The following is a 57,671-nucleotide window of genomic DNA, read 5'->3' as shown; positions in this document are numbered from 1 at the left end:
CCAGCACCCGTGCTCGCACATCATCAGGCAGATCGCGCGCGCGGTCGCCAGTCATGCGGGCCATCTGCACGGCAGCGAACATGGCGGTTTCGTTCCTGCGCCAGTCCTGGACCAGCGTGGCGTTCAGAAACTCCAGCGCCGCCTCGGGGGGCATCACCAGATGGGCGTTGGCGGCCAGCGACTGGCGTGCCGCCAGGCGGCCTATGGCCCACCAGGTCTGCACGGTTTCATCCTCGCGCCTGAGGCGCTGCAGCATCCACTGCCCCATTTCCTGGCGGTACTGCCAGGGCACGGCCTCCATGGCCGCGAACAGGCGCAACATGTCGTCATAGCTGCCATGGCTGGATTTGCCGCGCGTGTTCTGCTGCACGGCCTTCTGCATGTGGCCGGCCACGTCTTCGAGCAGCTCCATCTGTCGGGCCTCGTTCAGACCCGCCGCCACGCGGCGCCAGAACACCCACCACTCCGTCCAGTTGGCGGCCTCTTTGGCATGACCCAGGCCCTGGCCATACAAGGCCCAGATCTGGTCTATGCGCCAGCCATCGAGTTCCGCACCCACGCCGGGGCGCAGACACCAGCCGGCAAGGTTGAACCAGACGCGCTCATGGTCGGCCGTGCGGCGGCGGCGCCTGGCACGGGCCAGCAGCGCATCGAACAGGGCACGCAGCAGACCCAGCTCCCAGCCCTCGCGCGGGCCGAGGACTCTTTCGAGCGACTGGCGCAGCTGGCGTACTTCCTTGGCCGTCACCTCCTGTGCCTGCGTGCCAAAGATGCGGTCTATCAAGGCCACGGCGTCGGGCAACTTGGTCGCTACAGAATTGGATTGTTTTTGGGCTTCAGCGCTTTGTGGGTCTGGGCTGCCAGCTATGGTTTCCGCAGTCACTGCACCGCGCACGGCAAAGGGCAGCAACCAGGACTGGCCTGCGTCCTGCACGGCCACGCAGCGCACTTCCAGCGTGCCAACCTCGCTCATGCAGGCTTGCAGCTGCACCTCGACCTGGGCAGCAGAGCAGCCTTCGGGCGCGGGCAGCACCGTGGCCAATGGCGGCAGCTCCACCCAGCCATCGCCGGTCAAAGGTGCAATCTGGCCGGCCTGCGCAGGTACATGGCTCTGGCTGTTGGCCAGCAAATTGAAGCGCACGGCCTGGCCCAGCTTGAGCGCAAAGCGCCGGCCCGAGAGCACCATGCGCACGCCCTCTTCCGTGCCGCGCGGCAGCAGGCACAGGCCTTGCGGAGCCTCGCCCCTCTTACCCGGCAGCAGCAGCCAGTAGCTGCGTGCCGAACCGCCACCAATGCGCGGCACCACGGGTGTGAGCGCTGCCGACGTCTGCCCGGCCCGTGCTTCAGGCGGGCTGGACACAGCAATCTGAGCCGCCAGCTCGGCCTGATGGCGGGCCAGCCCGTAGGCCGCCGCACCGCGCGCCACGGCCCAGTCCGGGTGCGGGTTGTGCAGCACGCGCACCGGGCTGCCGCGCCAGCGGTCAAGCAATTCCGTCAGACGCTGCACCATGGCATGCGCGTGGAACACGCCACCGTTGAGCAACACGGTATCGGGCAGACCCCCGCTTGCATGCTGGGCGAGAAATTGCGCCAGATGACGACTGATGGCCGCATCGGCTGGATAGGGCAGACCAAAGCCGCGCAGCGCGCCCTGCCGCCTGGCGGGCATATCGCTGATCTGCGCAGCCGGCAAAAAGCCGTCGACCACCGACTGCCGCACCTGCTCGCGGCTCAGCGTGACGCTGTGAGTCGCCGCCAGCAGCTTGCTGCCGCCCCCGAGCAAGGTGATGCCGATCTGCTCTGGCGCGTTCTGCGCCAGCAACTGCTCCTTGGCCATGCGGCAGCGCTGTACCAGCTGGGCAAAGCGCTGGGCGGACAACCTCTGGCCCTGCTCTGCGGTCTTGGCCGCAAACGCGCTCTCAAGCTGATGGGCCAGCGCCAGATCCATGTTGTCGCCGCCCAGCATCAGGTGCTCGCCGACGGCCGTGCGCGTCAGCGTGGGCAGGCCTCCGTCGACCGATGCATCCACGCGGATCAGCGTCAGATCGGTAGTTCCCCCGCCCACGTCCACCACCAGCACCAGCCGGCTGTCCGCCAGTTGCGCGGCCAGCTCATCGCCCTGCAGCACCAGCCAGTCGTGAAACGCGGCCTTGGGCTCCTCCAGCAACTGCACCTGCGGCAGACCCGCCATCTGAGCGGCTTCCAGCGTCAGCGCTCGTGCGCCCTCGTCAAATGAAGCAGGCACCGTCAGCACCACGCTTTGCCGGTGCAGTGGCGCTTCGGGGTGGGCTTTGTCCCATGCTGCTTTCACATGGACCAGATAGGAGCTGGATGCCGCCAGCGGCGATACCTTGGCCACGTCCTCGCCAGCCCCCCAGGGCAGGATGGCGGCCGTTCGATCCACACCGGTATGCGAGAGCCAGCTTTTGGCACTGGCCACCAGCCTCCCCGGCACGGCAGCTCCCAGATCTCGCGCCCAGCGGCCGATGACGGCAGGCGCTGCTTCATCCGCACCCTGCGGTGGCCAGGGCTGCCGCCAGGCCTCGCCCAGCTCGCCCTTTGCCGCCTGGTAGCGCACCGAAGGCAGCAGCGGCTGGGCCGCGACCTCGCCTGCCGTGCTGCGCTGTGGAATGTCGAGCAACGCGATATCACCAGTCGCACCGTCCAGCGCAACGCTTGCCACGACCGTATGACTGGTACCCAGGTCGATGCCGACGGCGTAGGTGGGGCGGGATGAATGCATGGGCTGAGACGAAGACACGTAAAACTCTGTCGCCGATCGTAACAAGAGCCGGATGCCCGAACCGCCTGCCGGGATCAGCGGCTGCAGCGGCGACCTGGGCCCAAACCGGTGCAAGTCCGCTGGCACGGGATTTGCCTTGTAACAAGTGCGCAGATTCGCGCAAGTTTCATAGCAAAGATCGAAGGCTAGTCACTACATGCCAGTCAAAACAACAACTGTGTCTCGTGTCCTCCTCGCCGCTCTGGCCACCGCCGGAGCTTCCGCCGCTTTCGCACAAAGCAGCGTTCAGATCTATGGCCGCCTCAATACCTCGGTCGAGCATCAGAAGGTCGGAAACAGCAGCCTGACCGGGCTCTTCAACAACAACTCGCGCTTTGGCTTTGTGGGCAGCGAAGACCTGGGCGGTGGCCTCAAGGCCGGCTTCCAGCTCGAATCCGGCTTCGAATCCGACACCGGCGCCGGTACCGGCAGCACCGGAGCCCTGGCCTTTCAGCGCCAGAGCGAAGTCAACCTCTCGGGCAGTCTGGGCAAGCTGCGTCTGGGCCGTTTTGGTGCCGCCACCTATTTCGGCATTGCCGACTATGGTGCACTGGATGAGCCCAACCACGATACCGGCTCCATCGCCGATGCGCTCTACGACTACGTGATGCGCAACACCAACAAGATCGCCTACCGCAGCCCTGTGATAGCTGGGCTGACGTTGGAAGCTCAGGCATCGCTACACGAAAAGACGACAGGCGCCGTGCAGAAGAACGGCTACGACCTCTATGCCAACTGGGAACGCGGCCCGTTAGCCCTGGGCGCGGGCTATACCCAGCTGGGTGACGACAAGCAGTTTGCCCTGCGCGGCCACTACATCTGGAATGCGCTGCAGATCGGTGCCTATTACCAGCGCTCGGACAACGGCTCGGGCTCGCTGTGCAGCAATGGCGGTGCCGGCTGCGGCACACGTGACGCTGCGCGCGTGACTGCGGTCTACCGGGCAGGCGCTTCGGAGCTTGCCCTGGGCTACGGCTGGGCCAGCCGCTGGAGCCATGTGCCCGGCAGCAGCGCGCGCCAGTGGATTCTTGGCTACAACCACCACCTGAGCAAACGCACCAAGCTCTACGCTGCCTACACGCGCATCGACAACGGATCCGGCGTGGCCTATGGCTACAACTTCAAGGGTGGCGTGGGCTATGGGCAGGATGCCAGCAGCCTGAGTGTGGGTCTGCGCCACGCGTTCTAGACCTGCTTGAGTGGGGCGCGTGCCATGTTGCTGGTGGGCATGGTGCGCGCCTTGCTTCTCGAAAGAAGAGCTTCATGATCTTGCTCCTGGCGTGATTGGGCCTGAACCTTTTTGTGACATGCCTTTGTCACGGACAGAGGGCGGGTCTCGGCCAGAAGCGCAGCCGCAAACGAGAGAACAAAAGAGAGAACAAAAAAGCCCGCCAACCAATCGGCCAGCGGGCTTTCGCAGTCAAGCAATTCAACAGCCTTACTCGGCGGCCTCCGCAGAGGTCTCCGCTCGCACATCGAACTCCACCTTCCAGCGCTCGCTTCCGCCCACAGGCACGGCATTGAGCTCCAGCGTGCCGATATCGGTCACACGCGCCGCCAGGGTCACGGGCACCACCTCGCCGGCCGCACGGCCGGCGGCAGGCAGATTCAGCTCGATCTCCTGCAGCTCCACCAGCTCTTCGGGCGACCAGAAGTCCAGCATGGTGCCGACCTGATCAGTGCGACGCACGGACGAGCCAAAGAAGCGCAGACGCACAGGCTCGCCCACGACCAGGCCGAACTCCTCGTCAGGCAGAGCGACTTCCGTGCCCTCTTCCATGCCGAACGGTGCCAGGCACAGGGCGGACAGGGGCGGCTCCATGCCGGGGATGGCGGGCATATTGCTCTCCACACCCACGTAATAGGACTGAGCCGTGCCGCCGCGAATGCGCACGCCGCGACCGCTGGTGGCGATATGGCCGTAATAGGCCGCACCGCGAGCCACGGCCAGATCGAGGTTGGCACCGTCCAGCAGGCGCGCAGGCTCGCAGGCCTCGTCGTCCAGCCAGCCGTTGATGACTTCCAGGATTCGTTGCTCGATCTGGGGTGCCTTGAGCACGCCACCGTTGAACAGAATGGCCGTGGGATGCAAAAAGGTGGAGCCGTCGATCTGATCGCCTCTCAGGCCCTCGATCTCGGCCAGCGCATGAACCTGGCGGCTCAGAAAGGCCGCCAGATGGCGCGTGACGGCGGCATCCTGCGCATAGGGCAGGCCCAGCTGCGTGAGTGCGCCGCGCGCACGGGTCTTGGGCTTGTCGCTGACGGCCACCTTGGGGAAGAAGCCTTCGACCAGCATGGCCAGCACTTCGTCGCGTGTCACTTCGGTGCGAATGCTGCCGCCTATGAGCTTGCTGCCCCGGCTGGGCACGACCACGGGCACGGCCTGCAGGTTGGCATCGGCCAGCAATTGCTCCTTGGCAGTGCGGCAGCCATGGGCCAGCGCACGGGTCTGCCAGGCATCGAGCTGCCTGCCCTCGGCCGCCAGCTTTCGCGCCACGCCGTAGGCCAGGGCCAGGTCCATGTTGTCGCCGCCCAGCAGAATGTGTTCGCCCACGGCAATGCGCTGCAGCTCCAGATTGCCATCGCGCTCCAGCACGGCGATCAGCGAGAGGTCGGTGGTGCCGCCGCCCACGTCCACGACGAGGATGATGTCGCCATGCTTGACCTGCTTGCGCCACTGACCACCGCTGGCCTGGATCCAGCTGTAGAGCGCGGCCTGGGGCTCTTCGAGCAGTGTCAGCCTGGCAAAGCCCGCGGCCTTGCAGGCCTCGGCCGTCAACTCGCGCGCCGCGGGATCGAACGATGCCGGGATGGTGACGGTGATGTCCTGCTGGGCAAACGGGGCCTCGGGATGGGCTTGCTCCCAGGCGCGGCGCAGATGCTCGAGATAGCGGGTGGAAGCGGTCAGCGGCGAAATGCGGCTGACTTCCTCGGGTGCATCGGCGGGCAGAATGCCGGCGCGGCGATCGACACCGGGGTGGCAGAGCCAGCTCTTGGCGCTGCTGACCAGGCGGATGGGCGTGGCCGCGCCGCGGCTGCGGGCGAATTCACCGGTGATGAAGTCGCCGGGTGCACCGGGCAGGCTGCGCTCGGCCTCGGTCAGCTCGCTTTCGTGCGGCAGATAGAGAAAAGACGGCAGCAGGGACCTGGCCTCGACACTGCCGGGAGCCGTGAGCTGGGGAATGTCCAGCACGCCCTGCACCACCTTCTCGCCGTCGCTGGCAGTCTTGTTCACATAGGACAGCGCGCAGTGGGTGGTCCCCAGATCGATGCCGATGCTGAACTGAGCGCCGGCAGATGGAGCATCGAGCTGGCCAGCAGCTCCTTGCGGCTGAGCGGCAGCGGCCACGGGGTCAGCCACGGGCGCGGCCTGGGAGGCCGCACCGGATGCGGCGATGGAGGCAAACATATTCATGGCTTACAGCTCCACTTCTGCCTGGGCGATGACCTTGGCGGCCTGAATGTCTGTGAGCTGGGGGAGCTTGACCTCCGTCACCAGCCAGCCGCGATGGGACAGCGTTCCGGTAAACGGCGGCTGGCCGACCACATTGCCCGTCAGGCGCACGGCAGCGGCGTCAAAACCGGCCTGCAACGTAATGCGCGAGCCTTCGGCTTCGCTGCAAACGGGGGAGAGCGTGAAATGCTCGCGCAGCACCTTGCGGCAGCCCTCATGCACCACGCGCGCGGCCGCGCCGATTTCGGCATCGGTATAGGGCGCGACATCTTCCTGGATGAAGTCCACAAAACGGGCTTCGCGCTGCATCAGGCCCAGCAGTTGCAGGGCGGCGCTGTCGGTGGCGACGAGCTTTTCCACCTCGACGGTTTTTTCGATCAGCTTCTCGACCGGAACCTCGACGCGTTTTTCGACCGAAACCTCGACGGTCTTTTCCACGATTTTTTCGACCGGCACTTCGACGCGGACCTCGACGATCTTCTCGACCGGCACTTCCACGCGCACTTCCTTGGGTGCGACGTCGGCGGCAAAGGCCTCACCGGCGCGCACACGAGTCACGTCAGCGGCCAAACGGCCGTTACCGAGGATGGCAAAGAAACTGCCGATCGCGATGGCGATGCGGCTCAGGAATGAGGGGGGGGTATTGGCAGTCATGGAGTCTGTCTCAAAACGGGTTCACGCATGCAGAATCTCTCTGTGGCGCCCTTGCGGGCTGGGCTGCGCGAACCGAAAACGGAGCCGGACCAGGCGGCAGCAGCACGGCCGGCCCTGGCGGCACAAGGCTGGACGCGCCGCAAACGATGCGCGCGGGCCTGTGCAACAGGCGCAGATATTACCCAAAAAGCCCGGTCAGCCATCCCGCTATGGCTTTGCCGCGCCGGTTGCAGCACCTGGACGCGCACTGCCGGGTCATACGCCGCAAGCATGACCTTCTTCCGTTTCATCGTTATGAAGCCGCCGCCATTTGCCGGATAGTTGATGCAGGATCTTGACAAACAGACCGCCCCGGCAACGGGTCTTGCCGATTCATGGGCTGCAGGCAATGCGCGGCACCATGGACGACCGCACAACAACTGCATTGCGTTTTCGATACGCCCACTTCCCGAGGAGACTTCCCCCATGCGCCTGATGACCGCGAACATAACGCTGGCATGTACCGCCCTTGTAGCCGCCATGGCCGCCTCCGGCGTCCAGGCCCAGACCTCCCCCAGCAGCACGCTGGAGAAGCTGCAGAAGACCGGCAAGGTGGTCATAGGCGTGCGCGAAAGCTCGGCCCCCATGGCCTATGCCATAGGCGCCAACCACCGCTTCACCGGCTACCACGTGGAGTTGTGCGAGAAGGTTCTGGCCCAGATCGCGCCCAGCGCCAAGATCGAATACATGGCCATTACCGCGCAGAACACCATGCCTCTGGTGCAGAACGGCACGGTGGATCTGGGCTGCGGCCCCACGACCAACAACCTCAGCCGCCAGAAGCAGGTCGCCTTTGCCGTCACCACCTATGTCAGCCAGGTGCGCATGGCCGTGCGTGCGGACTCGCCCGTGACCTCGTTCAAGCAGCTCGACGGCAAGACCGTGGCAGCCTCGGCCGGCACCACCGCCGTGCAGCTGCTGCGCAAATACAGCCATGAGAACAATGTGAAGCTGCCGACCCAGCTGGGCAAGGACCACTTCGAGAGCTTTCTGATGCTGGAGTCCGGTCGCGCGGACGCCTTTGTGCTTGACGACAACCTGCTGGCCGGCGTGATCGCCAACGCCAAGGACCCCAAGGGCTACAAGATCGTGGGCGAGGCGCTGGGATCGGAGCCCATCGCGCTGCTGATGCGCAAGGACGATCCCGGCTTCAAGAAGGCCGTGGACGATGCCCTGGTGCGCATGATGAAGTCCGGCGAAGTGGCGAAGATCTACGACAAATGGTTTATGCAGCCCATTCCGCCCAAGGAAATGCCGCTGAACCTGCCCATGAGCGAGACGCTCAAGCAGCTGCTGCAAGCGCCCAACGACAAGCCGCTGGAAGCCTACAACAGCTGAAGCGGCCACTGGCCTACCCCTGGAGCCATTCCTTATTGGTAGCTGGCTGCGCCTGTTGACAAAGCATTTCAGGCATATCCATGGCTGAATCCCTTGAAGGAGCTGCGCTGGCAGCTCCTTTTTTCATTAAAGCGGCGCAGAAGAAGCAAACTCCTGCGCGACCTGCTTGAGCCAGCCCTGGAAGGCCTGCAGCGGCGGATAGGCAGAGCGGCTGGTCGGCCAGGCCAGGTAGTAGCGCTCGGCGCTTTGCACCTCGGGCAGCTGCGGCAGGGCCTGGACCAGGTCGCCGGCCTGCAGCTCGCGCAGGATCAGAAACTTGGGCAGCAGCGCCACGCCCACACCGGCAATCGCGGCCTGCGCCGCCGTGGCGAACTGATCGAACAGCATGCCCTGCATATCGCCGCCCTGGCAGCCCTGGCTGCCGAACCAGCGCTGCCAGGCGTCGGGACGCGAAGCCAGATGCAGCAGGGGCGCGCGCAGCAGGTCCTGGGGCCGTGCAAAACCATGGCGGGCAGCCACATCGGGGCTGCAGGCCGGCACCACGGTCTCGCTCATCAGAAACTCCAGCTCCGCGCTCGGCCAGTTCGGCAGGCCGAAATGAATGGCGGCATCCACGGCTTCGAGCTGGAAATCGAACTGCGACAGCCGCGTGGTCAGATTGATGGTGATGCCCGGATGGGCGCTGAAGAACTGCGGCAGCCGCGGCGCCAGCCAGCGCGTGCCGAAGGTCGGCAGGATGGCCAGGTTCAGACTGCCGCCTTGCGGATTGGTGCGAAAGCCCAGCGTGGCATTGGAGATGCGCGCCAGGGCCGCGCGGATCTCCTGCGCATAGGCCTGACCCGCAGCGCTCAGGCGCACGGTCTGGCGCTCGCGCACGAACAGCTCGGTGCCCAGCCGTTCTTCCAGCGCGCGGATCTGGCGGCTGACGGCGCTTTGCGTGAGATGCAGCTCGGCGGCCGCTGCGGTAAAGCTCTGATGCCGCGCCGAGGCCTCGAAGGCGCAGAGCAGGGACATGGGGGGCAGAAAGCGACGGGATAGCTGCATGGAAGGAACCGGTAAGTGTGGGGCTGCCAGCAGGTTCATTCCATTTAGGTATGACCTGAAGGCAGGATTATCGTTTGACCAAAGTCATGACGGCGCACAACATCCTGCATATTCCTGCGGCCACGCCAGCGGCGTGGCCATCCCACAAACCCAAGACCCTTCTGTTTCGTCATGAGCGCCACGCCCCACGCCTCTTCCACCGCTGCCCGATTTGTCTCCTCCAACGAGATCCGCACGCGCTTCTCGCGCGCCATGTCCGAGATGTACCGCAAGGAAGTGCCGCAGTACGGCACGCTGATCGACCTGGTGGCCGATGTCAACGCTCTGACGCTGCAGGCCGATCTGGAGCTGCGCCAGCGCATGAGCAGCAGCGGCGAGCTCGAGCGCCTGGATGTGGAGCGCCATGGCGCCATCCGCGTGGGCACGGCCGAGGAACTGGCCACGCTGCGCCGCCTGTTCGCCGTGATGGGCATGGAGCCCGTGGGCTATTACGACCTGTCGGTGGCCGGTGTTCCCGTGCACTCCACGGCCTTTCGCCCCGTGCATGACGAGGCGCTGCTGGCCAATCCATTTCGCGTCTTCACCTCGCTGCTGCGCCTGGAGCTGATCGCCGATGAGGCGCTGCGCGCGCAGGCCGCCGAGATCCTCCTGCGCCGTCGCATCTTCACGCCGCGCGCACTGGAGCTCATTGCCCAGGCCGAGCGTGACGGCGGCCTGGACAGCAGCGACGCCGACGCCTTTGTGCAGCAGGCCCTGGAGACCTTCCGCTGGCACAGCGACGCCACCGTGGACGCCGCCACCTACAACGCGCTGCAGAAAGCCCACCGACTGGTGGCCGATGTGGTGTGCTTCAAGGGACCCCACATCAACCATCTGACGCCACGCACGCTGGACATCGACCTGGCCCAGGCCGATATGCCCGCGCGCGGCATGGATGCCAAGGATGTGGTCGAAGGCCCGCCGCAGCGCGCCTGCCCCATCCTGCTGCGCCAGACCAGCTTCAAGGCGCTCAAGGAAGCCGTACGCTTTACCGATGCCGACGCCAACGCGGACAGTGCCGGCGCCCATACCGCCCGCTTTGGCGAGATCGAGCAGCGCGGCGTCGCGCTGACGCGCAAGGGCCGCGCCCTGTACGACGAGCTGCTGGGTCTGGTACGCGGCATAGACAGCGCGGGCAGTGCCGCGCCCGACTACGCGCACCGTCTGCAGCAGGTCTTCACGCAGTTTCCCGACACGCACGAGCAACTGCGCCGACAGGGTCTGGCTTTCTACCGCTACCGGCTGACCGGGCAGGCTCAGGCCGCGCTTGCCCAAAACCCTGCCGAGGCAGACCTGGAAGCGCTGATCGACAAGGGGCTGGTGCAGGCCGAGCCGATCACCTATGAGGATTTTCTACCCGTGAGCGCGGCCGGCATCTTCCAGTCCAACCTTGGTGGCGAGGAGCAAAAACAATACCAGGCCCATGCCGCGCAGCAGGTCTTCGAGGGCGCACTGGGCGCCCGCGTGCATGACGAAATCGCCTTGTACGAGGCCAGCGAACAGCAATCCAGGGCCCAGGTTCTCGGGCTGCTGTCGGGAGCTGCGGCATGAGTCAGGGCAGCGTACTGGCTCCCTTTGCCGCCGTGTTTGCCGAGCCTGCGGGATCGCCGATACGCGAGCTGTTTCCCTATCTCTCACGCCCCGGCATGATCTCGCTGGCCGGTGGCTATCCATCGCCCAGCCTCTTCGATGCCGAGGGCCTGGCCCTGGCCGCCGCGCAGGCCATGGCCCAGGGTCCGGGCGCGCTCCAATATGGCGCCACCGAAGGCCTGAGCGAACTGCGCGAGGCCCTGGCGCAGCAGGCGCGCGAGCGCGGCATGCAGGCCACGGCCGCCGACATACTGGTGACCACCGGATCGCAGCAGGCCTTTGACCTGCTGGTGCGCGTGCTCGTCGAGCCCGGCGACACGGTGCTGGTCGAGGTGCCCGCCTATCCCGCCACGCTGCAGGCCCTGCGTCTGGCGCAGGCGCGCATCCTGCCCATTCCCATGGACGAGCAAGGCCTGCAGACCGATGCGCTGGCCGATCTGCTGGCCACCTTGCCGGCCGGCCAGCGCCCCAAGCTGCTCTACACCGTGCCGAACTTCTCCAACCCGCGCGGCACGCTGCTGGCGCAGGAGCGCCGCGAAGCCCTGGTGCAACTGGCCCGGCAGCACGGCTTCTGGGTGGTCGAGGACGATCCCTATGGCGAGCTGCGCTTCGACGAGCCCGGCGGTGTCCCCCAAGCCATGCCGGGCACCGTGCGCGCCGCGGGCGAGCGGCTGGCCGAGCCCGGCGCCAACCCTGTCATCTATCTGTCCAGCCTGTCCAAGACCGTGGCCCCCGCGCTGCGCGTGGGCTGGATGCTGGCCGACGCGCCGCTGCTGCGCCGCTGCACGGTGGCCAAGCAGACCGCCGATCTGTGCACCTCGCCGCTGACGCAGTCGGTCGCTGCCTGCTATCTGGGCAGCGAGCGCTACCCGGCTACCGTGCAGCGCGCGCGCCAGGAATACCAGCGCCGCATGCAGGCCCTGATCCAGGGCCTGGACGCGGCACCGGACAGCGGCATACGCTGCTCGCGCCCTGCGGGCGGCATGTTCGTCTGGGCCGAGCTGGACCGCCGCATCGATCCGCAAAAGCTCTTCGATGCCGCCGTCGCCCTGGGCGTGATCTATGTGCCAGGCAAGGCCTTCTATCCTGCCGCCCCCGACCTGCACACGCTGCGCATGTCGTTTGCCGCGCCCGCGGTGCCGCAGATCGCGCAGGCGGTGGAGCGCCTGTGTCAGGCCGCAGCACAAAGCCGCTGAGATAAAGCACCCCCTGTGCCGCTTCGCGTCTTCCCCCTCTCTGGCTTCGCCGGAGGGGGACGGCACCGACGCTGCGGGGCGGCCCTTGCGCAGCGCCCGGCCATGCACAGCGCCATGAAATCACGGAGATACGGGAGCCCAGCTGCACCGGCCAGGGCCGCGCGGCATAATCGGGGCTCAGATATCTTCTTACCCATGGCCTGCCTGCACCTGTCCACCGCTGCCCGCCTGCGCCGCTCTGCCCTTGCCGCAGAGCTGCCCGCGCGTGCCTGCGTGCTGCGTGCGCTGCACACACGCCGCCATGGCATTCCCACCGCATTCGTGAGCCTGAGCGGTGTCACGGCCATGCTTTCCGCCGCCGTGCGGATGGCTTGAAGCACACAGCTCACCTCCTCCGCACGGCCTTCCCAAACAGCATTTCCCTGGTGCATGGGAGAGGTACGTCCACGTCTTTGGCGTCCGTACTGTCACGCGCACCGCATCTTGCTCAAAGGACGCTCCGGAGGTCAGCCATGGACATGGAACTCACTCAAAATTTCTTGCGCGGCAAAAACCCATGTGCCATGGGCTACCGCTGGTTTGTGCGCAACAACCTGGCCGGCGGCGACTACCAGGCAGCCATGGACACCCAGGTGGCCGCAGGCCGCGTGGAGGATGCACGCTGGCTGCTGGAGAACTTCGGCTCCACCAACAGCGTGCTGGAGCTCGAGCACCTGGAGGCCGACAACTTTGTCTATGCCGGCACCCTGATCGTGCATGGCGATGTGCGCGTCCCCGGCCAGCTGCTGGTAGGCCGCAGCCTGCAGACGGGCGGCGGCATACGCGCGGGCAAGCTGGAAGCGGGCGAGGAAATTCAATGCGGCGGCGCCATCTTTGCCGGTGAATTGCTCCAGGCCGGCGGCAGCATCAAGGCGGCCTGGAGCGTGGAAGTCGAGGGCGAGGTGCGCGCCGAAGACCTGCGCTGCGGCTGGGAGCTGCGCGGCGGCAGCCATGTGAAGCTCAAGGGCAATGCCCATATCGGCCAGGAAGTGCAGGTGCAAGGCGATATGCACTGCGGCAAGGGCCTGAAGGCGGGCGGCGCCATCGAGGTGCAGGGCCTGCTCGATGTAGGCCATGGCATTGCCGGCAACGACGGCATTCTGTGCGGCAACCATATTCAGGCCGGCTGGGGCATCAAGGCCCAGGGCGATATCCGCGCGGCTTGCAGCATCCGCAGCGGCGAGACCCTGCAGGCCGATGGCGAGATCGCGGCCGGCCCGGGCTACGGCGTGTTTGCCGGCATGAATGTGCAGATGCAGGCCTGGCCCGACTGCGCCTGGGTGCGCGCGCTCAAAAAGCCCGAGGCGCTGATCAGCGGCTTCTGGGAAAATGCGGCGCTCACCCCCTGAGGCGCTTCGCGCCCTCCCCCTCTCTGGCTACGCCGGAGGGGGACGACACCCTCGGTGCGGGGCGGCCCTTCCTCGGTGTCCCTGAGCAAGCGGCCCTTCTCACAGTGCAGCAGACGCTTTGCCGCACTCTGCGGAACACAGGCAAAATAGCTTTTTTGACCCAAGGTCGGCGCCCGGCGTCCGCCTGTTGATAAGAGAGTCTGCCCCGTGTTTACCGGCATCATTCAGGCCGTGGCAAAGATTGCCGCGCTGCGCGACCAGGACGGCCTGCGCACCTTCATCATGGAGTTCCCCGAAGGCTTCTGCCAGGACCTGGCCATTGGCGCCAGCGTCTCGCATGACGGCGTCTGCCTGACGGTGACCGAAAACCTCTCGCCTACCAGCGCCAGCTTTGATGTGATGCTGCAAAGCCTGAACATCACCACGCTGGGCAGCTGCAAGGCCGGCGACACGCTCAATGTGGAGCGCGCCGCCAAGGACGGTGCCGAGATTGGCGGCCACCCCTTGTCGGGCCATGTGGACTTCATGGCGCCGCTGCTGGAGGTGATGCAGACCGAGACCAATCACAAGATCCGCTTCGGCATTCCCGAGGCCTTCCGCCCCTATGTGTTTGCCAAGGGCTATATCGCCGTCAACGGCGCCAGCCTGACGGTGGCCGAGGTGAATCGCAAGGAGGGCTGGTTCGAGGTCTGGCTGATTCCCGAAACCCTGCGCATGACGGTGTTCGGCGACAAGAAGGTTGGCGATCTGGTCAATATCGAGATCGAGCGCAGCACCCAAGTGGTGGTCGATACCGTGCGCGAGACCGTGGAAGCCAGCCTGGGCCGGCTCAAACCCGTGCTCGAAGCCCTGCTGCAGGAAAAAGGTCTGAGCCTGGACGATTTTGTGGATGTGCCGCAACTGCCCAAGCAATAGCCCCAGGTACGGGGCAAGCGTCAGAACGTCTTCCGGCGCTTACCCCATGCCCTCTTTTCAGAGAGCCGGTTTGAAGCGCTTGAGCCGCAGCGCGTTGGAGAGCACGAATACGCTGGACAGTGCCATGGCTCCAGCCGCAAACACCGGCGACAGCAGCATGCCGTTGAACGGATAGAGCAGACCTGCCGCCACCGGTATCAGCGCCACGTTGTAGGCAAAGGCCCAGAACAGGTTCTCGCCAATGTTCTTCATGGTGGCCTTGGACAGCGCAATCGCATTCGGCACGCCCGAGAGATCGCCCGACATCAGCACCACATCGGCCGCCTCGATGGCGATATCGGTGCCCGTTCCTATGGCGATGCCCACATCGGCCTCGGCCAGGGCCGGCGCGTCGTTGATGCCGTCACCCACATAGGCCAGCGTGCCATGTTCGGCCTTGAGGCGCTTCACGCTCTCGACCTTGCCGCCGGGCAGGACCTCTGCCACCACCTCGTCAATGCCCAGTTGCCTGGCGATCGCCTCGGCCGTGTGGCGGTTGTCGCCGGTAATCATGGCCACCTTCAGGCCCAGAGCGTGCAAGGCATCGATCGCGGGCTTGGTGGTGGGTTTGATGGGATCGGCCACGGCAATCATGGCTGCCACCTTGCCGCCGATGGCGGCATACAGCGGCGTCTTGCCTTCACTGCCCAGGCGCTCGGCCTCGGCCGCAAAACCGTCAACGCTCAGACCGAGTTCGCGCATGAACCGGTCGGCACCGATCTCCACCTGATCGCCAAGCACCACGGCACGCACGCCGAAACCGGTCACCGATGCGAAGTCGCTGATAGCCGGAACCTCCAGCCCCTCGGCCTTGGCCGCATCGGCAATGGCGCGCGCAATCGGATGCTCGCTGCGGTCTTCCACGGCAGCCACCTGCGCCAGCACGGCAGCGCGCTCGAAGCCGTCGGCCAGCACCAGGTCGGTGAGTTCGGGACGGCCACGGGTCAGCGTGCCGGTCTTGTCCACCGCCACCACCCTGGCATCCTTGAGCTGCTGCAGTGCCTCGCCCTTGCGCAGCAACACTCCCATTTGCGCGGCACGCCCGGTTCCCACCATGATGGAAGTCGGCGTGGCCAGGCCCATGGCGCAGGGGCAGGCAATGATGAGCACGGCCACGGCATTGACCAGGGCAAAGCTCAGCGCAGGATCGGGGCCCCAGATCAGCCAGATCACAAAAGTCAGCAGGGCCGCCGCCATGACGGCCGGCACAAACCACATGGTGATCTTGTCCACCAGCGCCTGGATCGGCAGCTTGCTGCCCTGGGCCTGCTCCACCATGCGGATGATCTGCGCCAGCAGCGTATCGGCGCCCACCTTGGTGGCTCTGAAAGCCAGCGCGCCATTCTGATTGACTGTGCCGCCCACCACTTCGGCGCCCTCGGCCTTCTCGACGGGCACGGGCTCGCCGCTGATCATGGATTCGTCGACAAAGCTGCGGCCTTCGATGACCTCTCCATCGACGGGAATACGCTCGCCGGGGCGCACTTCGATCAGGTCGCCGGCACGCACCTGGGCAATGTCGATTTCCTGCACCAGGCCGCCCTTGCGCACGCGCGCGGTCTTGGCCTGCAACTGCACCAGGCGGCGAATGGCCTCCGAGGTATTGCCCTTGGCACGGGCCTCCAGAAAGCGGCCCAGCAGGATCAGCGCGACGATGACGGCCGCGGCTTCGAAGTACACATTCACGGTGCCTGCGGGCAGCCATTGCGGCACAAAGGTCGCGACCACCGAATAGGCGAATGCCGCCGAGGTGCCTACCGCGACCAGAGAATTCATATCGGGCGCAGCGCGCAGCAGGGCGGGCACGCCTTTCTCGAAGAAGCGCCGGCCCGGCCCGAACAGCACCACGGCCGTCAGCGCGAACTGGATGTACCAGCTGTTCTGCGTGCCGATGCTGCCTGCAATCCAGTGGTGAAACGCGGGCACCATGTGACCGCCCATCTCCAGCAGAAACACGGGCAGTGCGAACAGGGTCGCAAAGATCAGGGAACGCTTGAGCGATTCGCGCTCCTGCGCCTGGCGCTGGGCCGTGGCGTCCTCGCCGGTGGTGGCAGCGTTGCGCTGCACGGCTTGCGCTTCATAGCCGGCCTTTTCAATCGCCGCGATCAGGGCGCCCACCGCCACGTCGCCCTGCAGTTGCACGCTGGCGCGCTCGGTCGCGAGATTCACCACCGCGTCCTGCACTCCGGGCACTTTCTTGAGCGCACGCTCCACACGGCCGACGCAGGACGCACAGGTCATGCCGCCCACCTGCAGATCCACGCTTTGCGCAGGCACTGCATAGCCTGCCTTTTCAATCGCCGCCACGGCCTGCGGCAGGATGGCCGCAGCCTGCGCCGGATCGGCCACGGTGAGGCTGGCTTTTTCCGTGGCCAGATTCACCACGGCCTCCTGCACACCGGGCACTTTCTTGAGCGCCCGCTCCACCCGGCCCACGCAGGATGCGCAGGTCATTCCTTCGACAGACAGCTCAAAGGCTCCGCTTTTGGTCAGTGCATTCATCGCGTTCTCCATTCACGTTGAAGGCCACTGTAGAGATTGACATCATGTAAAGGTCAAGCACCCCACAAAAACCTCTGCAGCAAGGGTGCAAACCTGCGGCGGTTCAATCTGTGATTTCGGGCAGTCCGAAATGCTCCAGCAGGTACGCCTCGGCCTGCGCAAGCATGGCCTGCAGGCCATGCCGTGTGGAACTTGCCATGTGCGGTGTCAGCACCGTATTGGGCAGATCCATCAAGGCTTCGGAGACTTGCGGCTCATGCACGAACACATCAAGTGCCGCAGCCGCAATCGTGCGTTCCTGCAACGCCTGCTGAAGCGCTTTTTCATCCACGATGGAGCCACGCCCCACATTCACCAGCACGCCCTGCGGGCCCAGTGCCTGCAGCACTTCGGCATTGATCAGGCCTCGGGTTTCAGGACCGCCGCCGGCGCAGACCACGAGAAAATCCACATCTGCGGCCAGCTCCAGCACACTGTCACACCAGCGGTAGGGCACATCGTTCTTGGGAGCGCGCCCCGTATAGGCAATCGACATATCAAAGGCCTGCGACCGCCTGGCCACAGCACGGCCGATGCGCCCCAGGCCGACGATGCCCATGCGCTGCCCCGAAAAGCGCAAGGTGGGTGGATACCGTCCCCGCAGCCAGCGACCGTGTCGCACAAACTCATGGGCCTGCACAATCTCACGCGCGGCAGCCAGCAGCAAAGCCAGCGTGTGATCGGCGATATCTTCGGCGGAGATAGCTGGCGTGTTGCGCACCTTGATGCCCATCTGCTCTGCGGCGTCGAGATCGATGCCGTCCATACCCACGCCCATGACCACAATCAGCTCCAGTGCAGGCCACTGCAGCAACTGCTCGCTACCGATGACGGACTGCGCATTGCACAGCATGGCGCGCACCTGGCCGGACAGCGAGCTGCTGCGGGAGCTATCAAGCGCAGCGGCCTCAAGCAGCTCGAACTGCAGCTGCAGTCTCTTGCGCATGGCTGGCGTCAGCGCCGTGTGCAGCAGCAGCCGAGGACGCTTCGGGAGCGGTGATTCATGAATGGACATAAGAGAGCTTTCGGCAGATCGATGCAGTCTTCGCTTCCCGCTCGCAGCGGGCGGGAAGCCAGAGCGGGCCTAGTCCAGCACGCGGGAATCGCGGCGGATTTCCTCGCGGCACATGGCCTCCCAGAGAAAGGGAAAGCCGTTGAGGTCGGTGCGCGCTCCGGTCGCCTGGATCACGGCATCGCTCAAGGGGGTGCCGCCACCGAGCGCCTGTACCCGCCAGGCCAGGCGGCAGCGCCACTCCAGCGTGATGGCACGCAGATGCGCCTGGCGCAGGTTCTCGCCCACCACCAGTGCACCATGATTGGCCAGCAGTGCCCATTTGCTCTGGCCCAGTGCGCTGGCTACGGCATTGCCCAGCTCACGCTGCTCCACCGTGCCCCGGTATTCGTCATAGACCACGGGATCGGTATCAACCAGGGCAGAGGTCTGGTCATAGACCGGCGGCACCTTGCCCGTGGCCGACCAGACCGAGCTCCATTCGGGATGGTTGTGGATGACCACGCGCACATCGTGGCGCTTTTCATGCACGTCCATGTGCAGCCGGATGGCCGGAGTGATATTCCACTCGCCCTCGATCATCTGGCCTTGTGCATCCAGCCGCAGGATGTCCGAAGCCGTCAGCTCGCTCCAGGTCAGCTCCCAGGGATTGGCCAGATAGCTGCCGTCATCCAGGCGCAGCGTGATGTGGCCCGCGATATGGTCGTTATAGCCTTCGCGCGAGAGCACGCGGCACAGCAGCGCAAGCTGCTGGCGATCACTTAGCGCGGGCAGCAGTGGCTTGCGGCCCGGGCGCGGCGCGTATCTGGACAGCAGTTCCCGGTTCAGTCCGTCATGGCGCATGCTGCCTCCTGTTCGTTGTGCTTCCGGGCGACAGCGCCCTGGCGTGCAAACACCGATGCACGGTGCATGCGGCGCTGGTGCGGCGCATAGTCCATGATGGCGTTGTGCACCACGCTGCGGTTGTCCCAGATCACCATATCGCCCAGTACCCAGCGGTGCTTGAACAGGAACTCCACCTGCATGCAGTGCGCATGCAGATAGGCCAGGATGGCACGGCTTTCGGCCTGTGGCAGACCATCTATATGCGTGACATAGGTGGGACTGACATAGAGCGCCTTGCGTCCCGTGAGCGGATGCACTCGCACCAAGGGGTGCAACTGGCGACGGTTTTGCGCGACCACTTCCACATAGCGCTCATGCGTGCAGATTCCATGCTGCAGCGCTGCCGTCATGGGCGCGTTCATGTCATGCCAGGCACTGAGGCCCTCGAGGTACTGCTTCATCTCCGGCGACAGCGCGTCGTAGGCACTGGTCATGCTGATCCAGCAGGTATCTCCACCCGTGGGCGGCAGGATGCGCGCATGGGTCATGGTGACGATGGGCGGACTGGGCAGAAAGCTCTCGTCGTGGTGCCACATATCGGCGCGGTCACCGAGCTTGGAGTCTATGACTGTGATCTGCTCATAGCCCTGGCCCAGATTGGGATAGAAGGTATGGACTTCGGCCTCGCCAAAATGCCGGGCAATCGCCAGATGCTGGTCGGGCGTCATATCGGGCACATGCAGCACCAGTGCTTCATGTCTGAGCAGGGCGGCTTCCAACTCCTGCAAGGTTTGCGCAGACAACGGGTCTGCCAGGTCCAGCTTCAGCACTTCGGCACCGATGCGCGGGCCGAGAATCTGAACCGAGATGGGGGATGACATGGGCTTTCTCCTCTATGCAATGTCTTGCCCGAGTGCAGCGCTTCTGTCTCCTCCACAGCGTCTGCCCCAGGCTCTGTCGGGCTGCTCCTTAACGCTAGGATGGTGAGCAGCCCGGTACAAAGTCTAGGCAGAGGGAGTGCGTTTTTCCACTCGCATTCCAGCTCCCTCAAAGACGTCGCAAGTCATTGATGGAAAAAGCAAAAATCAACAGCAACAGGTAAACCGAAGACAGGACTTGCATTTCATGGAAGCGCCCACCACCCCACGCCCCAAGGACCAGTTGCCGCAACCGCGCAAACAGCCTGTGCAGGCACGCTCCAGAGCGCTGGTTGATGCCATTGCCGAAGCCTGTTTGCGTCTCCTCGAAAAAGAGGGCGAGGACGCGCTCACGGTCAATCGCATTGCAGAGGTGTCGGGTGCTGCCGTGGGCTCCATCTACCAATACTTTCCCAACAAGGAGTCCATGATTGCGGCAGTGTATGAACGCCTGCTCGATCAGGAATCCGAGCAGCTTTTCCAGATGCGCGAGCAGTTACAGGGCCTGTCGCTCGAAGCCATATTGCGCCAGATCTTTGCGAACATGATCCGGGTCGAGCAGCGCCTGCATCAGCTCAGCCATGCGTTCCACGCGCGCTATCGCACGGCCTTGCATCTGGGCCTGTGGCATGCACCGCAGCCCAGCCGGGAGGAATTCATCAACACCACCTGGCTGCCACTGCTGCAGATGCATGGCTCGCAGGTGCAGACCGACAACCTGCCACTGACTGCCTATCTGCTGGGCCAGGGCCTGCGCGAGATCATTCACAGCGCCGTGCACGATGTGCCGCAGCAGGCCCGCTCACCCGAGTTTCTCGACGCACTGGTGGCCATGGCCATGAGCTGCGTGAAGCGAGGCTAGAAAAACAAAGCGCGACACAGGGGTCGCGCTTCGAGCGGGGCTGGCCAAGCCTATCGGATATGCGCGATCACGGCGCCCAAGGTCTGCGCAGTGCCTGCCTGCGCGGCCAATGTGACACGACCGCTCTTGTGGGCCGAGACCTGCATTTCCATTTTCATGGCTTCCATCACGGCGATCACATCGCCTTCCTTGACCTCGTCGCCATCGGCGACCTTCCAGGCATGCAGATTGCCGGCAATCGGCGAGATGACCGCGTCAGGGTCCACGCTTTGCTGCACGGCGGCCTGAGCCACGCCCGTCGTCGGCGCAGACAGACCTTGCAGCAGCATGGCGGGCAGGCCCATTTGCACGCGGCGGCCGTCGATCTCGATGGCGGTGCGCAGCAGGCTGGTATCGGCCACAGGCTCGGCACGGGCAGCCGCTGCCAGCGGCTCGGCAAACTCGGTCTCGATCCAGCGGGTGTGGACATTGAAGCCATTAGCCCCCACAAAGTCGGCCTGATTCAGCACAGCCCTGTGAAAGGGCAGCACCGAAGCCACGCCCTCGATGCGGAACTCTGCCAGCGCGCGACGCGCACGGGCCAGGGCCTGCTCACGCGTGGCTCCGGTGACGATGAGCTTGGCCATCATGGAGTCGAACGTGCCGGGGATCACCGAGCCGGTTTCGACGCCGGAATCGAGTCGCACGCCCGGCCCCGAAGGAGGGGCAAAGCGCGTGATCAGACCCGGTGTGGGCAGAAAGCCGCGCCCCACATCTTCGGCATTGATGCGGAACTCGATGGAATGGGCGCGCGGCGGCGGAGTCTGCGTGAAAGACAGCGGCAAGCCGTCGGCCACACGCAGCTGCTCCTGCACCAGATCGATGCCCGTGGTTTCCTCGGTCACGGTGTGCTCGACCTGCAAGCGGGTATTGACCTCGAGGAAGGAGATGGCGCCATTGCCGCTGAGCAGAAATTCCACGGTTCCGGCGCTGATATAACCTGCCTGCGCACAGATAGCCTTGGCCGCACTGTGAATGCGCTCACGCTGCGCCTCGGTGATGAAGGGTGCGGGCGCTTCTTCCACCAGCTTCTGGTTGCGGCGCTGCAGCGAGCAGTCGCGCGTACCCAGCACCACCACATTGCCATGCGTGTCGGCAATCACCTGCGCTTCGATATGGCGCGGCTTGTCGAGGAACTGTTCCACAAAGCATTCGCCACGGCCGAAAGCCGTCACGGCCTCGCGCACGGCAGAGGCATACAGCTCTGCCACTTCGTCCATGCGCCAGGCGATCTTCATGCCACGGCCACCGCCACCAAAAGCAGCCTTGATGATGATGGGCAGGCCATGCTGCTGGGCAAAGGCCAGCACTTCGTCGGCATCCTTGACGGGATCGGGCGTGCCGGCCACCAACGGCGCTCCGACCTGCAGCGCAATCTTGCGCGCCTCGACCTTGTCACCCAGCTTGGCAATGGTGTCGGGACGCGGACCGATCCAGATCAGACCCGCATCCAGCACGGCCTGCGCAAAGGCTTCGCTCTCGGACAGAAAGCCATAGCCGGGATGCACGGCGTCGGCGCCCGAACGCTTTGCAATCGCAATCAGCTTGGCGATGTTCAGATAGGTGTCGGCGGGCTTGTCGCCATCGAGGCCGTAGGCTTCATCGGCGCGGCGCACATGCAGGGCATCGATATCGGCATCGGCATAGACGGCGACGGACTTCACTCCGTAATCCGCGCAGGCTCGCGCGATGCGCACGGCGATCTCGCCACGATTGGCAATCAGAACTTTTTTCATCAACTCACTCCTCATTGCGCGCTTGCAGGCACCAGCTCTGCAAAGGCGCGGATGGGGTTAAAACGAATCCAGGCACCTACGGGAATCTGCCCCGCAAGGTCCAGATGATGGGGTGCCACACAGCCGATGACGGGATAGCCGCCGGTCAAGGGGTGGTCGGCCAGAAACAGTACAGGCTGGCCGCTGGCAGGAACCTGGATGGCCCCCAGCGGCGTGCCTTCGCTGGGCAGCTCGCTGGTCACGGCGCGCGTCAGCGCCTGTTCGCCGGCAAGGCGCAAGCCCACGCGGTTGGACTGGGGCGTGACCTGCCAGCGCTGGGCAGCCAGCAAGGCCACGGCTTCGGGCGTGAACCAGTCGGTGCGCGGGCCCAGTTCCACATCCAGCACCACCTCGCCGTCCGGGGCCGGCAGTTCCTGCTCCGGCAGGGCAAACTCGGCCACCACGGCATGGGCGGCCGGCAGCACCGCCAGCAACTGCCCGCTGTGCAGGGCGGGCGGGCCGACATGGGCCAGGGTGTCCGTCGAAGCGCTGCCCAGCACGGGAGCCACTTCGTAGCCGCCGCGCACCGCCACATAGCAGCGGGCACCGGCCACGGGCTGGGCAAGGCTCAGCGTGTCGCCATCGGCCAGCGCAATCGCGGCATAACGCGGCGCAGACCAGCGGCGTCCGTCGGCCGTGGTGATGCTGATGGGCGCATCCGCGCCCGTCACTGCAACGACGTTCTCGCCTACGCTTTGCAGCGACAGGCCACCACCTACCGTCTCCAGCACCGGTAGCTGGCTGGCATTGCCGACCAGCCGGTTGGCCGTCTTGAACGCTGCCTGATCCATGGCACCGGAGGCAGAAACGCCCTGCCCGGCCTGGCCGTGGCGACCCATGTCCTGGAACAGCGTGAGCAGACCCGTGGCGCGTACACGCAAGGCGCAGCCATTGAAACTCGTAGCTGCTTGCGCCTGATCGTTCTTGATCCCAGATGCTTTTCCATCTGAAATCGAATCAGGGAAATCGTCAGAAGCTACTTTTTGCGTAGCAGCATCGACAAACTGCACACGGTAGCCGGGCTGCAGCAAAGCCGGCAGATCGCGCGCCAGATCCCACATCGCGGCGTCGGTCACGCCGATGATCTGCCAGCCGCCGGGGCTGGCCTGTGGATAGACCGCGCTGAAGGTTCCGGCCAGCGCCACCGCACCGGCCGGAACCTTGGTTCGCGGCGTGGCACGGCGTGGCACGTTGAAGATGGGGTCCCCGCCGCTCAGATAGGCAAAGCCCGGCGCAAAACCGGTAAAGGCTACCGACCATTCGCTGCCGGTGTGGCGGCGCACCACTTCCTCGGCCGTTATGCCCAGTATCTGCGCGACTTCAGCGAGATCTTCTCCGTCATAGCGCACGGGAATCTGCACCAGTACATCCGAGCGCTGCACGCTGCCGCTGAGATCGCAGTCGGCAATGCGCCTCACCAGTTGCGCTGCGCCGATGATATGGGGCGCGAACTGCACAAGAATGGTGCGCGCGGCAGGCACCAGCTCCTGCACGCCTTCTATGGGCTGGGCCTGCAAGGCACCCAGCAGCACCAGCGTCTGCTGCAGATCGGCCAACTCCACCAGAATGGCCTGGCGGTTGACGGGCAAAAAGCGCATGGTGCTCATGGCGCTGTTTCCACAAAGGAGGTGATCTGCACGCCCTCCTGCTCGAAACGCTGGCGGATGTTGCGCGCAATGGCCACGGCACCGGGACTGTCGCCGTGCACGCAGATGGAGTCTGCCTCCACGCGCACCAGGCTGCCGTCCACGGCCTCGATCACTCCCTCGCGCACCAGGGTCAGCATGCGCTGGGCGATCAGGTTTTCGTCGTGCAGCACGGCGCCGGGTTCGCGGCGCGAGACCAGAGCGCCGTCGGGCGTGTATCCGCGATCGGCAAAGGCTTCGGCCACTACGCAGAGGCCTGCATCGCGGGCCCATTCAATCAGGGGCGCACCTGCCAGCGCCATCAGCACCAGGCTGGGATTGATGGCCTTGATGGCATTGATCACATCCATGGCCTGACGCTTGTCCTGGGCAATGGTGTTGTAGAGCGCGCCGTGCGGCTTGACGTACTGGACGCTGGTGCCGGCTGCCTGCGCCAGTCCTTGCAAAGCGCCGATCTGGTAGATCACGTCGGCCACCAGATCGCCGCTGGCCACATCCATGTTGCGACGCCCGAAACCCGACAGGTCGCGGTAGGCCACATGTGCGCCGACAACCACGCCGCGCGCCTTGGCAGCCCTGAGCGTGGTCAGCATCCCGGCCGGGTCGCCGGCATGAAAGCCGCAAGCCACATTGGCGCTGCTGACGATGTCCAGCATGGCCGCATCGTCGCCCATGCGCCAGGCGCCGAAGCTCTCGCCCAGATCGCTGTTCAAATCCATTTTCATCATTCGTCTCCCGGTCAGCCTCAATGCAGCTGACCTGCGTTTTCCAGCAAATCCTGCTGCACCGTCATGGCCGTATGAATGGCTGTGCGTATGCCCTGAATCTGTGTGTCCAGCGCCATGCTGGCCATGCCGGGCTGGCGTGCCGCCTGCTGCGGCAGCGCGGGTATGTGAATAAAGCCGCCGCGCACGCCGGGGCCCGCACGGCGAGACAGCCTGTGCATCAAGGCATAGAACACATGGTTGCAGACAAAAGTGCCGGCCGTGTTCGATACCGAAGCCGGAATGCCCGCGTCCCGCAGATGGCGAACCATGGCCTTGATGGGCAGGGTCGAGAAGTAGGCCGCGGGCGCATCGCGCACCACGGACTGATCGACGGGCTGATGGCCCGCGTTGTCGGGAATGCGGGCATCGTCGATATTGATGGCCACGCGCTCCGGCGTGATTTCCGAGCGCCCGCCGGCCAGTCCCAGGCTGATGATGAGCGTGGGCTGCAGCCTGGTCAGCGCCTCGTCGAGCGCCACCATGGCCGCGCCGAACACGCAGGGTAGTTGCACGGCATGCACCACACCGTCCGCAATCAGCTCGCCGTCCAGCGCGCGCGCCACCTCCCATGAGGGGTTGACGCTATCTTTGTCGAAGGGCTCGAAGCCGGTCAGCAGGATTCGGTGGGCAGCCTCAGTCATGGCAACTCTCTCTTAACGGAACATCAGGAAGTTGAGCAGGAACACATTGACGATCAGCAGCGTGATGGCCGTGGGAACCTGCGCACGGATGACGGCATTCTTGTCAATTTCCAGCAGTGCTGCGGGCACCAGGTTGAAGTTGGCCGCCATGGGCGTGAGCAAGGTGCCGCAATAGCCCGACAACATGCCGACCGCCGCCATCACGGCCGGGTCACCATGGTAGACGCCAACCAGCACGGGCACGCCCACACCGCCGGTCATCACCGGAAAGGCTGCAAAGCCATTGCCCATGATGACGGTGAACAGCGCCATGCCGATCACGTACACGGCCACGGCCACAAAGCGCACATCCATGTTGATGTAGGTGGTGGTCACATAGGCCACGGCCTTGCCCACGCCGGCATCCGAGAACACCAGACCCAGCATGCCCAGCATCTGCGGCAGCACCAGGGCCCAGCCCAGTGCATCGATCAGGCGGTGCGACTCGCGCAGGCCCTGCACGGGGGTCTCGCGTGTCATCTTGCAGGCCAGCACCAGCGCAATCACGCAGCCGATGCCCAGACTGACCAGCGTGCTGTTCTTGGGATCGATCAGGGGAGTGCCGCCAAAGACCAGATGCTTGGCCGACAGCGTGCCCACCATGGTGATCAGCGGGATGGCCAGCGCCGGCACGAACAGCTTGTTGCCCAGGCGCTTGGCACTTTCCAGGTACTGCGCATCGGTGCGCGGCTGATGCTTGCCACCCATCACGCCGCCGAAGCCGGCAATCAGGGCCATGACGACCGCGACCGCCCCCACCCATACGGGCGGCAGCAGATCACCGACGAGGAACACCAGCGCGTACAGCGCCCAGAACAGGCCTGCCGAGAAACGGCGCGGGTTGCTGCCGTCGCGCAGCGTCATCACGGCCGTCACCGCCAGCACCAGGCCGACGAGGTAGTACAGGTATTGAATGGTGATGGTCATGCCTGTTCTCCCTGGGCAGATTTCTTTTCCGCAGCAATTTCACGCGCCAGCTGCTTGTCCAGGCGATGCAGGCGGAAGGCATGGATGGCAAATGCCGAGATGGCCGTGGGGATGCCCCACAGCGCGACATGGATCGGCTCGACCTCGATGCCCGCCTCCTTCAGGAAGGTGGTCATCAGCACGATTGCGCCGAAGGCCACAAAGATGTCTTCACCAAAGAACAGGCCCACGTTGTCCGTGGCAGCCGACATGGCACGCAGCTTCTCGCGCACCTTGCCCGACAGCTTGCCGTAGCGGTTTTCCGTCGCGCCTTCGGCCATGGGAGCCAGCAGCGGACGCACCATCTGGGGATGCCCGCCGAGGCTGGTCAGGCCGATGGCTGCCGTGAGCTGACGCGCTGCCAGGTAGACGATCAGCAGGCGGCCGGCTGTGGCCGACTTGATGGAGCTAATCCAGTTCTGCGCATGCTGACGCAGGCCATGGCGCTCCAGCAGGCCGATCACGGCCAGCGGCAGCAAGATGATGAGCGGCAGATTGCGGGTCTTGATGAACCCGGTCCCGATGGCGGCCAGAACCTTGTCCACCGGAAAGCCCGCCGCAAAGGCGGTGCCGATGGCGGTCACGATGACCACCAGCATGGGGTTAAAGCGCAGCGCGAAGCCGGCAATGATGATGAGCACGCCGATCAGCGGCCACAGGTTTACGTCTACAGGCATGGAAGCCTCCGGAAATCACGCCCTGATCCGCTGCGCGGCGGGCTCTACCAAAGACGGGAACGCTCTCAGCAACCCGCCCAGCTCTTTTGAGGAAGGCTGGGCAGCTCTGCTTTAGACCTGCTTCATTCCTCGAATTGTTGAACAATCTATTTAGATTGATTCCACAAATGAAATTGTTTGCAGAACAAATAGACTTTGTAATAGAGCAAACCCTAGGTTGCACCACTCTTTTGGACTTCTCTGAGCCAACAGAACGATGGCTACACTCTGGCGACAGCCAAAAGGGAACGCCATGAAAGTCGCAGCAGAGGTCCAGAACCTGACCGAACGCATCGCCGAAGAAATACGCAGCCAGCTGGTCAAGGGCGTGCTGAGCCCGGGCCAGCGGTTGTCCGAAGCGGCGCTCAGCGAAGCGCTGGATATTTCGCGCAACACCTTGCGCGAGGTGTTCCGCATGCTGACCAAGGAAGGTCTGCTGGTACACGAGCCCAACAAGGGCGTATCGGTGGCCGTGCCCAGCATGGCCTCCATCATCGACATCTATCGCGTGCGGCGCATGATCGAGTGCCAGGCCCTTGCACAGGCTTACCCCATGCACCCGGCACTGACGCGGATGCGCGAGGCCGTGGAAAGCGGCCAGCGCCACAGCGAGGCCGAGGACTGGTCCGAGGTGGGCACCGCCAATATGGCGTTTCACAAAGCCATCGTGGCCCTGGCCGACAGCGAACGCCTCAACGAGATGTTCTCCCATCTGCTGGCGGAGCTGCGTCTGGCCTTCGGCCTGCTGCGCGACCCGCATTTTCTGCATGCACCTTATGTGAGCATGAACCTGAAGATTCTGCAGATCTTCGAAGCCGGCAGGCCCGCGGAGGCGGCACAGGAGCTCAGTGCCTACCTGGTGCATTCCGAACGCATCATTCTGGCCGCCTATGCCCGGCGTCTGGCAGAGGCGGGGATCAAGGCCCCTTGAGCGATCTTGTTCAACAAAATGCCATTTTCAATAGAGGTAAAGCAATAAAACACCCTACGTTTCATTGAAACTCGTTGAAATCCCTCATAGATGCTTGTTGAGACAAATGCTACTTTTGGCACAACTCTTGCCTGAGTTCATTCGTCCGCATCTCTTATCCGAGGAGTTTTCATGAAGCGTCGCATTTTCTGCGCCACAGCAACCTTGCTCGCCGGCATCGGCATTGCCGGTCATGCCATGGCACAAACCAAGTGGGATTTCGCCACCGCATACGGGCCTGGAAACTTTCACTCCAAGAACAACGAACTGTTCGTGAAGGATGTGGATGCGGCCACGGGCGGCAAGCTCAAGATCACGCCGCACTTTGGTGCATCGCTGTTCAAGATGCCCGAAATCAAGCGTGCAGTGCAGACCGGCAATGCACAGATGGGCGAGTTCTTTCTGGTGAGCTTCCAGAACGAGTCGCAGATCTTCGGCGCCGACGGGCTGCCGTTCCTGGTGAGCAACTATGACGAGGCCTACAAGCTCTATCAGGCTCAGAAACCCGCGCTGCAAAAGCTGCTGGACAAGCAGGGACAGGTGCTGCTGTACTCCGTGGCCTGGCCTCCCCAGGGGATCTATACCAAAAAGCCGGTCAACTCCGCGGCCGATCTCAAGGGCATGAAGTGGCGCGTGTACTCACCCACTACCGCCCGCATTGGCGAACTGATTGGCGCCCAGCCCGTGACCGTGCAGGAGGCCGAGCTGTCCCAGGCTCTGGCGACCGGCGTGGTGGATGGCCTGATCACCTCCAGCGCAACCGGTGCCGACAACAAGCTGTTTGAAAGCCTGAAGTACTACTACAACGTGCAGGCCTGGATTCCCAAGAATGCCGTGACCGTGAGCAAGAAGGCCTTTGGCGCACTGGACAAGAACACCCAGGGAGCCGTGCTGAAGGCCGCTGCCGCCGCCGAGCAGCGCGGCTGGAAAGAGTCCAGAGAAGTGGATGCGCGCTCGATTGCCGCACTCAAGCAAGGCGGCATGCAGGTCGAGCAGCCCTCGGCCCAGCTCAAGGCAGACCTGGGCAAGATCGGCGCGACCGTGATCAAGGAATGGACGGACAAGGCCGGCGCTGACGGCCAGACCATTCTCGACGGCTACAAGGCTGGCAAGTAAGGCGCAGATTGCATCGATTCGCCCGACCCCGGCATCCGGGGCGGGCGGTCGATGACCTCATCCTCTCAGGAAGACAAGCATGCGCAAGTTACTCAACGGCCTCTATGACGGCAGTGCCTGGCTTGCCGGCATCGCCATGATCGGCGTGCTGGCGATGGTGCTGCTGACCATCACCAGCCGACTCTTTGGCTTCAGCGCCCCGGGCACCGATGCCTACGCAGGCTACGCCATGGCGGGCGCCGGCTTCATGGCCCTGGCCAGCACCTTGAAGAAAGGTGAACATATCCGCGTCACCCTGCTGCTGGGTGCGCTCAAGGGCAAGGCCTACAAGGCGCTGGAACTGACCGCCCTGGGCATCGCCACCATTCTTTCGGCCTTTCTGGCTTTCTATTCCACGCGCCTGGTCTGGCAGTCCTGGGAGATCGAAGACATCTCCGTGGGCATAGACGCCACACCGCTGTGGATTCCCCAGATCTTCATGGCTCTGGGCACGATTGTTTTCTTCATCGCGTTCTGCGACGAACTGGTGCTGGAGCTGCTGGGCAAACGCAAGGCGGTAGAAAAGGAGGGAACCCCTCATGAATGAAATCACCGCAAGCATTGCACTGATCGTGGTGCTGCTGGTCCTGCTTGGCGGCGGTGTCTGGGTCGGACTGACGCTGGCAGGCGTTGCCTGGTTCGGCATGGAGTTCTTTACCGCGCGCGCAGCGGGCGACGCCATGGCCATGACCATCTGGGGCTCTGCCAGCAGCTGGACCTTGACGGCCTTGCCCCTGTTTGTCTGGATGGGCGAGATTCTCTACCGCACCAATCTGTCCGAGAGCATGTTTCGAGGTCTGGCGCCCTGGGTCAATGCGCTGCCGGGCCGCCTGCTGCACACCAATGTCATCGGCTGCACGATTTTTGCGGCGGTGTCCGGCTCCTCGGCCGCCACCTGCGCCACCGTGGGCAAGATGAATGTGCCCGAGCTGCGCAAACGCGGCTATCCCGAGAACATGGTGATCGGCTCACTGGGCGGCCCCGCCACGCTGGGCCTGCTGATCCCGCCCTCCATCATCCTGATCGTCTACGGCGTATCGGCCGAGCTGTCGATCTCCAAGCTCTTCATGGCAGGCGTGCTGCCAGGCATCATGCTGGCACTGATGTTCAGCGGCTGGATCGTGGTCTGGGCCTTGATGAACCCGGACAAGGTGCCCAAGGCCGAAAGCACCATGGGCTTCAAGCAGAAAGTCTACGAGTCGCGCCACCTGATCCCCGTCGTGCTGCTGATCTCGGGCGTGATTGCCAGCATCTACAGCGGCATTGCCACGGCGACCGAAGCTGCCGGCATTGGCGTGATGGGAGCGCTGATTCTGTCGGCCCTGCAAGGTGCATTGAGCTGGAAGAACTTCAAGGAATCGCTGTTCGGAGCCACCCGGCTTTACTGCATGATTGCGCTGATCCTCGCCGGTGCAGCCTTCATGACCTTGTCCATGGGCTATATCGGTCTGCCACGCCAGCTGGCCGAATACGTGGGCAGCCTGAACCTGTCGCCCGCCATGCTGATTGCGGTGCTGGGCCTGTTCTACATTCTCATCGGCTGCTTTCTGGACGGCATCTCCACCATTGTGCTGACCTCCGGCGTGGTTCTGCCCATCATCCAGGCCGCAGGCATCGACCCCCTTTGGTTCGGCATCTTCCTCGTGATCACGGTGGAGACCGCTCAGATCACCCCACCGGTGGGCTTCAACCTGTTCGTGCTGCAGGGCATGACGGGCAAGCAGATCACCTATCTGGCCCGCGTCTGCGCACCGTACTTCCTGCTGATGGTGCTGGCACTGGTCATACTGTGGTTCTTCCCGCAGATCGTGACCGTGCTGCCCAATAATATGTAAGCAAAATCGCTCTGCATGAACGCCCCGCAAGGGGCGTTTTTCATGGGCAAGCCAGGATGGCTGCATGCATGCCAGGGCATGCCGGCTTCAGCGCCGGGATGTGAATGTCGAACCCCTCTGACAGGGTGTTACGAAAAATGCGCACTACGCTGTTAGATTGGCTGGGTTAGCCATCCAGACACATCGCAATGAAAGAAAAAATCAACTTCATTGAGAGGGAGCGCCTCTACCGACATGAACTCAAACGCCGCCGCGTCAAATTTCTACCCATGCAGGTACTGCGTCGGGTCTTCAAGGCCGCAGGAGTCTAGCCAGCGCTGAAGCCAGCCATCCCCCTGCCATGCCAAAAACGAAAAAGCGCTCCCATGGAGCGCTTTTTCGTTTCGGCGAATGGGTGCCGCAAGCACAGACCCAGGATTCATGTGGCTTCCATTCCTTTTCCCATCCGCCCCATTGCATGCCTTCAAGGCTTCGAACTCTCGCTCAACCTTGTCGATGCGCCATCTCAGGCCATCTGCGATCCCGCGAACCCTGCCGCCGTGAAAGCGATCAACTGCTCAATCACCTTTTCCACCGGGTCACTCCGATGCTTGTCATTGAGCATATGGCTGACACGCCCATTGTCTGAGCGGATATACATCATCGCACCATACATGCACTCCAGGCGCCACTGAAACTCCGTCTCACTCAGATGAGGTGTCACGCGACGCAGCAACAAGGCAAACCTCAGAGCGATTTTGTCATACGCCTTGAATACGACCTCTCGGACTTCCTTCAGGGGATCCACCGAACACAGGGCAGCGACCCGGTTGAACGAGGACTCTTCCGAGCCGTATGCAGCGTGCAATGCTGGAGCAATGAACGCCCGAAGCACTTCTTCAATGCTCGGAGGCTCGTTCGCATGACGCTGTTCAAGTTGCGCCAGCAAGGCTTCTCTCTGTGCGTTGACCAGTTGCACGCGCTCTTCGAAAAGAGCCTTGAGCAAACCCAGCTTGTTCTTGAAGTGATAGTGAATCGCCCCCGTATCCACGTCTGCTTCAGCCATCACAGCTCTTAGCGATGTCCCCGCGTAGCCATGCTGCGCAAACAATTTTTCAGCCGCGTACAACATGCGCTGCCTTGCTTGGGCACGTGGCACGTCAACTCCCGAAGAAGTGACTTCCGCCTGTTCGGCTTGGCGCAGGGCAGCCCTTTTCCCCATTACGACTGGAACATCGGAGGCAGTTTTTCTCATGACTGCGAATGATAGTGAGGTCACGTGATCGTCCTCTTGCGTAGTATCCATTTTTGCATCAATATTCATTCAGTCGACTGACTGAATTTAGAAATACAAGGAGACAAACAATGAACATCTGGCGCCATATACCCTCCCTCGTTATGGGGCTCACTTGCCTGGGAGTCGGTTCGCTCCAGGCGCAGGAGAATTTTCCCCATAGGCCACTGACCATCATCAATCCCTGGGCGGCAGGAAGCTCGACCGATGTGATGGCCAGGACTCTGGCGGAGGAGATGCACAAGCAGCTGGGTCAAAGCATCGTCGTGATCTCGCGCGAGGGTGGCTCCGGCGTGATTGGAATGAATGTGCTGGCCCAATCTCCCGCCGACGGCTTGACCATGGCTTTCACCCCCATGACGCCCATCACCATCCAGCCCCACTACGTCAAGGGGCTCAAGCTAAGCCCCGATATCGTGCAACCGCTGTGTGGGGTGACCGAGAACATTCTGGGGGTGAGCGTACGTGCCGACAGCCCCTACAAAACGATCGCGGAGTTGATTGCCGCCGCCAGACAGAAATCACTGAACTACGGCTCTCCCGGCCCCAACTCGGCCCCCTTTCTGGCCATAGATCAGCTCGAGCGAGACCAGAAGCTACAACTCAATCACATCCCATACAAGGGTGATGCGGGTTCCATCCAGGAATTGCTAGCGGGGCGCCTGGACTTTGTCAGCAGCATTGCAGCCTCTGCAGCACCTCAGGTTCGTGCCGGCAAATTGCGGCTGTTGGCCGTTACTTCGGAACATCGTCATCCCGCATTTCCCGATATCCCCACCTTCAAGGAACTGGGCATGAAGGTGCAGGAAGACTCCTTCGCAGGCCTCTTTGTTCCCCGTGGGGTCCCCGAGGCCGCACTGGCAAAGCTGGACGATGCCTGCGCAAAGGCAACCAAGTCCGAATCGGTCAAGCGCATTGCCCAAAGCGGTGATCAGGTCGTGCACTACCAAAGCCGTCAGCAATGGGAAAAGCGGATTGCCACCGAGTTTCGCAAGCAGGGCGAGACAGCCAAGCGCACTGCCAGCACCAACTAACCCATCAATCACAGCCCACTCATGAGCAAATCCACCACTCTGGCGCCCATTCGCCGCGTAGTCACTGCCAATGATGCGCAAGGACGCTCCTATCTGGCCGAAGACGGCCCATCGCCTGCAATCCGCTTCGTGCCGGAACGTCCCGGATATCGCATCACCAATCTATGGCGAACTGATGCGGCCCCTGCAAACATTGGCTCACCCGACACCATTCATCTGCACCAGGGCGTTGCGCCCCCGCCGCTTGGTACCGTGCTGCGCATTCTGGATATTCCTGCCGAACCCGCCGATCCCCAGGAGCTTCAAGATGCTTTGAATGCGACGTTTTCACGCATGTATGGCGATGCGCATCGAAACGTTCAGCCCGGCGAGCACCCTGGCATGCATCGCACGGACTCCGTGGACTATGCGCTCATGCTGGAAGGAGAGCTGATTGCCATCATGGATAAGGAAGAGACCGTGCTACGGGCGGGCGATGTTCTGATTCAGCGTGGAACAAATCATGCCTGGGCCAACCGCTCTGGCAAGCCTGCTCGCATTGCCTTTGTGCTGGTTGCAGGCACCGGCGCAAATTGAGAGGCTGCCAGTCGCACACGAACATGCGGATGTCGATGCTTGAGGCTGGTTGGCGAACACCAGACGTTCCTGAACCGGCCCGATGGCAGGCCGAAGCTTCATCTGCCGAGCGCATCCAACACCCAATAGAAAAAGCGCTCCAACGAGCGCTTTTTCATCGCATTGAGAATGCTGCCGAGATCAGTTTCACCTGAATTTCATCGAGAAAAACTTTCCCGAGTCACCTGAAGCTGCGACTTTAGCCAGGAAAGTTTCGTGGCAGAGGTCTTCTGCTTACTCCACCGTGACCGACTTGGCCAGGTTGCGCGGCTTGTCCACATCAGTGCCGCGAGCCACCGCCGTGTGATAAGCCAGCAACTGCAGCGGCACCACATGCAGGATGGGGCTCAGGGCACCATAGTTCTCGGGCATGCGAATCACATGCATGCCTTCGCTGCTTTCGATATTGGTCTTGGCATCGGCCAGCACATAAAGGACGCCGCCGCGGGCACGCACTTCCTGCATATTGCTCTTGAGCTTTTCCAGCAGTTCGTCGTTGGGCGCCACGGTGACCACAGGCATCTGGCTGTCCACCAGCGCCAGCGGGCCATGCTTGAGCTCGCCGGCGGGATAGGCCTCGGCGTGGATGTAGCTGATTTCCTTGAGCTTGAGTGCGCCTTCCAGAGCGATGGGGTAGTGAATGCCGCGACCCAGGAACAGTGCGTTTTCCTTCTTCGCAAAGTCCTCGGCCCAGCTGATGATCTGCGGCTCCAGTGCCAGCACGGATTGCAGGGCCACGGGAAGATGGCGCATGGCCGTCAGATACTGCTGCTCCTTCTCTTCCGCCAAGCGTCCCTTAGACTGTGCCAGCGCCAGCGTCAGCAGGAACAGGCCGGCCAGCTGCGTGGTGAAGGCCTTGGTCGATGCCACGCCGATTTCCACGCCGGCGCGCGTGATATAGGCCAGCTCGCACTCGCGCACCATGGCGCTGGTGGCCACATTGCAGATGGTCAGGCTGTGCTTCATGCCCAGGCTCTGGGCATGGCGCAGGGCCGCCAATGTATCGGCCGTCTCGCCCGACTGGCTGATGGTCACGATCAGCGTCTTGGGATCGGGCACGCTGGTGCGGTAGCGGTACTCGCTGGCCACTTCCACATTGCAGGGGATGCCGGCAATCGCCTCTATCCAGTACTTGGCCGTGCAGCCGCTGTAATAGCTGGTGCCGCAGGCCAGGATCAGGACCCGGTCGATCTCCTTGAACACGCGCCAGGCCGCCGCGCCGGTCTTGCCTTCCGAAGTGACCCCGTCAAACAGCTCGGGGGCAATGTTCTTCAGGCCTTCCAGCGTATCGCCCAAAGCGCGCGGCTGCTCGAAGATTTCCTTTTGCATGTAGTGGCGATAAGGGCCCAGTTCGGCTGCGCCGCTGTGCGCCATCACGGTTCTGACCGGGCGCTGCTGCTCGGTCAGGCGCTCGCCGCTCTTGCTGATGACCCAGTAGCGTCCTGGCTGCAGGTCGATCAGATCGCCCTCTTCCAAGTAGACGATCTGGTCGGTCACACCCGCCAGCGCCATTGCATCGCTGGCCAGGAAATGTTCCGCGCCGTCTTTGCCCACACCCAGAATCAGCGGTGAGCCGGCACGAGCGCCCACCACACGACGAGGTTCATCCCGGTGCATCACGCCAATCGCGTAGGCGCCATGCAGGCGAGCCGTTGCGGCTTGCACGGCCTCGAAAAGATCACCGTTGTAGAGGCTGTCCACCAGGTGAGCAATGACCTCGGTGTCGGTCTGGCTGGCAAATACATAGCCCTTGGCCTGCAACTCGGCACGCAGGGCTTCGTAGTTCTCGATGATGCCGTTGTGCACCAGGGCCACGCGTGCCGGCGCATCGGCATCGGCGACGGGCGAGATGCCGGGACCATGGCTGAAGTGGGGATGGGCATTGCGTACGGCAGGCTCGCCGTGCGTGGCCCAGCGGGTATGGGCAATGCCGGTGAAACCTTCCACATGCTCTGTCTTGACCTGCTCCATCAACTCGGCCACGCGGGCTGTGGAGCGCGCACGCTGCAAGCCCAGGCTCAAGCCGCTGGCATCCGCTGCCTGTACAGCCACACCACAGGAGTCATAACCACGATACTCCAGCCGCTGCAGACCCTGGACCAGAACCGGAACGATATTGCGATGAGACACCGCAGCAACAATGCCACACATAGAGGTACACCTTAGGTTGTTTGAGCGAGCATGCTAGCGGTTGCAATGAAAAATTTTCAATCAATAAAAAATTAAAAATGATTGGAAATTTCACGAATACGGCAGTTTGTTTTTTTATTCAATAAAATACATATAAATGAATGAAAATTCCATCAATCTGGACCATATCGACCTCCAGCTGTTACAGCAATTGCAGCTGGATGCCAGCCTGAGCAACCAGGCCCTGGCCCGGCATCTCGATCTGTCTGCCCCTACCTGCCTGCGTCGCGTCAAACGCCTGCAGGAGCTGGGCCTGATCGAGAAACAAGTCGCCATCCTGAGCAGCGAACACATCGCCCGCCTCACCGGTCATGGCCTGCAGGCCATTGTGGAAGTCTCGCTGGACCGGCAAGACAGCAGCTCACTGCTGCAATTCGAGCACAAAGCCGTGGCCGAACCCGGCGTGCAGCAATGCTGGCGCGTTTCGCCGGGTCCCGACTTCATCCTCATCATTGCCACCATCGATATGCCTGCCTACCTGGCATTGAGCCAGAAGCTGTTCACGCAGGATGCCAATGTGCGCAATGTCAAAGCCTTCTTCAGCATCAAGCGCGCCAAATTCAGTACCGAACTGCCCTTGCCCATCGCCAATCATTAGGGACTTGCACGCCCTTATTCTTGAACCGCCATGTGTGGCGCGGATGCCGCGCAAGCCCCTCAATATTTGATACAAATTGTATTAATTAGATTATTCTCGCAACCTTGACTTAAGCCAATTCCACCAGATGCCCTTGCATCGAGATATTCACCGCCGGACCTACCCTCTGCGCGCCTCTTATATGGCACTGGGCGGAGCGGTGGTGGCTGCGAGCCTGTCATATCTCCCGACCAATCTCGCCTGGTGGGCATTCACGACGGTCAGTGCGCTGGTATGGCCGCATATTGCTTTTTTGCATTCAAGCCGGCAACAGGATCAGTTCCATGCGGAGTATTTCAATTCTCTGATAGATGCGCTGATCGTCGGCTGCTGGATTTCTCTGATGCACTGGAGCCTGCTGCCCAGCATCTGCATACTGGCCATCGGCGTGGCCGACCGCTTCTATACCGGTTTGAAGCGCCGCTGGCTGCCCTCCTTGATCGCGCTGCTGTGCGGCATGCTGTTCATGAGCATCGCCATAACACCCACCCCGCAGTGGGACGCACCACTGGCGGTGCAGCTCAGCCTGCTGCCGCTGATCATTTTGCACAGCGCCTATGCAAGCTGGTCCAACAGCCGAATGCTCAAGACTCTGGCCAGGCAGAACCTGCAGCTCAAGTTACTGGGGCGCATTGACCCGCTGACCACGGTATACAGCCGCGATTACTGGTGGAAAAAAGCCCGTGCCGCGCTGCACCAGCACCGCACCGTCAAGGAGCAGACCTGCCTGCTGGTGATTGACATTGACCGTTTCAAAAGCGTGAATGATCTGTACGGCCATATTGTGGGCGACGAAGTTTTGAAAATGATCGGGCTGGCGATTAGAAACAGCCTGCGCAGCAACGATATTGCAGGGCGCTACGGCGGCGATGAATTCACCGTGCTTTGCAAGCACACCACGGCCAAGGAGGCATATTCGGTCGCCATGCGTATTTGCGAAAAGATTGCTCAGATACGCATTCGTGAATATCCACAGCTGCACATCAGTGCGAGTATCGGCGTTGCGGCAGCCGATGAAGGTTTTGGCTCGGTGACCGAGTGGATAAAAGCGGCCGACAGTGCGCTTTACAGCGCCAAGAGCGGCGGGCGCGACCAGGTGATGGATGCCACGCAGCAACCCGAGCGGCAGCACAGTCCCTCGACCATGCCCATGCGACCGGAATCCACGCGAATCAGCCCGGCGAGCGCCGAGCAGGAGAGCCTGGACCGCAACGTGGTCTGACCACTCAGGGCAGGCAGGTGGGCCAATGCATCTGCAACTGGCATCCCGCATTGAGCTGGGCTTGAATTTCCGCCTCGCCGCCATGGCGGCGGCAGACATCTCGTACCAGCGCCAGGCCAATACCAAGGCCCTCGAACTCGGCCTCGCGATGCATGCGCTGAAAGACGCCAAACAGCTTGCCTGACCGCGCCTGCTCGAAGCCGGCGCCGTTGTCGGCCACTGTGATGAAGCAGCCGCCTTGCCCGTCGCGCTGCACATCGACCTGAATGCGCGCCAGCGGCACGGTTCGCGTGAACTTGACGGCATTGGCGAGAGCTGCGTCCAAAGCCTGTTCCAGCAGATGCGGATCGGCCTGCAGCTTTGGAGCCGCAACAGGCAGACACCACTCTATGCGCCGGCCTTGTGCGCCCGCCTGCAGACGCTGGCGCAGACTGCCCAGTAAGGCCAGCAAGTCCACGGGCTGCGGCTGCAGCACATGGCGCTGGGCCCGCGCCAGCTGCAGCAAGCCTTCGAACATGGCCGCCATGCGCTGGGCAGACTGGTCCATGGTCTGCAAAAAGCTGCGCGCCTCTTCCAGGTCCTCGACACCAGGGCTGGGAGACTGCAGCAATTCGGCAATCAGCGGGTTGAAAGCCAGCAGATGGCGCAGCGGGGCCCGCAGATCATGCGAGACCGCATGCACCCATTCCTGCTGGGCCGCGCGCAAGGCGGCCAGTTCGGCCTCGCGCCTGACCAGCAGCGCCAGCGCCTCGTCCAGAGTCCGAGGCACCTTGCTTTCAACAACTTGCTGCATGGGTTCCATCAGGCTTTGGGCAGCTTTTCGGGGCGCTTCCAGTTGCGGATGCTGACCTGCCTGCCGCGTCCTACCGTCAAGGCACCGACCTCGGTGTTCTTGGTCACGGTGGAGCCACCGCCCACCGTGCCGCCGGCGGCAATGGTCACGGGAGCCACCAGCACGCAGTTGCTGCCGATATGCACATCGGCCTCGATCACGGTGCGATGCTTGTTCACACCGTCATAGTTGGCCGTGATGCTGCCTGCACCATAGTTCACGCGCTCGCCCACCGTGGCATCACCCAGATAGGCCAGGTGATTGGCCTTGGCGCCGTCGGCCAGGGTCGAGTTCTTCACTTCCACGAAGTTGCCGATATGCACTTCGCGGCCCAGCCTGGCGCCGGGGCGCAGGCGGGCAAACGGGCCGACCAGCGCGCCCTGCCCCACTTCCACGCCGGCCTTCTCGCCATCGATGTGCGTGAAGGGGTGGATCACGGCATCGTCGGCAATGCTCACATTGCTGAGATGGCAGTTGGCCCCGATCCTGGCGCCGGCTCCAATCGTCACCTTGCCGGCAAAGATGCAGTTCACGTCGATTTCCACATCCTGGCCGCAGCTCAGGCTGGCCTTGGTGCCACGGGCATCGTCACGCAGGTCGAAGCGCGCAGGATCGGCCATGCGCACGCCCTGCTCCATCAGCTGGCGCGCCTGGCGCAACTGGTGGGCGCGCTCCAGTTCTGCCAGTTGCAGCGGGCTGTTGACGCCCGCCACCTGCAGGGCATCGGCAATGCGGTGACCCACCACAGGCACGCCGTCGGCCACAGCCATGGCGACGATATCGGTCAGGTAGTACTCGCCCTGGGCATTGTTGTTGTCGAGCTTTGCAAGCCAGGCCGTCAGATGCCTGGCTGGCACGGCCATGATGCCGCTGTAGATCTCGGTGATGGCGCGCTCGGCTTCGCTGGCGTCCTTTTGCTCGACGATGCGCTGCACCGTGCCGGCATCGTTGCGCACGATGCGGCCGTAGCCCGAGGGGTCAGCCATGCTCACAGTGAGCAGCGCCATCTTGTCGCTGCCGGCGGCATCGAGCAGACCTTGCAGCGTATCGGCCTGGGTCAGCGGCACATCGCCCGACAGCACCACGACCAGGCCATCGTCCTTGAGCGCAGGCACGGCCTGCTGCACGGCATGGCCGGTTCCCAGCTGTGGCTCCTGACGCACAAACTTCAGGTCCATTGCACCATTGGCGCCATCCGCGCCATTGGCAGCGGCGATGGCAGCTTCCACTTCCGCAGCACCATGGCCAGTCACCACTACAGCCGAGCGCGCCTTGAGCTGCGCAGCAGTATCCAGCACATGCTGCAACAGGGCACGACCGGCCAGCTTTTGCAGCACCTTGGGATGGCGGCTTTTCATACGGGTGCCTTTGCCGGCGGCCATGACGACGATGTCCAGAGGTGCAGTCATATTGATTTGTGGGATGAAAACCGCCTGATTATCGACCCATAGCCGTGGTCGGCAACTGCAAGCGCAGGCAACAGTCGCCGCAAACACCTTATGCTTGCCCTGCCATGCCTCATGCAACCACCAGCCCCACTCCGCTGCTTCGCACCCGCGCCGTCGGCGCCGGCCATCTGCGCGCCTTTCTGGCCGTAGCCCGACACCTGAACTTTCGTGCTGCGGCGGACGAGCTGGCACTGACCCAGTCTGCCGTCAGCCGCCAGATCCAGTCGCTGGAAGACGAGGTGGGCATCCCGCTGTTCCTGCGCCATTCGCGCGCCGTGGAGCTGACGGGTGCCGGCGCCCAGCTGCTGCATGCCGTGCAGCCTGCATTGGAATCGATCGACGCCACCGTGCGCCAGATCCGCCAGACCGTGGGCCGCAAGAGCGTGGCCATCACCACCTGGGCCAGCTTTGCCGCCATGTGGCTGATTCCGCGCCTGGAGGCTTTCCAGCGCGCCTATCCCGATATCGACATTCGCATAGACACCGGCGACGCCGTGGTGGATCTGGAAACCACCGATGTGGACCTGGCCATACGCTACAGCGCCGGCGTCTCCGATGCCGCGGCAAAGGCCCTGTTTGGCGAAGAACTGGTGCTGGTCGCAAGCCCAGCCCTGCTCAATAGCGGCCCCGCCGTGCACAGCCCCGCCGATGCGGCCCAATACACCTTGATTGAAACCGGCGACGTGCACCGCATGCCCCAGCTGGAGTGGCTGAGCTGGCAGCGCTGGTTTGCCGCCAACGGCTGCGACCAGCTGCAGCCGCCGCGCTGGCTGTACTTCAACTACGCCCACCAGATCGTGCAAGCCGCGCTGGCGGGCCAGGGTCTGGCCATCGCGCGCCTGCCGCTGGTGGCCGATGCGCTGGCGGCCGGCAGCCTGATCGAGGTATTGCCCGAGCATCGCCTGGCGTCGCCTCTGTCGTACTGGCTGCTGCAAGGCCCGCGAAGCAGTGAGCGGCCCGAAGTGCAGGCCTTCTGCCAATGGCTGATGGAACAAGCCCGCCAGACGCGCGACGCCATGCAGGGCGCGAACCAGCAGACTCAATAAGAAAGAGAGCTGCTTACGCATGACCTACATCGGTTTCAAATACAAAGTGATTTGAAACGTAGATGTATCAAGCGTAAGAAGCTCTCATTTTGATGGCTGATGCATTCACCAAACCATGTCGGCAAGGACTGGGCCTTGCCGTATTGCGCGGCGCTCAGCTCAGCGTGACACGCGCAAACTTGCGCTTGCCCACCTGCAGCACAAAGGTGCCGGCATCCAGCTTCAGTGCGCGGTCGCTGATGACGCTGCCGTCGATGCGCACGCCACCGCCATCGATCAGGCGGTTGGCTTCGCCGGTTGATGCAGCCAGATTGGCCTGCTTGACCAGCGCACCAATGCCCAGCGGAGCGCCGGACAGGCTGATTTCAGGGATGTCATCGGGAATGCCGCCCTTGGAACGGTTGATGAAATCCTGCTCGGCCGCATCGGCGGCTTCGGCGCTGTGGAAGCGCGCGGTGATCTCCTTGGCCAGAGCCACCTTGGCATGCTTGGGATTGCCGCCGGCCTCGATCTCGGCCTTGAGCGCGGCGATCTCGGCCAGGCTCTTGAAGGACAGCAGGGTGTACCAGTCCCACATCAGCTCGTCCGAGATCGACAGCACCTTGGCGAACATGGTGTTGGCGTCCTCGGTGATGCCGATGTAGTTGTTCTTGGACTTGGACATCTTGTGCACGCCATCCAGACCCACCAGCAGCGGCATGGTGAGCACACACTGCTGCTCCTGACCGTACTCGGCCTGCAGATGCCTGCCCATCATCAGATTGAACTTCTGATCGGTGCCGCCCAGCTCCAGGTCGGACTTGAGCGCCACCGAGTCATAGCCCTGCAGCAGCGGGTAGAGAAACTCGTGCAGGCTGATGGAGCTGCCGTCGGTGAAACGCGTATGGAAATCGTTGCGCTCCATCATGCGCGCCACCGTGTACTTGGCCGACAGCTGGATCATGCCGCGCGCGCCCAGCTGGTCGCACCACTCGCTGTTGTAGCGCACCTCGGTCCTGGCCGGGTCCAGCACCTTGGCGGCCTGGGTGTAATAAGTCTCGGCATTGACCTTGATCTGCTCGGCCGTCAGCGGCGGGCGCGTGGAGTTGCGGCCCGAAGGGTCGCCGATCAGCGTGGTGAAGTCGCCTATCAGGAAGATCACCTGATGGCCCAGATCCTGCAGCTGGCGCATCTTGTTGAGCACCACGGTATGGCCCAGGTGAATGTCGGGAGCTGTCGGGTCCAGACCCAGCTTGATTCGCAGGGGCACGCCGGTGGCTTCGGACCTGGCCAGCTTCTGGACCCACTCGTCCTTGGGCAGCAGCTCATCGACTCCACGCAGAGTGACTTCCAGCGCCTGGTTCACTCTGTCGGTCACGGGGAAACTTGTAACAGCAGATTGATTCATAAGGGTTTTTCGGCAGGCGAGGTAGGACGCGGCCGATATACTTGGAGGTTTGGTGTTACGGTCAATTCTAGACTGCTCCCTCATAAAGACCTCTTTGGATGGACTTATGGCACGGTAGAGCTGCTGGAGACGTGTCAGTCGTAACAAATACCAACTCCACCGACACGCTTTCCCAAGGATTTGATGTTTTGATGACTGGCTTGAAAAATGCCGGCGGTGCTCTGCTTGCGCGGCTGACATCGGCTCTGCAAAAACACCCCAAGCGCGCCACGGCGGCGCTGGCGACGGTTTTGCTGACCGGTGGCAGTGGCGCCTTCGCAGTGGCCAGCCTGGGTCCCGACCCCGCCGACCTCCCCGTACGTACACTGACCGAACCCGTCACCTCCCTGGCCGCCGGCCAGGATCTGGCCGATCTGACGGATCTGCAGTCCTTCTCCCTCTACCGTTCCGAATACACCCGCAGCAACGACACCACCGAGTCGCTGCTGCAGCGCCTTGGCATTGCCGACCCGCAGGCCGCAGCCTTCATGCGCAGCAACGAAGCCGTGCGCCAGAACGTGCTGGGCCGCGCCGGCCGCCTGGTGTCAGCAGAGACCACGCCCGACCAGCAGCTGAGCCAGCTGACCGTGCGCTGGGCTCCCAGCGAAGACGGCAGCTTTCAGCGCCTGACCGTGGAACGCGTGGATGGCAAGCTGCAATCCAAGATTGAGACCGGCAAACTCACGGCCAGCCCGCGTCTGGCAGGTGGCGTGATTCGCTCCTCCTTCTTCGCCGCCACGGATGCATCCGACATTCCCGACAGCGTCTCCATGCAGATGGCAGACATTTTCCAGGGCGAGCTGGACTTCCGCCGCGGCCTGCGCAAGGGCGACCGCTTTGCCGTGGTCTATGAATCGCTGGAAGCCGATGGCGAGCCTCTGCGTGCCGGCCGCGTGCTGAGCACCGAGTTCTACAACAATGGCAAGTCGCATCAGGCCATGTGGTTCCAGGAAGCAGGCAAGAAGGGCGCCTACTACACGCTGGACGGCAAGAGCCTGCGCCAGGCCTATCTGAACTACCCCGTGGAGTTCTCGCGCATCAGCAGCGGCTTCTCCATGCGCGTCCACCCCATCCAGAAAACCTGGCGCGCGCATCTGGGCACCGACTTTGCAGCCCCTACGGGCACCAAGGTGCGCACCGTGGGCGACGGCGTCGTGTCCTTTGCCGGCGTGCAGAACGGTTACGGCAATGTGATCTTTGTCGATCACGCCAACCAGCACACCACCGTGTACGCCCACCTGAGCCGCATCGACGTCAAACGCGGTCAACGCGTGGACCAGGGCGACATCATCGGTGCCGTGGGCTCCACGGGCTGGGCCACCGGCCCTCATCTGCACTTCGAGTTCCGCGACAAGGGCGAGCAGCGCGACCCGCTGACCATTGCCCAGATCACCGATACGGCCCAGCCCATCTCCAAGGCCGCCCGCTCGGCCTTCGAGCAGCAAGCCGCACAGATGCGCATCGAGCTCAACGCCGGCACGCAGTCGTTCGCCTTGGCCAGCACGCGCTGATCCACCGCTGCGACACAACCTGAGGGCTGCAAATTGCAGCCCTTTTTCATTTCCGCATCAGGATCGTTTGCAGCGACCGCCAGGAAAGCCGCAAACGCTACAGCTAAGATAGTAAAACCGTACGCCTACCTTCCGATCTGCCATGCCCAATGCCATTGAACAAGCCGCCCAAAGCCCCCTCTATATCGGCCTGATGTCCGGCACCTCGCTGGACGGCGTCGACGGGGTTCTCGTGGACTTCAGCCAGGGAACGCGAGTGCTGCAACATGCCAGCTGCGGCTTCGACGCGGCATTGCGTGCAGAGCTGCTGGCCCTCAATGCCGCCGGCGGCCAGGATGAACTGCATCGCGCCGCCCTGGCCGCCAATGCACTGGTACGCCACTATGCGCAGGTGGTGCAGCAACTGCTGACTGCAGCCGGCGTACGGGCCGGACAGATCGCGGCCATAGGCGCCCATGGCCAGACCGTGCGCCACCGTCCGCAGATGTTCGATGGCACGGGCTATACGCTGCAGCTCAACAACCCCGCCCTGCTGGCGGAGCTGACCGGCATCACCGTCGTCGCGGACCTGCGCAGCCGCGATGTGGCGGCGGGCGGTCAGGGTGCACCGCTGGTGCCTGCCTTTCACCAAAGCGTGTTCGGCAGGCCCGCTGAAACCGCACTGGTGCTCAATATCGGCGGCATTGCCAATCTCAGCGTGCTGGGTGCCGACGGCTCGGTGCTCGGCTTCGATACCGGCACCGGCAATGCGCTGATGGACGGCTGGTGCCTGCAACATACCGGCAAGAGCTATGACGAGGGCGGCCGGTGGGCGGCCAGCGGCAAGGCCCTGCCCGAGCTGCTGGCCGCCATGCTGGGCGATCCCTATCTGGCCCAGCAGCCGCCCAAGAGCACGGGGCGCGATCTGTTTCATGCCGAGTGGCTGGAGCGGCATCTGCAGCAGCATGCGGCGCAGGCCGCCGCAGTCGATGTACAGGCGACCCTGGCCGAATTCACGGCCGCCAGCTGCGCCCATGCCGTGCAGCGTTTCGGCAGGGGCGGCACCGAACTGCTTGTCTGCGGCGGCGGCGCACTGAACACCTATCTGATGCAACGCCTGGCCGCCCTGCTGCCGGGCGTGAAGGTAGCCTCCACGGCAGAGCGCGGCCTGCCCCCGCTCGAAGTGGAAGCAGCCGCCTTTGCCTGGCTGGCACGCCAATGCCTGCTGGGCCTGCCCGGCAATCTGGCCAGCGTGACGGGCGCCAGCGGCCCGCGCATTCTGGGCGCCATCCACCCCGCTTGAAGCTCTGGCCGCCGGCCCGCTTGCAGTCTCAGGCCGCTACTGCGGCTTCCGCCTGCGCCTTGTGCTGCGCCACGGGTAGATCGGGCAAGCCGAAATGGCCGCGCAGCGTGCTGCTCTGGTAGTCGCTGCGGAACAGCCCACGCTTGCGCAAGATGGGCACGACCTCGCTGGCAAACAGCTCCAGCTGCTGCGTGATCACCGGGGGCATCACATTGAAACCATCGGCAGCACCCGTGCGGAACCAGTCTTCGATCGTGTCCGCCACCTGCTCGGGCGTGCCGGCAATCGCCAGATGCCCGCGCGCGCCTGCCAGCCGCTTGAGCAGCTGACGCAGCGTGAGCCCGTCGCGCAGCGTGGTCTCCACATAGCCCATGGCGCGGCTCCTGGAAGCCTCGACCAGCGCAGGGTCGGGAAAATCGTCGCGCGTGAGCCGGCGGTCCAGCGGCAGGCCGCTGAAATCATGGCCACCGAAGCGGGCCGACAGGCGCCCCAGCCCCACGTCGATGCTGGTCAGGCTGTCGAGTTCCTCCCACACCTGACGGGCTTCGTACTCCGTCGACCCAATCGCGGCGCTGATACCCGGCAGAATCACGATGTCCTCGGCCCTGCGCCCCAGAGCCTTCGCCTGCCCCTTGATATCGGCATAAAAGCCTTGTGCCGACTCCTTGCTGCCATGCGCCGTGAAAATGGCCTCGGCCCATTGCGCGGCAAAGGCCCGGCCGGTATCGGACTGCCCGGCCTGCACCAGCACCGGACGGCCCTGGGGGCTGCCCGGCACATTCAGCGGTCCGCGCGTACGGATATGCGTGCCCGCATAGTTGACGGGGCGCACCTGGCCGATGTCCAAGTACTGGCCCGATCCGGCATCGTCCACCACTGCCCCGCCCGGAAAGCTGCGCCATAGCGCATCCACTGCAGCCACGAACTCGTCGGCGATGCGGTAGCGCTCGGCATGCTCGACGTTCTCTTGCAACCCGTAGTTTTCTCCCGCCCTGGGCAACCAGGAGGTCACGATATTCCAGCCTGCCCGCCCCTTGGAGAGATGGTCCAGCGTGGCGAACTGCCGCGCCAGCGTATAGGGCAGGCTGTAGGTGGTGGAAGCCGTGCCGATCAGCCCGATGCGCTGCGTATGCTGCGCCAGTGCAGCCAGCAGCAGCAGCGGCTCCAGCTGACCTGAAGAAGCCATCTGCCCGTTGTCGGGCCCGACCAGCCCGTCAGCCAGAAACACGGCATCGAACTTGGCCGCCTCGGCGATGCGGGCCGCATCCACATAGAGCTCCAGATCGGTCAGTGCCTTGCGATTGGCTCCGGGGTGACGCCAGGCACCTTCGTGGTGGCCTCGTGTCATCAGAAACAGGTTCAGGTGTAGTTGTCGTGTCATGGCTGGATTTCTTTCAGGCAAATTCGGCTTCCACGCCCAGACTGCGCAGCAAGGTCGTGCGCAGCTGCATGAAAGCGGGGTGATCGGGTCGCCGCGGATGGGCCAGATCCAGCGCATGGTCTTCGGCAATCTTTCCGTCCCTGAGCACCAGAATCCGGTCTGCCAGCAGCAGGGATTCATCCACATCGTGGGTCACCAGAATCACCGTCGGGCGTATGCGCTCCACCATGCGCCGCAAGAGGCCCTGCATGCGCAGGCGGGTCAGCGCATCGAGGGCGCCAAAAGGCTCGTCGGCCAGCAGCACATGGGGTTCTCGCAGCAAGGAGCGAGCCAATGCCGCGCGCTGCTTTTGCCCACCCGACAAGGTGGCGGGCCAGGCAGCGGCCTTGTCTGCCAGACCCACCTCGCGCAGCAACTGAGCTGCGGCAGGCCGGGCAGCCTGCGCGTCCAGCCCCAGCGTCAGGTTATCCAGCACCGTCAGCCAGGGCAGCAGGCGCGAGTCCTGGAACAGCACGGACACATTGCCATGCGCAACCGCCGTCCCCGAACTCCGAGCCTCTGCATCCAGACCGGCCAATGCGCGCAACAGCGTGGTCTTGCCCGAGCCCGACTCCCCCAGCAATGCCACGAACTGCCCTGGGGCGATATCGAGATGGAGGTCGTCGAGCACCTGTTTGCCATGAAAGCTTCGACTGAAGCCGCGCAGGTTCACGAAGCCGGTCAATGATGGATTGCTCATGATCCCAGCGACCTCCGGTAGGACAGCACATGCGCCTCCAGACGCCGCACCGCGGCGTCGGAGAGCAGACCCAGCAGCGCGTAGATCAGAATGCCCACCACGATCACATCGGTCTGCCCCCAGTCGCGCGCACGGTTCATCAGATAGCCGATGCCGGTCTGAGTGTTGATCAGCTCCAGCACCACCAGCGCCGTCCAGCACAGCGAGACCGCCATGCGCAGGCCGACAAAAAAGCCTGGCAAGGCACCCGGCAGGGCCACCTTGCGGATGAACTCGGCACGCGACAGTCCCAGCGTCTGCGCCAGCTCCACATGACCGATGTCTATGCTGCGCAGCGCTGCATGCGTGTTGATATAGATGGGAATCAGCACGGCGGTGAAGATGAGGAAGACTTTCATCGCCTCGCCTATGCCCAGCCAGATGATGGCCAGCGGAATCAGCGCCAGCGTGGGAACGGCCCGCTTGATCTGCACCAGGCCATCGATCAGGGCCTCGCCGCTGCGACTCAGCCCGGCGGCCAGCGCCAGCAGCACGCCTACCACGATGCCCAGAAACAGTCCCGTGTAGGCGCGCCCGGCCGAAGCCAGCAGATGCGGCAGCAGGCTGCCATCGAGCACCATTTCGTAGCCAGTACGCAGGGCCTGCGACGGTGCGGTCAGCGTCTCGGGCGAGAGATAACCCAGGCGCGATGCAGCCTCCCACACCAGCAACAACAGGACCGGCCCGGCCAGCAGCATGCCCGGCGACAAGCGGGCCGGCACCAGTGCCGGGGCTTTGCGGTCTGGTGTGGCAAGCGGCGCGGCCTGAGACTGCCAGCCAGCCACGCGCGCTTCCAGAGGAATCGGTGTCATCACGGCAGCTCCTCAGCGATTGGCGACGATCACGCCGTCATAGCTGGCCAGAAAGGAGTCCCTGGCGTCCAGACGCCGTGGCAGACTGCCGGCGCTGTGCAGGATGTCGATGAGCTTCTGATGGTGAGGCACTGCCTGCGCCGCCGTCTGAAACTCCAGCGGGGCCTGTGCCGCCTGTATGGCCGCCGCGCTCTCGGCATCGAGACGCTGGAAATTGCGCAGGTAATGCTGCTCCCATTCCTTGCGATGGGTATTGCTCCAGCGCCCCGCGCGCACGAAAGAGGCCAGGAACTCGCGGATGGCCTCGGCCTTTTGCGGATCGGCCAGCACCTCGGGGCGGGCATAGATATAGGAGGTGGACGGCAGCAGCTGGCGCTCCAGCGGATCGGGCACCACGCGCGCTCCAATCTGCCTGGACAGCCTCGTGACATGCGGCTCGGAAATGGTGGCGACATCGACGGCACGGGCCCGCAAGGCATCGTTGAGCTCGGCCACGCGCAGATGCACCAGCGTGACATCCTTGAGCGTCAGGCCCGCTCGGTTCAGGGCCTCGATCAGGAACACCTGGCGCCCCGAGCCTTCCACATAGCTCACGCGCTTGCCGCGCAGATCGCTCAGGCGCTCCACCCCGGCACCGGCATGCTGGAGCAAACGATATTCCGCCCTGGCGCGGGTGAAGGTCGCGATGATGGGCAGGTTCACGCCTGCGGCCCGCGCCTGGATGGGAGGCGTATCTCCCACATAAGCCATGTCCAGCGCTCCGGCGCGGATGGCCTCGAAAATGGCCGGACCGCCGGCAAAATTGGGCAGCTCCAGCTGAAAACCGGTCTTCTTGCGTTCACCGCTGGCATCCAGCAGATGGCGAATCAGCTCGCTCTGGTCAGCGACAACCAGCCTGGTCCTGGCGTCTGCCGCAGCACGTGCAACACCGGCGGCGCCCATGGCAGCCACTGCCAGCAATGAAGGCCCTGCCAGCAGGAATCCACGCTTGTCCACTTCCATCTCCCATGTATGCAATGGGACGGATGCTAGGGAGCAGTCGACAGATCAAAAAATATTGATTTCAAATTTGGAAACAACCAACTCATCCGAGCGCCTGAGCCAGATCACCGGCCTCACATGAATTTCACTGTGCTGCCAAGCACTTAAGACTGCACAAGTTGAATTCCGCCACCCGCAAAGCGCGCAACAAGCTTTGATTCAGCAATATGCTCATGAAATCAATGTTGTTGAAGCTTGGGGAAATGGCCGGCCGCCTGGGGCCTGGGTGTCTGGCGGTCAACACATGCTCGGATGACATGCTTGCAAATGTCTTGCCATTCACAATGCAAAACAGCCCGACCCCACCAGAAGTCGGACTGCTTGTTGCATCTGTGATTTCATGCCTGGCGTGCTCCAGCGAACCATGTCAGCCGGCCTCTCCTCCGACTGACATGGCCCGGCACAGATTACAGCCAGGCTCGATCAGCGCATGAGCGCTCAGTGACCGCCGACGTAGATGAACTTGAACAGGAACAGGGCAGCAATCACCCACATGATCCAGTGCACCTCCTTGACCTTGCCCGTGCACAGCTTGAGTACGGCATAGGTGATGAAGCCGAAGGCCAGACCGTTGGCAATGGAGTAGGTGAAAGGCATCATCAGCGCGGTGACGACTGCCGGTATGGCTTCGGTGGTTTCATCCCACTGCACTTCCGTCAGGTCACGCAGCATCAGGCAGGCCACGAACAGCAGCGCAGGTGCAGTGGCATAGCCGGGCACCACACCGGCCAGCGGCGCGATGAACAAACAGGCCAGGAAGAGCATGGCAACCGTGAGAGCCGTCAGACCGGTACGACCGCCAGCCTGCACACCGGCAGCGCTCTCCACATAGGCGGTGGTGCTGGAGGTACCCAGGATGGAGCCCACGAAAATCGCGCCCGAATCGGCCAGCAGCGAGCGGTTGAAACGCCCCATGCGCTCAGGCACCAGCAGACCGGCGCGACGCGCCACGCCCATCAGCGTGCCGGTGGCATCGAACAGTTCCACCAGGAAGAACACCAGCACCACATTGAGGAAGCCCGTGGTCAGCGCCGTCTTGATGTCGAGCTTCATGAAAGTGGGCTCGATGGAGGGAGGTGCCGAGAAGATGCCGTGGAAGGTGTTGCCGCCGAAGAAGAACGAGGCCACGGTCACGGCCAGAATGCCGATCAGCAAGGCACCCGGCACCTTGAGGCGGTCCAGCACCACGATCAGCAAAAAGCCCAGCAGCGCCATGATGACCTCGGGCTTGTGCAGATCGCCCAGCGTCACATAGGTGTTCTGGTCGGCAGCAACCACACCGGCGGTCTTGAGCGCGATCAGCGCCAGGAAAAGACCCAGACCCACGGTGATGGAAACGCGTATGGACTGCGGTATGCCCTTGATGATTAGCTCACGCAAGCCCAGCATCGTGCAGATCAGGAACAGACATCCCGAGACGAACACCGCACCCAGGGCAGCCTCCCACGTATAGCCCATCTTGAGCACCACCACGTAGGCAAAATAGGCGTTCAGCCCCATGCCCGGCGCCAACGCGATCGGGTAGTTCGCATACAGCGCCATGATGGTCGATCCCAGCGCTGCGATCAGGCAGGTGGCGACAAAGACCGAGCCTTTTGGCATGCCCGCATCCCCCAGAATGGAGGGGTTGACGAACATGATGTAGGCCATTGAAAGAAAGGTCGTCAGGCCTGCGACCAGTTCCGTGCGCACATTGGTGTTGTGCTCCCTGAGTTTGAATATCCGCTCTGTCCAGTTCATTGCATAGTCTCCGTGTTGTTTTGCATGCGAGGCGCAACGCGAGGAACGCGCCCAGTCCTGCGCCGCCAAATGAGCGGCGCAGCACATGGCCTTGCCCCGCGGCAAACAGCCATGACTCAGAATGGCTGCCGCCCCGCAAGGCGACAACACCTGTGAGGAAAAACTAGCCAGTGTGCCCTTGAACGGCTTCCACTGCGCGCAGGATGGCTTCTGACGTGGCAGGCGCCTGCAGTGGAGGGTTCATGCGGTGCTCGCCGGCGGCCGACACCGCATCGCGAATCGCGAAGAACACCGAGAACGGCAGCAGCAGCGGGGGCTCGCCCACGGCCTTGCTGCGGTGGATGGAGTCTTCATAGTTATCGCCCTCGAACAGACGCACATTGAAGACCGGCGGGCAGTCATTGGCCGTAGGAATCTTGTAGGTGCTGGGCGCATGGGTCGTGAGCTTTCCGGTTTGCGGATGCCAGACCAGCTCTTCGGTGGTCAGCCAGCCCATGCCCTGAATGAAGGCTCCCTCCACCTGGCCCACATCGACGGCGGGGTTCAGCGAGCGCCCCACATCATGCAGCACATCGGCGCGCAACAGCTTCCATTCGCCCGTCAGCGTATCGATGACCACTTCGCTGACGGCGGCGCCATAGGCAAAGTAGAAGAAGGGGTGGCCCTTCATGCGCTTGCCATCCCAGTGCAGGCCGGGCGTGGCATAGAAGCCATCCGACCACAGCTGCACACGCTGCAGATAGGCGGCGCGCACCAGCTCGGCAAACGGCACATTCTGGCCATTGACCTGCACCGCATTGTTGGCAAAGCGCACGTCATGGGCATCGCCGCCATGCAGGCGTGCTGCGCATTCGGCCAGACGTTCGCGCAGCTGACGTGCGGCATCCTGTGCGGCCTTGCCGTTGAGGTCGGCCCCCGTCGAAGCCGCCGTGGCCGAGGTGTTGGCCACCTTGCTGGTATCGGTGGCCGTCACGCGCACATTCTCGAAGGCCACGCCCAGCTCGTGTGCCACCACCTGCGCAACCTTGGTGTTCAGGCCCTGGCCCATTTCGGTGCCGCCATGGTTGACGAGGATAGAGCCGTCGGTATAGATGTGGACCAGTGCACCGGCCTGGTTGAAGTGGGCCACATTGAAGGAGATGCCGAACTTCAGCGGTGTCAGCGCCAGGCCGCGCTTGAGCACGGCACTGGTGGCGTTGAAGGCATTCACGGCCGCACGGCGTGCACGATAGTCGCTGGACTCCTCCAGCTCGGCCACCAGCTCGTGAATCACGTTATCGGTCACGACCTGCTCGTAGGGCGTGATGTTGCGCTCGCCCTTGCCGTAGAAGTTGACGCGCCGCACATCGAGCGGATCGCGCCCCAGGCTGCGCGCCACCGTATCCAGAATGTTCTCGATGGCAATCGCGCCCTGGGGCCCGCCAAAGCCGCGGAAAGCCGTATTGCTCTGGGTGTTGGTCTTGCCCATATAGCCGTGCATGAGCACATCGGGCAGCCAGTAGGTATTGTCGAAATGGCAGAGCGCACGCGTCATCACCGGCGCCGACAGATCGGCAGAGTGACCGGAGCGCGAGACCATGGAGATCTCGGCGCCCAGCACGCGGCCTTCATCGTCATAGCCCACTTCGTACTCATACCAGAAGCAGTGACGGCGACCGGTGATCATGAAGTCGTCGTCGCGATCCAGGCGCAGCTTGACCGGTTTCTGCAGCCGGATGGCCGCCACGGCCGCCACGCAGGCGAACAGCGCCGACTGCGATTCCTTGCCGCCGAAGCCACCGCCCATGCGCCGGCATTCCACATGCACGCTGTGCGAAGCCACGCCCAGGGCATGTGCCACCAGATGCTGCATTTCGCTGGGATGCTGGGTGGAGCAATGAATATGCACGGCCCCGTCTTCCTTGGGCGTGGCGTAGCTGATCTGTCCTTCCAGATAGAACTGCTCCTGCCCGCCCACATCGAAAGAACCCTTGAGGCGGTGCGGCGCGGCATCCATGGCGGCGCGCGCGCCACCTTCGCGCGTGCTGCGCTCCAGGTGCATGGGCGGCATCACGTACTGGCCCAGCTCATGGGCCTTGCGCGGTGTCAGCACGGGCGGCAGCTCACTGATGGTGGCGGCCGCCTTGGCCAGGGCGGCCGCACGTCTTGCCGCATCGCGCGAGCGAGCAATCACGGCGAACAGGGGCTGGCCCACGTAGCGGATTTCGCCATCACACAGAATCGGGTCGTCATGAATGATGGAGCCGCAGTCGTTGACACCGGGGATGTCGGCTGCCGTGATCACGTCCACCACTTCGGGCATGGCGCGCACGGCCTCCAGCGCCAGCGCCGTCAAACGGCCGTGGGCCACGGGAGAGAGACCCAGGGCGCAATGCAGCGTGCCTTCCAGCTCTGGCAGGTCGTCGATATAGGCGGCCTCGCCGGCCACATGCAGGTGTGCGGACTCGTGCTTGCGGCTCACGCCCACGCGCGCGCCCTGGTCATGGGCCTTGGCCTCGGTCACTTCGTCGATGCGATAGGCCTGGTTCTTGCGGTAGTCGGCAAAGGCTTCTGCCACCAATTCATTCGTCAATTCAAGGGGGTGGTTCATTTCAGACTCCTTGCTCCACGGCGGCGGGAACAACATGGGGCATCACGCTCCAGACACTGGTCGCCTCGGTACTTTGCGGCTGATCGGCGCGCGTTTCCAGCCACAGACGCTGGATCAGGTTCTGCGCCACCTTGAGACGGTAGTCGGCGCTGGCGCGCATATCGCTCATGGGCTTGAAATCCTGGGCCAGTGCGGCCTGAGCAGCCTTCACATTTTCAAGACTCCAGGGTTTCCCAAGCAAGGCAGCCTCCGCATTGGCAGCTCTTCTGACCGTGGCGGCCATGCCGCCGAATGCCAGTCGGATGGATTGCACGATCTCGCCATCAAGCTCGACGGCAAAGCCGGCGCACAGGGCCGAAATATCGCAGTCGAAGCGCTTGCTGATCTTGTAGCCGCGCACCTGGCGCTGCATGGCCGCCAGCGGAACCGCCAGGGCCTGCACGAACTCGCCAGACTCCAGCTGGTTCTTCATATAGTCCAGATAGAAATCCGTCAGCGGCATGCGGCGCACACGCTCGCCCTTGCGCAGCTCGATCTGGGCATCCAGCGCCATCAGCACCGGCGGCGAATCACCGATCGGCGAACCATTGGCCACATTGCCGCCCATGGTCCCCGCGTGGCGGATGGGCGTGGAAGCGAAGCGCAGCCAGACATCGGTCAGACTGGGCCAGCGCTGCACCAACGCGCTCCAGGCGGACTCCAGCGAAGCCCCGGCGCCGATGTACAACTCACCGCCCTCGGCATCGGGCCGCACTTCGATGCGCTTCATCTCGGCCACATCGCCGACGTAAATCATGTCGCCCAGGTCGCGGAACTGCTTGTTGACCCAGAGCCCCACATCGGTGGAGCCGGCCACGATGCGGGCCTTGGGCTTGGCCTCGCACAGGCTGGCCAGATCCGCCAGCGTGCGCGGAGCGTGGAAGAAGTCGGTGCGCAGGCCCTGGGGCGCCGCATAGTTCAGCCCCGCGTCGCCGGCCTCGGCCTGCAGGCCCTGGAGCGCAGCCACCACGGGCGCCGTATCCAGCCGCACGGCAGGCAGATCGAACATGCGCTGACCGGCATCGAGAATGGGGCGGTAGCCCGTGCAGCGGCACAGATTGCCCGAGAGTTCGTCGGCCAGTTGCTGGCGCGTGGGCTCGCTGCCTTGCTGCTGGTGATGCTCATAGGCCGACCACAGCGTCATCACGATGCCGGGCGTGCAGAAGCCGCATTGCGAACCATGGCACTCCACCATGGCCTGCTGTACCGGGTGCAGGCTTTGCGGGCCTGCCGGCTTGCCGGCGCAGGCAGACTTGCCCGCGCACTGGCTCTTGAGGTCTTCCACCGTGAACAGGGCCTTGCCATGCAGGCTGGGCAGAAACTGAATGCAGGCATTGACGGTCTGCAGGCGCAGGCCGTTGATGGCCTCGGTATCGCCGGCTTCGGCCAGCTCGCCGATGACTACCGTGCAGGCACCGCAATCGCCTTCGTTGCAGCCTTCCTTGGTGCCCGTGCAATGGGCATCCTCGCGCAGCCATTGCAGCACGGAGCGTGTGGGGTGCGGGCCTTGCACTTCCACCACCTCGCCACGGTGGAAGAAGCGTATCGGTTGAGAGTTCTGACTGGTGCTCATGATCGTGGGACAGGGTGAGATTGAATGCCTGCATGCAAGATGCATTCCAAACGCAGCATTCGTCAAGATCGAAGGCTACGCCTGCAGGGGCAGCTTCTCATATGGACGCGCTCATAGGGGCTATGTAGTGCGTCATATATCCATGACCAAAATCAAGGGAGAACCCGTACAAAACCCGGTTTTCTACGGGTAAGTCCCAGGAGATGGGAGCAAGGTCACGCTCCTGCATCAATAGCTAATAGCGCCTTCCATCAAACAACTTCATAGATAAATCTATCTGAAATCGTTTACTGACAAGCGCTAAAAGCTATCAAATTTTCAGGCATCGCCACCATCGGGAGCCGGACGCACGGGCTCGTCGGCATCGAGCTGGCTGAACACCAGCGTGGCCGCCAGCGTCATCAGAGCCACCGTCACGAAGGTGGCGCGAATGGCCTGCATGCGCTCGTCGCTGTGCGCCGGCCACATATCGCTGAAGCCCGTCAGCAAGGCTCCGGCCAGTGCCACGCCCATGCTCATGGCCAGCATCTGCACCATGGACAGCAGGCTGTTGCCGCTGCTGGCCGACTCGCCCTCCATGTCCTTGAGCGTGACCGAATTCATGGCCGAGAACTGCATGGAGTTGAAGCCGCCGAAGATGAACAGCTGCACCAGCAGCAGCCAGACCGGCGTGCCCGGAACCACCAGCCCGAACGAGGCCAGCATCACCGCCAGCATCACCGAGTTGACCTGCAGCACGCGCTTGTAGCCAAAGCGCTGCACCGTGCGCACCGCGATGCGCTTGACCAGCATGCTGCCGGTGACGGTCGCCAGCATCATCAGACCCGCGTTCATGGGCGACATCTTGAGGCCGACCTGCAGCATCAGCGGAATCAGAAACGGAGCGGCACCGCTGCCGAAGCGGGTGAACAGATTGCCCAGCAGGCCCACGCGCAGCGAGCGCACCTTGAACAGGCCCGGCGGGAACAGCGGCTCATCCACGCGCAGCGCATGCATCCAGTAGCTGGCCAGGCTGGCCAGGCCGAACACCATGAGCACCACCACCAGCGCCATGCCCAGTCCCATGCCGGACAAGCCGTCCAGCGCGATGGAAATCGCCACCATGCCGAAGGCCAGCATGGCGTAGCCCGTGCCGTCAAAGCGGTGCACGGCCACGGGCGCGCTGCGCGGGAACCAGCGCCAGGTGGCCCACAGCCCGATCAGTCCCACCGGCACATTGATCCAGAAGATCCAGTGCCAGCTGGCGTACTCCACCATCCAGCCGCCCAGGGTAGGCCCCAGCAGCGGCCCGACCTGGCCCGGTATGGCGATGAAGCTCATGGCGCGAATGAACTCGCCACGCGGATAGGTGCGCAGCACGGCCAGCCGCCCCACGGGCAGCATCATGGCGCCGCCCACGCCCTGCACCACGCGTGCCGCGATCAGAAACGGCAGGCTGGGCGAGAGCGCGCACAGCACCGAGCCCAGCACAAACAGGCCGATCGCCCAGCCATAGACACGTCGCGTGCCAAAGCGGTCGGCCACCCAGCCCGTGGCAGGAATCAGCATGGCCGTGGTCAGCGCATAGGCCACGATGACGGACTGCATCTTCATCGGGCTCTCGCCCAGCTCGGTCGCCATGGCCGGCAACGCCGTGTTGAGAATGGTCGCGTCCAGCGACTGCATGAAAAAGCCTATGGCCACCAGCCACAGCAGTCTTTCTTTGTGGGGGGCACTATGGTGCATGACGGGCATCTCACCCATGGGCAGCTCCGGAACAAGGCGGCACGGCAATAAAAAAGCCGCTGACTCGCAGCGGCTTAAGCAATATACGAACGCCAGACCAGAGCGGCCGGCGCGCAGACAATCATTCGACTCAGACCGAGAAGCTGGAGCCGCAACCGCAGGTGGTCGAGGCGTTGGGGTTCTTGATCACGAACTGAGCACCCTGCAGGTCTTCCTTGTAGTCGATCTCGGCACCCACCAGATACTGATAGCTCATGGAGTCGATCAGCAGCGAGACACCGTTCTTGGTCAT

The 57,671-nt window shown here is 63.5% G+C and carries 47 protein-coding genes (2 of these 47 only partly in view); 19 read left to right on the top strand and 28 right to left on the bottom strand.

Annotation, left to right across the window (positions count from 1 at the left end; all coding sequences use genetic code 11):
• A protein-coding gene (locus tag CTR2_RS03085; protein WP_087085123.1) for an Hsp70 family protein crosses the window boundary here: on the bottom strand, window positions 1–2,743 show its 5' portion. 128 nt of this gene lie to the left of the window's left edge; 2,743 of the gene's 2,871 nt are visible here — the first part of the coding sequence; the start codon lies at window positions 2,741–2,743; the stop codon falls past the left edge of the window.
• Window positions 2,744–2,939: 196 nt separating this feature from the next.
• Between CTR2_RS03085 and CTR2_RS03080 the strand changes: the two genes are divergently transcribed.
• A complete protein-coding gene (locus CTR2_RS03080) occupies window positions 2,940–3,971 on the top strand; it encodes a porin (RefSeq protein WP_176391746.1) in 1,032 nt (343 codons plus the stop codon).
• 249 nt (window positions 3,972–4,220) lie between these two features.
• On the opposite strand, the gene CTR2_RS03075 is transcribed toward CTR2_RS03080, so the two are convergent.
• Window positions 4,221–6,197 (bottom strand): Hsp70 family protein, encoded by a 1,977-nt coding sequence (locus tag CTR2_RS03075; protein WP_087085125.1) that lies wholly within the window; start codon window positions 6,195–6,197, stop codon window positions 4,221–4,223.
• 3 nt (window positions 6,198–6,200) lie between these two features.
• A complete protein-coding gene (locus CTR2_RS03070; protein WP_087085126.1) occupies window positions 6,201–6,890 on the bottom strand; it encodes a DUF2760 domain-containing protein in 690 nt (229 codons plus the stop codon).
• 465 nt (window positions 6,891–7,355) lie between these two features.
• On the opposite strand from CTR2_RS03070, the gene CTR2_RS03065 reads away from it, so the two are divergent.
• Entirely contained in the window at window positions 7,356–8,267 is a 912-nt protein-coding gene (locus CTR2_RS03065; protein ID WP_087085127.1) for a transporter substrate-binding domain-containing protein, read from the top strand.
• Window positions 8,268–8,393: 126 nt separating this feature from the next.
• Here the strand turns inward: CTR2_RS03065 and CTR2_RS03060 are convergent, their stop codons facing one another.
• Complete coding sequence (locus tag CTR2_RS03060) at window positions 8,394–9,311, bottom strand: LysR family transcriptional regulator (protein ID WP_087085128.1); 918 nt, start codon at window positions 9,309–9,311, stop codon at window positions 8,394–8,396.
• Window positions 9,312–9,482: 171 nt separating this feature from the next.
• On the opposite strand from CTR2_RS03060, the gene hglS reads away from it, so the two are divergent.
• From hglS to CTR2_RS03035, 5 genes are all read left to right on the top strand, one after another.
• On the top strand, window positions 9,483–10,901 hold the full coding sequence (gene hglS, locus CTR2_RS03055; protein ID WP_087085129.1) for a 2-oxoadipate dioxygenase/decarboxylase HglS: 1,419 nt from the start codon (window positions 9,483–9,485) through the stop codon (window positions 10,899–10,901).
• Entirely contained in the window at window positions 10,898–12,136 is a 1,239-nt protein-coding gene (locus tag CTR2_RS03050; protein ID WP_087085130.1) for an aminotransferase-like domain-containing protein, read from the top strand. Before hglS ends, CTR2_RS03050 begins: the two co-directional genes overlap by 4 nt.
• A gap of 195 nt (window positions 12,137–12,331) precedes the next feature.
• Window positions 12,332–12,511 (top strand): hypothetical protein, encoded by a 180-nt coding sequence (locus CTR2_RS03045; RefSeq protein WP_012836954.1) that lies wholly within the window; start codon window positions 12,332–12,334, stop codon window positions 12,509–12,511.
• Window positions 12,512–12,654: 143 nt separating this feature from the next.
• On the top strand, window positions 12,655–13,524 hold the full coding sequence (locus tag CTR2_RS03040; RefSeq protein WP_238707597.1) for a FapA family protein: 870 nt from the start codon (window positions 12,655–12,657) through the stop codon (window positions 13,522–13,524).
• 207 nt (window positions 13,525–13,731) lie between these two features.
• Window positions 13,732–14,439 (top strand): riboflavin synthase subunit alpha, encoded by a 708-nt coding sequence (locus CTR2_RS03035; RefSeq protein ID WP_087085132.1) that lies wholly within the window; start codon window positions 13,732–13,734, stop codon window positions 14,437–14,439.
• A 57-nt stretch (window positions 14,440–14,496) separates the two neighbouring features.
• On the opposite strand, the gene CTR2_RS03030 is transcribed toward CTR2_RS03035, so the two are convergent.
• From CTR2_RS03030 to CTR2_RS03015, 4 genes are all read right to left on the bottom strand, one after another.
• Window positions 14,497–16,980: a heavy metal translocating P-type ATPase gene (locus CTR2_RS03030; RefSeq protein WP_087085133.1), complete on the bottom strand. Its 2,484-nt coding sequence runs from the start codon at window positions 16,978–16,980 to the stop codon at window positions 14,497–14,499.
• A gap of 103 nt (window positions 16,981–17,083) precedes the next feature.
• Window positions 17,084–18,034, bottom strand: a complete 951-nt coding sequence (locus tag CTR2_RS03025; protein ID WP_087085134.1) for a 2-hydroxyacid dehydrogenase — start codon at window positions 18,032–18,034, stop codon at window positions 17,084–17,086.
• A 69-nt stretch (window positions 18,035–18,103) separates the two neighbouring features.
• A complete protein-coding gene (locus CTR2_RS03020; RefSeq protein ID WP_087085135.1) occupies window positions 18,104–18,874 on the bottom strand; it encodes a class II aldolase/adducin family protein in 771 nt (256 codons plus the stop codon).
• Window positions 18,856–19,737 (bottom strand): TauD/TfdA dioxygenase family protein, encoded by an 882-nt coding sequence (locus CTR2_RS03015; RefSeq protein ID WP_087085136.1) that lies wholly within the window; start codon window positions 19,735–19,737, stop codon window positions 18,856–18,858. The genes CTR2_RS03020 and CTR2_RS03015 overlap by 19 nt, the downstream gene beginning before the upstream one ends.
• Window positions 19,738–19,981: 244 nt before the next feature.
• On the opposite strand from CTR2_RS03015, the gene CTR2_RS03010 reads away from it, so the two are divergent.
• The gene (locus CTR2_RS03010; protein ID WP_087085263.1) at window positions 19,982–20,635 is read left to right on the top strand and encodes a TetR/AcrR family transcriptional regulator; all 654 of its coding nucleotides are present in this window, start codon (window positions 19,982–19,984) and stop codon (window positions 20,633–20,635) included.
• 50 nt (window positions 20,636–20,685) lie between these two features.
• Here CTR2_RS03010 and CTR2_RS03005 read toward each other — a convergent pair whose 3' ends face one another.
• The 6 genes from CTR2_RS03005 to CTR2_RS02980 are packed head-to-tail and all read right to left on the bottom strand — an operon-like array spanning window position 20,686 to window position 27,185.
• On the bottom strand, window positions 20,686–22,410 hold the full coding sequence (locus CTR2_RS03005) for an acetyl/propionyl/methylcrotonyl-CoA carboxylase subunit alpha (protein WP_087085137.1): 1,725 nt from the start codon (window positions 22,408–22,410) through the stop codon (window positions 20,686–20,688).
• 11 nt (window positions 22,411–22,421) lie between these two features.
• Window positions 22,422–24,047, bottom strand: a complete 1,626-nt coding sequence (locus CTR2_RS03000; RefSeq protein ID WP_087085264.1) for a 5-oxoprolinase subunit B/C family protein — start codon at window positions 24,045–24,047, stop codon at window positions 22,422–22,424.
• 5 nt (window positions 24,048–24,052) lie between these two features.
• Window positions 24,053–24,820 carry a LamB/YcsF family protein gene (locus CTR2_RS02995; RefSeq protein WP_087085265.1) on the bottom strand — a complete coding sequence of 256 codons (768 nt, stop codon included), beginning with the start codon at window positions 24,818–24,820 and terminating at the stop codon, window positions 24,053–24,055.
• A 20-nt stretch (window positions 24,821–24,840) separates the two neighbouring features.
• Complete coding sequence (gene pcp, locus CTR2_RS02990) at window positions 24,841–25,503, bottom strand: pyroglutamyl-peptidase I (RefSeq protein ID WP_087085138.1); 663 nt, start codon at window positions 25,501–25,503, stop codon at window positions 24,841–24,843.
• A 12-nt stretch (window positions 25,504–25,515) separates the two neighbouring features.
• Window positions 25,516–26,469, bottom strand: coding sequence for a DUF979 domain-containing protein (locus CTR2_RS02985; RefSeq protein ID WP_012836946.1), 954 nt, complete (start codon window positions 26,467–26,469; stop codon window positions 25,516–25,518).
• Window positions 26,466–27,185, bottom strand: a complete 720-nt coding sequence (locus CTR2_RS02980) for a DUF969 domain-containing protein (RefSeq protein ID WP_087085139.1) — start codon at window positions 27,183–27,185, stop codon at window positions 26,466–26,468. Before CTR2_RS02980 ends, CTR2_RS02985 begins: the two co-directional genes overlap by 4 nt.
• A gap of 292 nt (window positions 27,186–27,477) precedes the next feature.
• Here CTR2_RS02980 and CTR2_RS02975 point away from each other — a divergent pair, with 292 nt between their 5' ends.
• The 4 genes from CTR2_RS02975 to CTR2_RS02960 all read left to right on the top strand — a co-directional run bounded on the left by CTR2_RS02975 (window position 27,478) and on the right by CTR2_RS02960 (window position 31,184).
• Complete coding sequence (locus tag CTR2_RS02975; protein ID WP_012836944.1) at window positions 27,478–28,155, top strand: GntR family transcriptional regulator; 678 nt, start codon at window positions 27,478–27,480, stop codon at window positions 28,153–28,155.
• 171 nt (window positions 28,156–28,326) lie between these two features.
• The gene (locus CTR2_RS02970; RefSeq protein ID WP_087085140.1) at window positions 28,327–29,310 is read left to right on the top strand and encodes a TRAP transporter substrate-binding protein; all 984 of its coding nucleotides are present in this window, start codon (window positions 28,327–28,329) and stop codon (window positions 29,308–29,310) included.
• Window positions 29,311–29,389: 79 nt separating this feature from the next.
• The gene (locus tag CTR2_RS02965) at window positions 29,390–29,896 is read left to right on the top strand and encodes a TRAP transporter small permease (RefSeq protein ID WP_034357232.1); all 507 of its coding nucleotides are present in this window, start codon (window positions 29,390–29,392) and stop codon (window positions 29,894–29,896) included.
• Window positions 29,889–31,184, top strand: a complete 1,296-nt coding sequence (locus CTR2_RS02960) for a TRAP transporter large permease (RefSeq protein ID WP_087085141.1) — start codon at window positions 29,889–29,891, stop codon at window positions 31,182–31,184. The genes CTR2_RS02965 and CTR2_RS02960 overlap by 8 nt, the downstream gene beginning before the upstream one ends.
• A gap of 505 nt (window positions 31,185–31,689) precedes the next feature.
• Here the strand turns inward: CTR2_RS02960 and CTR2_RS02955 are convergent.
• Window positions 31,690–32,487: a TetR/AcrR family transcriptional regulator gene (locus tag CTR2_RS02955; protein ID WP_254913458.1), complete on the bottom strand. Its 798-nt coding sequence runs from the start codon at window positions 32,485–32,487 to the stop codon at window positions 31,690–31,692.
• Between the two features lie 41 nt (window positions 32,488–32,528).
• Here CTR2_RS02955 and CTR2_RS02950 point away from each other — a divergent pair, with 41 nt between their 5' ends.
• Window positions 32,529–33,491, top strand: a complete 963-nt coding sequence (locus tag CTR2_RS02950; protein ID WP_087085142.1) for a tripartite tricarboxylate transporter substrate binding protein — start codon at window positions 32,529–32,531, stop codon at window positions 33,489–33,491.
• 21 nt (window positions 33,492–33,512) lie between these two features.
• On the top strand, window positions 33,513–34,067 hold the full coding sequence (locus tag CTR2_RS02945) for a cupin domain-containing protein (RefSeq protein WP_087085143.1): 555 nt from the start codon (window positions 33,513–33,515) through the stop codon (window positions 34,065–34,067).
• Between the two features lie 273 nt (window positions 34,068–34,340).
• Here the strand turns inward: CTR2_RS02945 and glmS are convergent, their stop codons facing one another.
• On the bottom strand, window positions 34,341–36,257 hold the full coding sequence (gene glmS, locus CTR2_RS02940) for a glutamine--fructose-6-phosphate transaminase (isomerizing) (RefSeq protein WP_087085144.1): 1,917 nt from the start codon (window positions 36,255–36,257) through the stop codon (window positions 34,341–34,343).
• Between the two features lie 136 nt (window positions 36,258–36,393).
• Between glmS and CTR2_RS02935 the strand changes: the two genes are divergently transcribed.
• Both CTR2_RS02935 and CTR2_RS02930 read left to right on the top strand, forming a co-directional pair.
• On the top strand, window positions 36,394–36,894 hold the full coding sequence (locus CTR2_RS02935) for an Lrp/AsnC family transcriptional regulator (RefSeq protein ID WP_087085145.1): 501 nt from the start codon (window positions 36,394–36,396) through the stop codon (window positions 36,892–36,894).
• 127 nt (window positions 36,895–37,021) lie between these two features.
• Window positions 37,022–38,155 (top strand): sensor domain-containing diguanylate cyclase, encoded by a 1,134-nt coding sequence (locus CTR2_RS02930; RefSeq protein WP_087085146.1) that lies wholly within the window; start codon window positions 37,022–37,024, stop codon window positions 38,153–38,155.
• Between the two features lie 4 nt (window positions 38,156–38,159).
• Here CTR2_RS02930 and CTR2_RS02925 read toward each other — a convergent pair whose 3' ends face one another.
• Both CTR2_RS02925 and glmU read right to left on the bottom strand, forming a co-directional pair.
• On the bottom strand, window positions 38,160–38,957 hold the full coding sequence (locus CTR2_RS02925) for a sensor histidine kinase (protein ID WP_087085147.1): 798 nt from the start codon (window positions 38,955–38,957) through the stop codon (window positions 38,160–38,162).
• Window positions 38,957–40,396, bottom strand: a complete 1,440-nt coding sequence (gene glmU, locus CTR2_RS02920; protein ID WP_087085148.1) for a bifunctional UDP-N-acetylglucosamine diphosphorylase/glucosamine-1-phosphate N-acetyltransferase GlmU — start codon at window positions 40,394–40,396, stop codon at window positions 38,957–38,959. Before glmU ends, CTR2_RS02925 begins: the two co-directional genes overlap by 1 nt.
• Window positions 40,397–40,500: 104 nt before the next feature.
• On the opposite strand from glmU, the gene CTR2_RS02915 reads away from it, so the two are divergent.
• Window positions 40,501–41,481: a LysR substrate-binding domain-containing protein gene (locus CTR2_RS02915; protein WP_087085267.1), complete on the top strand. Its 981-nt coding sequence runs from the start codon at window positions 40,501–40,503 to the stop codon at window positions 41,479–41,481.
• A gap of 154 nt (window positions 41,482–41,635) precedes the next feature.
• Here the strand turns inward: CTR2_RS02915 and tyrS are convergent, their stop codons facing one another.
• Window positions 41,636–42,868, bottom strand: a complete 1,233-nt coding sequence (gene tyrS / locus CTR2_RS02910; protein ID WP_087085149.1) for a tyrosine--tRNA ligase — start codon at window positions 42,866–42,868, stop codon at window positions 41,636–41,638.
• 191 nt (window positions 42,869–43,059) lie between these two features.
• On the opposite strand from tyrS, the gene CTR2_RS02905 reads away from it, so the two are divergent.
• Complete coding sequence (locus CTR2_RS02905; RefSeq protein ID WP_087085150.1) at window positions 43,060–44,418, top strand: M23 family metallopeptidase; 1,359 nt, start codon at window positions 43,060–43,062, stop codon at window positions 44,416–44,418.
• 142 nt (window positions 44,419–44,560) lie between these two features.
• Entirely contained in the window at window positions 44,561–45,700 is a 1,140-nt protein-coding gene (locus CTR2_RS02900; RefSeq protein ID WP_087085151.1) for an anhydro-N-acetylmuramic acid kinase, read from the top strand.
• Between the two features lie 28 nt (window positions 45,701–45,728).
• Here the strand turns inward: CTR2_RS02900 and CTR2_RS02895 are convergent, their stop codons facing one another.
• The 9 genes from CTR2_RS02895 to erpA all read right to left on the bottom strand — a co-directional run.
• The gene (locus tag CTR2_RS02895) at window positions 45,729–47,081 is read right to left on the bottom strand and encodes an LLM class flavin-dependent oxidoreductase (RefSeq protein ID WP_087085152.1); all 1,353 of its coding nucleotides are present in this window, start codon (window positions 47,079–47,081) and stop codon (window positions 45,729–45,731) included.
• Between the two features lie 13 nt (window positions 47,082–47,094).
• Window positions 47,095–47,820: an ABC transporter ATP-binding protein gene (locus tag CTR2_RS02890; protein WP_087085153.1), complete on the bottom strand. Its 726-nt coding sequence runs from the start codon at window positions 47,818–47,820 to the stop codon at window positions 47,095–47,097.
• The gene (locus tag CTR2_RS02885) at window positions 47,817–48,671 is read right to left on the bottom strand and encodes an ABC transporter permease (protein WP_087085154.1); all 855 of its coding nucleotides are present in this window, start codon (window positions 48,669–48,671) and stop codon (window positions 47,817–47,819) included. The genes CTR2_RS02890 and CTR2_RS02885 overlap by 4 nt, the downstream gene beginning before the upstream one ends.
• A 12-nt stretch (window positions 48,672–48,683) precedes the next feature.
• Complete coding sequence (locus CTR2_RS02880) at window positions 48,684–49,673, bottom strand: ABC transporter substrate-binding protein (RefSeq protein ID WP_087085155.1); 990 nt, start codon at window positions 49,671–49,673, stop codon at window positions 48,684–48,686.
• Window positions 49,674–50,150: 477 nt separating this feature from the next.
• Window positions 50,151–51,452 (bottom strand): NCS2 family permease, encoded by a 1,302-nt coding sequence (locus CTR2_RS02875; protein ID WP_003061737.1) that lies wholly within the window; start codon window positions 51,450–51,452, stop codon window positions 50,151–50,153.
• Between the two features lie 163 nt (window positions 51,453–51,615).
• The gene (gene xdhB, locus CTR2_RS02870) at window positions 51,616–54,042 is read right to left on the bottom strand and encodes a xanthine dehydrogenase molybdopterin binding subunit (RefSeq protein WP_087085156.1); all 2,427 of its coding nucleotides are present in this window, start codon (window positions 54,040–54,042) and stop codon (window positions 51,616–51,618) included.
• Between the two features lies 1 nt (window position 54,043).
• On the bottom strand, window positions 54,044–55,654 hold the full coding sequence (xdhA, locus tag CTR2_RS02865) for a xanthine dehydrogenase small subunit (protein ID WP_087085157.1): 1,611 nt from the start codon (window positions 55,652–55,654) through the stop codon (window positions 54,044–54,046).
• Window positions 55,655–55,972: 318 nt separating this feature from the next.
• Window positions 55,973–57,427: a multidrug transporter subunit MdtD gene (mdtD, locus tag CTR2_RS02860; RefSeq protein WP_254913460.1), complete on the bottom strand. Its 1,455-nt coding sequence runs from the start codon at window positions 57,425–57,427 to the stop codon at window positions 55,973–55,975.
• Between the two features lie 82 nt (window positions 57,428–57,509).
• Window positions 57,510–57,671 carry the 3' portion of an iron-sulfur cluster insertion protein ErpA gene (gene erpA, locus CTR2_RS02855; RefSeq protein ID WP_003059000.1) on the bottom strand. Its footprint extends 204 nt past the window's final position, so 162 of the gene's 366 nt are visible here — the last part of the coding sequence; its start codon lies off the right edge, out of view — the gene reads right to left on this strand; its stop codon occupies window positions 57,510–57,512.

Origin of the sequence: Comamonas thiooxydans (assembly GCF_002157685.2) — a bacterium.
Taxonomy (GTDB): domain Bacteria; phylum Pseudomonadota; class Gammaproteobacteria; order Burkholderiales; family Burkholderiaceae_C; genus Comamonas; species Comamonas testosteroni_H.
Note: the sequence above shows the minus strand (reverse complement) of the source record. Positions and strands in the feature narration are given on the sequence as shown.

Excerpts from the sequence above, each read along its gene's own strand:
- CTR2_RS03080 (WP_176391746.1), top strand. The coding sequence starts at position 2,940 with ATGCCAGTCAAAACAACAACTGTGTCTCGTGTCCTCCTCGCCGCTCTG.
- CTR2_RS03075 (WP_087085125.1), bottom strand. The coding sequence starts at position 6,197 with ATGAATATGTTTGCCTCCATCGCCGCATCCGGTGCGGCCTCCCAGGCC.
- CTR2_RS03070 (WP_087085126.1), bottom strand. The coding sequence starts at position 6,890 with ATGACTGCCAATACCCCCCCCTCATTCCTGAGCCGCATCGCCATCGCG.
- CTR2_RS03065 (WP_087085127.1), top strand. The coding sequence starts at position 7,356 with ATGCGCCTGATGACCGCGAACATAACGCTGGCATGTACCGCCCTTGTA.
- CTR2_RS03060 (WP_087085128.1), bottom strand. The coding sequence starts at position 9,311 with ATGCAGCTATCCCGTCGCTTTCTGCCCCCCATGTCCCTGCTCTGCGCC.
- hglS (WP_087085129.1), top strand. The coding sequence starts at position 9,483 with ATGAGCGCCACGCCCCACGCCTCTTCCACCGCTGCCCGATTTGTCTCC.
- CTR2_RS03050 (WP_087085130.1), top strand. The coding sequence starts at position 10,898 with ATGAGTCAGGGCAGCGTACTGGCTCCCTTTGCCGCCGTGTTTGCCGAG.
- CTR2_RS03045 (WP_012836954.1), top strand. The coding sequence starts at position 12,332 with ATGGCCTGCCTGCACCTGTCCACCGCTGCCCGCCTGCGCCGCTCTGCC.
- CTR2_RS03040 (WP_238707597.1), top strand. The coding sequence starts at position 12,655 with ATGGAACTCACTCAAAATTTCTTGCGCGGCAAAAACCCATGTGCCATG.
- CTR2_RS03030 (WP_087085133.1), bottom strand. The coding sequence starts at position 16,980 with ATGAATGCACTGACCAAAAGCGGAGCCTTTGAGCTGTCTGTCGAAGGA.
- CTR2_RS03025 (WP_087085134.1), bottom strand. The coding sequence starts at position 18,034 with ATGTCCATTCATGAATCACCGCTCCCGAAGCGTCCTCGGCTGCTGCTG.
- CTR2_RS03020 (WP_087085135.1), bottom strand. The coding sequence starts at position 18,874 with ATGCGCCATGACGGACTGAACCGGGAACTGCTGTCCAGATACGCGCCG.
- CTR2_RS03015 (WP_087085136.1), bottom strand. The coding sequence starts at position 19,737 with ATGTCATCCCCCATCTCGGTTCAGATTCTCGGCCCGCGCATCGGTGCC.
- CTR2_RS03010 (WP_087085263.1), top strand. The coding sequence starts at position 19,982 with ATGGAAGCGCCCACCACCCCACGCCCCAAGGACCAGTTGCCGCAACCG.
- CTR2_RS03005 (WP_087085137.1), bottom strand. The coding sequence starts at position 22,410 with ATGAAAAAAGTTCTGATTGCCAATCGTGGCGAGATCGCCGTGCGCATC.
- CTR2_RS03000 (WP_087085264.1), bottom strand. The coding sequence starts at position 24,047 with ATGCGCTTTTTGCCCGTCAACCGCCAGGCCATTCTGGTGGAGTTGGCC.
- CTR2_RS02995 (WP_087085265.1), bottom strand. The coding sequence starts at position 24,820 with ATGAAAATGGATTTGAACAGCGATCTGGGCGAGAGCTTCGGCGCCTGG.
- pcp (WP_087085138.1), bottom strand. The coding sequence starts at position 25,503 with ATGACTGAGGCTGCCCACCGAATCCTGCTGACCGGCTTCGAGCCCTTC.
- CTR2_RS02985 (WP_012836946.1), bottom strand. The coding sequence starts at position 26,469 with ATGACCATCACCATTCAATACCTGTACTACCTCGTCGGCCTGGTGCTG.
- CTR2_RS02980 (WP_087085139.1), bottom strand. The coding sequence starts at position 27,185 with ATGCCTGTAGACGTAAACCTGTGGCCGCTGATCGGCGTGCTCATCATC.
- CTR2_RS02975 (WP_012836944.1), top strand. The coding sequence starts at position 27,478 with ATGAAAGTCGCAGCAGAGGTCCAGAACCTGACCGAACGCATCGCCGAA.
- CTR2_RS02970 (WP_087085140.1), top strand. The coding sequence starts at position 28,327 with ATGAAGCGTCGCATTTTCTGCGCCACAGCAACCTTGCTCGCCGGCATC.
- CTR2_RS02965 (WP_034357232.1), top strand. The coding sequence starts at position 29,390 with ATGCGCAAGTTACTCAACGGCCTCTATGACGGCAGTGCCTGGCTTGCC.
- CTR2_RS02960 (WP_087085141.1), top strand. The coding sequence starts at position 29,889 with ATGAATGAAATCACCGCAAGCATTGCACTGATCGTGGTGCTGCTGGTC.
- CTR2_RS02955 (WP_254913458.1), bottom strand. The coding sequence starts at position 32,487 with ATGAATATTGATGCAAAAATGGATACTACGCAAGAGGACGATCACGTG.
- CTR2_RS02950 (WP_087085142.1), top strand. The coding sequence starts at position 32,529 with ATGAACATCTGGCGCCATATACCCTCCCTCGTTATGGGGCTCACTTGC.
- CTR2_RS02945 (WP_087085143.1), top strand. The coding sequence starts at position 33,513 with ATGAGCAAATCCACCACTCTGGCGCCCATTCGCCGCGTAGTCACTGCC.
- glmS (WP_087085144.1), bottom strand. The coding sequence starts at position 36,257 with ATGTGTGGCATTGTTGCTGCGGTGTCTCATCGCAATATCGTTCCGGTT.
- CTR2_RS02935 (WP_087085145.1), top strand. The coding sequence starts at position 36,394 with ATGAATGAAAATTCCATCAATCTGGACCATATCGACCTCCAGCTGTTA.
- CTR2_RS02930 (WP_087085146.1), top strand. The coding sequence starts at position 37,022 with ATGCCCTTGCATCGAGATATTCACCGCCGGACCTACCCTCTGCGCGCC.
- CTR2_RS02925 (WP_087085147.1), bottom strand. The coding sequence starts at position 38,957 with ATGGAACCCATGCAGCAAGTTGTTGAAAGCAAGGTGCCTCGGACTCTG.
- glmU (WP_087085148.1), bottom strand. The coding sequence starts at position 40,396 with ATGACTGCACCTCTGGACATCGTCGTCATGGCCGCCGGCAAAGGCACC.
- CTR2_RS02915 (WP_087085267.1), top strand. The coding sequence starts at position 40,501 with ATGCCTCATGCAACCACCAGCCCCACTCCGCTGCTTCGCACCCGCGCC.
- tyrS (WP_087085149.1), bottom strand. The coding sequence starts at position 42,868 with ATGAATCAATCTGCTGTTACAAGTTTCCCCGTGACCGACAGAGTGAAC.
- CTR2_RS02905 (WP_087085150.1), top strand. The coding sequence starts at position 43,060 with ATGACTGGCTTGAAAAATGCCGGCGGTGCTCTGCTTGCGCGGCTGACA.
- CTR2_RS02900 (WP_087085151.1), top strand. The coding sequence starts at position 44,561 with ATGCCCAATGCCATTGAACAAGCCGCCCAAAGCCCCCTCTATATCGGC.
- CTR2_RS02895 (WP_087085152.1), bottom strand. The coding sequence starts at position 47,081 with ATGACACGACAACTACACCTGAACCTGTTTCTGATGACACGAGGCCAC.
- CTR2_RS02890 (WP_087085153.1), bottom strand. The coding sequence starts at position 47,820 with ATGAGCAATCCATCATTGACCGGCTTCGTGAACCTGCGCGGCTTCAGT.
- CTR2_RS02885 (WP_087085154.1), bottom strand. The coding sequence starts at position 48,671 with ATGACACCGATTCCTCTGGAAGCGCGCGTGGCTGGCTGGCAGTCTCAG.
- CTR2_RS02880 (WP_087085155.1), bottom strand. The coding sequence starts at position 49,673 with ATGGAAGTGGACAAGCGTGGATTCCTGCTGGCAGGGCCTTCATTGCTG.
- CTR2_RS02875 (WP_003061737.1), bottom strand. The coding sequence starts at position 51,452 with ATGAACTGGACAGAGCGGATATTCAAACTCAGGGAGCACAACACCAAT.
- xdhB (WP_087085156.1), bottom strand. The coding sequence starts at position 54,042 with ATGAACCACCCCCTTGAATTGACGAATGAATTGGTGGCAGAAGCCTTT.
- xdhA (WP_087085157.1), bottom strand. The coding sequence starts at position 55,654 with ATGAGCACCAGTCAGAACTCTCAACCGATACGCTTCTTCCACCGTGGC.